At 69.4% G+C, this 54,935-nt stretch carries 61 protein-coding genes (1 of these 61 cut by a window edge); 30 read left to right on the forward strand and 31 right to left on the reverse strand.

The genetic code is table 11. From position 1 onward, the window contains the following. Nucleotides 1–88 precede the first annotated feature (88 nt). Nucleotides 89–937 carry an A/G-specific adenine glycosylase gene (locus ACWGID_RS01355; RefSeq protein ID WP_452193305.1) on the reverse strand — a complete coding sequence of 283 codons (849 nt, stop codon included), beginning with the start codon at nt 935–937 and terminating at the stop codon, nt 89–91. An 81-nt stretch (nt 938–1,018) separates the two neighbouring features. Between ACWGID_RS01355 and ACWGID_RS01360 the strand changes: the two genes are divergently transcribed. After that, nucleotides 1,019–1,702: a hypothetical protein gene (locus tag ACWGID_RS01360; RefSeq protein ID WP_452193307.1), complete on the forward strand. Its 684-nt coding sequence runs from the start codon at nt 1,019–1,021 to the stop codon at nt 1,700–1,702. Here ACWGID_RS01360 and ACWGID_RS01365 read toward each other — a convergent pair whose 3' ends face one another. The 11 genes from ACWGID_RS01365 to ACWGID_RS01415 form a co-directional block, all read right to left on the reverse strand. Continuing rightward, on the reverse strand, nt 1,703–3,226 hold the full coding sequence (locus tag ACWGID_RS01365) for a DHA2 family efflux MFS transporter permease subunit (RefSeq protein WP_452193308.1): 1,524 nt from the start codon (nt 3,224–3,226) through the stop codon (nt 1,703–1,705). Next, nucleotides 3,196–3,774: a PadR family transcriptional regulator gene (locus ACWGID_RS01370; protein ID WP_452193310.1), complete on the reverse strand. Its 579-nt coding sequence runs from the start codon at nt 3,772–3,774 to the stop codon at nt 3,196–3,198. Before ACWGID_RS01370 ends, ACWGID_RS01365 begins: the two co-directional genes overlap by 31 nt. 191 nt (nt 3,775–3,965) lie before the next feature. Next, entirely contained in the window at nt 3,966–5,060 is a 1,095-nt protein-coding gene (disA, locus tag ACWGID_RS01375) for a DNA integrity scanning diadenylate cyclase DisA (RefSeq protein ID WP_452193312.1), read from the reverse strand. Nucleotides 5,061–5,240: 180 nt separating this feature from the next. Next, entirely contained in the window at nt 5,241–6,179 is a 939-nt protein-coding gene (locus tag ACWGID_RS01380) for a beta-ketoacyl-ACP synthase III (protein ID WP_452193314.1), read from the reverse strand. A gap of 131 nt (nt 6,180–6,310) precedes the next feature. Beyond that, nucleotides 6,311–7,711 (reverse strand): DNA repair protein RadA, encoded by a 1,401-nt coding sequence (gene radA / locus ACWGID_RS01385; protein ID WP_452193316.1) that lies wholly within the window; start codon nt 7,709–7,711, stop codon nt 6,311–6,313. A 36-nt stretch (nt 7,712–7,747) separates the two neighbouring features. After that, nucleotides 7,748–9,058 (reverse strand): hypothetical protein, encoded by a 1,311-nt coding sequence (locus ACWGID_RS01390; protein ID WP_452193318.1) that lies wholly within the window; start codon nt 9,056–9,058, stop codon nt 7,748–7,750. Further along, on the reverse strand, nt 9,055–10,827 hold the full coding sequence (locus ACWGID_RS01395; protein WP_452193319.1) for a sugar ABC transporter permease: 1,773 nt from the start codon (nt 10,825–10,827) through the stop codon (nt 9,055–9,057). The genes ACWGID_RS01390 and ACWGID_RS01395 overlap by 4 nt, the downstream gene beginning before the upstream one ends. Beyond that, nucleotides 10,827–12,077: an ABC transporter substrate-binding protein gene (locus ACWGID_RS01400; RefSeq protein ID WP_452193321.1), complete on the reverse strand. Its 1,251-nt coding sequence runs from the start codon at nt 12,075–12,077 to the stop codon at nt 10,827–10,829. The genes ACWGID_RS01395 and ACWGID_RS01400 overlap by 1 nt, the downstream gene beginning before the upstream one ends. Beyond that, nucleotides 12,067–12,618 (reverse strand): hypothetical protein, encoded by a 552-nt coding sequence (locus ACWGID_RS01405; protein ID WP_452193322.1) that lies wholly within the window; start codon nt 12,616–12,618, stop codon nt 12,067–12,069. Before ACWGID_RS01405 ends, ACWGID_RS01400 begins: the two co-directional genes overlap by 11 nt. A 91-nt stretch (nt 12,619–12,709) precedes the next feature. Next, the gene (locus ACWGID_RS01410; protein WP_452193324.1) at nt 12,710–13,405 is read right to left on the reverse strand and encodes a class I SAM-dependent methyltransferase; all 696 of its coding nucleotides are present in this window, start codon (nt 13,403–13,405) and stop codon (nt 12,710–12,712) included. A gap of 3 nt (nt 13,406–13,408) precedes the next feature. Next, nucleotides 13,409–14,608, reverse strand: a complete 1,200-nt coding sequence (locus ACWGID_RS01415) for an MFS transporter (RefSeq protein WP_452193326.1) — start codon at nt 14,606–14,608, stop codon at nt 13,409–13,411. 135 nt (nt 14,609–14,743) lie between these two features. Here ACWGID_RS01415 and ACWGID_RS01420 point away from each other — a divergent pair, with 135 nt between their 5' ends. Beyond that, on the forward strand, nt 14,744–16,168 hold the full coding sequence (locus ACWGID_RS01420; RefSeq protein ID WP_452193328.1) for a beta-N-acetylhexosaminidase: 1,425 nt from the start codon (nt 14,744–14,746) through the stop codon (nt 16,166–16,168). 44 nt (nt 16,169–16,212) lie between these two features. Continuing rightward, nucleotides 16,213–17,601, forward strand: coding sequence for a WS/DGAT/MGAT family O-acyltransferase (locus tag ACWGID_RS01425; RefSeq protein ID WP_452193330.1), 1,389 nt, complete (start codon nt 16,213–16,215; stop codon nt 17,599–17,601). Nucleotides 17,602–17,604: 3 nt separating this feature from the next. Here the strand turns inward: ACWGID_RS01425 and ACWGID_RS01430 are convergent, their stop codons facing one another. Together ACWGID_RS01430 and ACWGID_RS01435 are read right to left on the reverse strand one after the other, a co-directional pair. Beyond that, complete coding sequence (locus ACWGID_RS01430) at nt 17,605–18,237, reverse strand: VOC family protein (RefSeq protein WP_452193332.1); 633 nt, start codon at nt 18,235–18,237, stop codon at nt 17,605–17,607. A gap of 55 nt (nt 18,238–18,292) precedes the next feature. Next, nucleotides 18,293–19,033 (reverse strand): hypothetical protein, encoded by a 741-nt coding sequence (locus ACWGID_RS01435; RefSeq protein WP_452193333.1) that lies wholly within the window; start codon nt 19,031–19,033, stop codon nt 18,293–18,295. Between the two features lie 87 nt (nt 19,034–19,120). Between ACWGID_RS01435 and ACWGID_RS01440 the strand changes: the two genes are divergently transcribed. From ACWGID_RS01440 to ACWGID_RS01465, 6 genes are read left to right on the forward strand one after another with little or no spacing between them, the layout of a single operon-like run. Next, complete coding sequence (locus ACWGID_RS01440; protein ID WP_452193334.1) at nt 19,121–20,053, forward strand: Ppx/GppA phosphatase family protein; 933 nt, start codon at nt 19,121–19,123, stop codon at nt 20,051–20,053. 4 nt (nt 20,054–20,057) lie between these two features. Then, nucleotides 20,058–20,912, forward strand: a complete 855-nt coding sequence (locus ACWGID_RS01445; protein WP_452193335.1) for a sugar phosphate isomerase/epimerase family protein — start codon at nt 20,058–20,060, stop codon at nt 20,910–20,912. Next, entirely contained in the window at nt 20,909–21,508 is a 600-nt protein-coding gene (locus tag ACWGID_RS01450) for a TetR/AcrR family transcriptional regulator (RefSeq protein WP_452193337.1), read from the forward strand. The genes ACWGID_RS01445 and ACWGID_RS01450 overlap by 4 nt, the downstream gene beginning before the upstream one ends. Then, nucleotides 21,508–22,077: an HDIG domain-containing metalloprotein gene (locus ACWGID_RS01455; protein ID WP_452193338.1), complete on the forward strand. Its 570-nt coding sequence runs from the start codon at nt 21,508–21,510 to the stop codon at nt 22,075–22,077. Before ACWGID_RS01450 ends, ACWGID_RS01455 begins: the two co-directional genes overlap by 1 nt. Nucleotides 22,078–22,119: 42 nt before the next feature. After that, complete coding sequence (locus ACWGID_RS01460; protein WP_452193340.1) at nt 22,120–22,842, forward strand: ABC transporter ATP-binding protein; 723 nt, start codon at nt 22,120–22,122, stop codon at nt 22,840–22,842. Beyond that, complete coding sequence (locus ACWGID_RS01465; protein ID WP_452193342.1) at nt 22,839–23,576, forward strand: ABC transporter permease; 738 nt, start codon at nt 22,839–22,841, stop codon at nt 23,574–23,576. The genes ACWGID_RS01460 and ACWGID_RS01465 overlap by 4 nt, the downstream gene beginning before the upstream one ends. A gap of 13 nt (nt 23,577–23,589) precedes the next feature. Here the strand turns inward: ACWGID_RS01465 and ACWGID_RS01470 are convergent, their stop codons facing one another. From ACWGID_RS01470 to ACWGID_RS01485, 4 genes are all read right to left on the reverse strand, one after another. Further along, entirely contained in the window at nt 23,590–24,615 is a 1,026-nt protein-coding gene (locus tag ACWGID_RS01470) for a hypothetical protein (protein WP_452193344.1), read from the reverse strand. Between the two features lie 11 nt (nt 24,616–24,626). Further along, nucleotides 24,627–25,133, reverse strand: coding sequence for a SigE family RNA polymerase sigma factor (locus ACWGID_RS01475; RefSeq protein ID WP_452193345.1), 507 nt, complete (start codon nt 25,131–25,133; stop codon nt 24,627–24,629). 198 nt (nt 25,134–25,331) lie between these two features. Then, nucleotides 25,332–25,904: a TIGR03086 family metal-binding protein gene (locus ACWGID_RS01480; RefSeq protein WP_452193347.1), complete on the reverse strand. Its 573-nt coding sequence runs from the start codon at nt 25,902–25,904 to the stop codon at nt 25,332–25,334. A gap of 154 nt (nt 25,905–26,058) precedes the next feature. Continuing rightward, nucleotides 26,059–27,093 (reverse strand): DUF695 domain-containing protein, encoded by a 1,035-nt coding sequence (locus tag ACWGID_RS01485; protein ID WP_452193349.1) that lies wholly within the window; start codon nt 27,091–27,093, stop codon nt 26,059–26,061. A gap of 163 nt (nt 27,094–27,256) precedes the next feature. On the opposite strand from ACWGID_RS01485, the gene ACWGID_RS01490 reads away from it, so the two are divergent. After that, nucleotides 27,257–28,186: a proline dehydrogenase family protein gene (locus tag ACWGID_RS01490; RefSeq protein WP_452193351.1), complete on the forward strand. Its 930-nt coding sequence runs from the start codon at nt 27,257–27,259 to the stop codon at nt 28,184–28,186. A gap of 3 nt (nt 28,187–28,189) precedes the next feature. Here ACWGID_RS01490 and ACWGID_RS01495 read toward each other — a convergent pair whose 3' ends face one another. After that, on the reverse strand, nt 28,190–28,705 hold the full coding sequence (locus ACWGID_RS01495; protein WP_452193353.1) for a hypothetical protein: 516 nt from the start codon (nt 28,703–28,705) through the stop codon (nt 28,190–28,192). 102 nt (nt 28,706–28,807) lie between these two features. Here ACWGID_RS01495 and proC point away from each other — a divergent pair, with 102 nt between their 5' ends. Then, on the forward strand, nt 28,808–29,611 hold the full coding sequence (proC, locus tag ACWGID_RS01500; RefSeq protein WP_452193355.1) for a pyrroline-5-carboxylate reductase: 804 nt from the start codon (nt 28,808–28,810) through the stop codon (nt 29,609–29,611). A 72-nt stretch (nt 29,612–29,683) separates the two neighbouring features. Beyond that, nucleotides 29,684–30,283, forward strand: coding sequence for a hypothetical protein (locus tag ACWGID_RS01505; protein WP_452193357.1), 600 nt, complete (start codon nt 29,684–29,686; stop codon nt 30,281–30,283). On the opposite strand, the gene ACWGID_RS01510 is transcribed toward ACWGID_RS01505, so the two are convergent. After that, nucleotides 30,276–30,710: a TIGR03618 family F420-dependent PPOX class oxidoreductase gene (locus ACWGID_RS01510; protein WP_452193359.1), complete on the reverse strand. Its 435-nt coding sequence runs from the start codon at nt 30,708–30,710 to the stop codon at nt 30,276–30,278. The genes ACWGID_RS01505 and ACWGID_RS01510 overlap by 8 nt on opposite strands. Nucleotides 30,711–30,760: 50 nt before the next feature. Here ACWGID_RS01510 and ACWGID_RS01515 point away from each other — a divergent pair, with 50 nt between their 5' ends. From ACWGID_RS01515 to ACWGID_RS01525, 3 genes are all read left to right on the forward strand, one after another. Continuing rightward, a complete protein-coding gene (locus ACWGID_RS01515; RefSeq protein WP_452193361.1) occupies nt 30,761–31,117 on the forward strand; it encodes a winged helix-turn-helix transcriptional regulator in 357 nt (118 codons plus the stop codon). A 4-nt stretch (nt 31,118–31,121) separates the two neighbouring features. Further along, nucleotides 31,122–32,024: a TIGR03560 family F420-dependent LLM class oxidoreductase gene (locus tag ACWGID_RS01520; protein ID WP_452193363.1), complete on the forward strand. Its 903-nt coding sequence runs from the start codon at nt 31,122–31,124 to the stop codon at nt 32,022–32,024. A gap of 80 nt (nt 32,025–32,104) precedes the next feature. Then, nucleotides 32,105–32,443, forward strand: coding sequence for a YciI family protein (locus tag ACWGID_RS01525; RefSeq protein WP_452193365.1), 339 nt, complete (start codon nt 32,105–32,107; stop codon nt 32,441–32,443). An 18-nt stretch (nt 32,444–32,461) separates the two neighbouring features. Here ACWGID_RS01525 and ACWGID_RS01530 read toward each other — a convergent pair whose 3' ends face one another. From ACWGID_RS01530 to ACWGID_RS01545, 4 genes are all read right to left on the reverse strand, one after another. Further along, entirely contained in the window at nt 32,462–33,208 is a 747-nt protein-coding gene (locus ACWGID_RS01530) for an endonuclease/exonuclease/phosphatase family protein (protein ID WP_452193367.1), read from the reverse strand. Next, nucleotides 33,205–34,173, reverse strand: a complete 969-nt coding sequence (gene trpS / locus ACWGID_RS01535) for a tryptophan--tRNA ligase (RefSeq protein WP_452193369.1) — start codon at nt 34,171–34,173, stop codon at nt 33,205–33,207. Before trpS ends, ACWGID_RS01530 begins: the two co-directional genes overlap by 4 nt. A gap of 152 nt (nt 34,174–34,325) precedes the next feature. Beyond that, the gene (locus ACWGID_RS01540; protein ID WP_452193371.1) at nt 34,326–35,078 is read right to left on the reverse strand and encodes a hypothetical protein; all 753 of its coding nucleotides are present in this window, start codon (nt 35,076–35,078) and stop codon (nt 34,326–34,328) included. Nucleotides 35,079–35,323: 245 nt separating this feature from the next. Next, nucleotides 35,324–35,869 (reverse strand): TetR/AcrR family transcriptional regulator, encoded by a 546-nt coding sequence (locus ACWGID_RS01545; RefSeq protein ID WP_452193373.1) that lies wholly within the window; start codon nt 35,867–35,869, stop codon nt 35,324–35,326. A gap of 87 nt (nt 35,870–35,956) precedes the next feature. Between ACWGID_RS01545 and ACWGID_RS01550 the strand changes: the two genes are divergently transcribed. The 3 genes from ACWGID_RS01550 to ACWGID_RS01560 all read left to right on the forward strand — a co-directional run bounded on the left by ACWGID_RS01550 (nt 35,957) and on the right by ACWGID_RS01560 (nt 37,795). Then, on the forward strand, nt 35,957–36,268 hold the full coding sequence (locus ACWGID_RS01550) for a hypothetical protein (protein ID WP_452193374.1): 312 nt from the start codon (nt 35,957–35,959) through the stop codon (nt 36,266–36,268). Between the two features lie 17 nt (nt 36,269–36,285). Continuing rightward, nucleotides 36,286–37,461 (forward strand): acetoin utilization protein AcuC, encoded by a 1,176-nt coding sequence (locus tag ACWGID_RS01555; protein WP_452193376.1) that lies wholly within the window; start codon nt 36,286–36,288, stop codon nt 37,459–37,461. Nucleotides 37,462–37,579: 118 nt separating this feature from the next. Next, nucleotides 37,580–37,795, forward strand: a complete 216-nt coding sequence (locus ACWGID_RS01560) for a helix-turn-helix domain-containing protein (protein WP_387770531.1) — start codon at nt 37,580–37,582, stop codon at nt 37,793–37,795. Between the two features lie 46 nt (nt 37,796–37,841). On the opposite strand, the gene ACWGID_RS01565 is transcribed toward ACWGID_RS01560, so the two are convergent. Then, the gene (locus ACWGID_RS01565; protein ID WP_452193379.1) at nt 37,842–38,339 is read right to left on the reverse strand and encodes a MarR family winged helix-turn-helix transcriptional regulator; all 498 of its coding nucleotides are present in this window, start codon (nt 38,337–38,339) and stop codon (nt 37,842–37,844) included. Between the two features lie 57 nt (nt 38,340–38,396). On the opposite strand from ACWGID_RS01565, the gene ACWGID_RS01570 reads away from it, so the two are divergent. Beyond that, complete coding sequence (locus tag ACWGID_RS01570) at nt 38,397–39,629, forward strand: amidohydrolase family protein (protein WP_452193381.1); 1,233 nt, start codon at nt 38,397–38,399, stop codon at nt 39,627–39,629. On the opposite strand, the gene ACWGID_RS01575 is transcribed toward ACWGID_RS01570, so the two are convergent. Further along, complete coding sequence (locus ACWGID_RS01575) at nt 39,619–40,476, reverse strand: alpha/beta fold hydrolase (RefSeq protein WP_452193383.1); 858 nt, start codon at nt 40,474–40,476, stop codon at nt 39,619–39,621. The genes ACWGID_RS01570 and ACWGID_RS01575 overlap by 11 nt on opposite strands. A 56-nt stretch (nt 40,477–40,532) precedes the next feature. Here ACWGID_RS01575 and ACWGID_RS01580 point away from each other — a divergent pair, with 56 nt between their 5' ends. Further along, nucleotides 40,533–42,314 (forward strand): AfsR/SARP family transcriptional regulator, encoded by a 1,782-nt coding sequence (locus ACWGID_RS01580; RefSeq protein ID WP_452193384.1) that lies wholly within the window; start codon nt 40,533–40,535, stop codon nt 42,312–42,314. 45 nt (nt 42,315–42,359) lie between these two features. Here ACWGID_RS01580 and ACWGID_RS01585 read toward each other — a convergent pair whose 3' ends face one another. Further along, nucleotides 42,360–42,575, reverse strand: coding sequence for a hypothetical protein (locus ACWGID_RS01585; protein ID WP_452193386.1), 216 nt, complete (start codon nt 42,573–42,575; stop codon nt 42,360–42,362). A gap of 104 nt (nt 42,576–42,679) precedes the next feature. Between ACWGID_RS01585 and ACWGID_RS01590 the strand changes: the two genes are divergently transcribed. Then, nucleotides 42,680–42,853, forward strand: coding sequence for a hypothetical protein (locus ACWGID_RS01590; protein WP_452193387.1), 174 nt, complete (start codon nt 42,680–42,682; stop codon nt 42,851–42,853). Here the strand turns inward: ACWGID_RS01590 and ACWGID_RS01595 are convergent. Both ACWGID_RS01595 and ACWGID_RS01600 read right to left on the reverse strand, forming a co-directional pair. Further along, nucleotides 42,850–43,332, reverse strand: coding sequence for a GNAT family N-acetyltransferase (locus ACWGID_RS01595; protein ID WP_452193389.1), 483 nt, complete (start codon nt 43,330–43,332; stop codon nt 42,850–42,852). The two genes, ACWGID_RS01590 and ACWGID_RS01595, sit on opposite strands and share 4 nt — an antisense overlap. 48 nt (nt 43,333–43,380) lie before the next feature. Beyond that, nucleotides 43,381–44,043 (reverse strand): class I SAM-dependent methyltransferase, encoded by a 663-nt coding sequence (locus ACWGID_RS01600; RefSeq protein WP_452193391.1) that lies wholly within the window; start codon nt 44,041–44,043, stop codon nt 43,381–43,383. 110 nt (nt 44,044–44,153) lie between these two features. Between ACWGID_RS01600 and ACWGID_RS01605 the strand changes: the two genes are divergently transcribed. Genes ACWGID_RS01605 through ACWGID_RS01615 form a run of 3 tightly spaced genes read left to right on the forward strand, consistent with a single transcriptional unit; the run spans nt 44,154 to nt 46,389 of the window. Beyond that, on the forward strand, nt 44,154–44,255 hold the full coding sequence (locus tag ACWGID_RS01605) for a 30S ribosomal protein bS22 (protein ID WP_008356322.1): 102 nt from the start codon (nt 44,154–44,156) through the stop codon (nt 44,253–44,255). A gap of 39 nt (nt 44,256–44,294) precedes the next feature. Further along, entirely contained in the window at nt 44,295–45,302 is a 1,008-nt protein-coding gene (locus tag ACWGID_RS01610; RefSeq protein WP_452193393.1) for an NAD-dependent epimerase/dehydratase family protein, read from the forward strand. Next, entirely contained in the window at nt 45,295–46,389 is a 1,095-nt protein-coding gene (locus ACWGID_RS01615) for a lysophospholipid acyltransferase family protein (protein ID WP_452193395.1), read from the forward strand. The genes ACWGID_RS01610 and ACWGID_RS01615 overlap by 8 nt, the downstream gene beginning before the upstream one ends. Before the next feature lie 476 nt (nt 46,390–46,865). Here the strand turns inward: ACWGID_RS01615 and ACWGID_RS01620 are convergent, their stop codons facing one another. Both ACWGID_RS01620 and ACWGID_RS01625 read right to left on the reverse strand, forming a co-directional pair. Continuing rightward, on the reverse strand, nt 46,866–47,741 hold the full coding sequence (locus tag ACWGID_RS01620) for a DUF5667 domain-containing protein (RefSeq protein WP_452193397.1): 876 nt from the start codon (nt 47,739–47,741) through the stop codon (nt 46,866–46,868). 448 nt (nt 47,742–48,189) lie between these two features. Further along, nucleotides 48,190–48,732: a sigma-70 family RNA polymerase sigma factor gene (locus tag ACWGID_RS01625; protein WP_130384882.1), complete on the reverse strand. Its 543-nt coding sequence runs from the start codon at nt 48,730–48,732 to the stop codon at nt 48,190–48,192. Nucleotides 48,733–49,121: 389 nt separating this feature from the next. Here ACWGID_RS01625 and ACWGID_RS01630 point away from each other — a divergent pair, with 389 nt between their 5' ends. From ACWGID_RS01630 to ACWGID_RS01655, 6 genes are all read left to right on the forward strand, one after another. Further along, the gene (locus tag ACWGID_RS01630) at nt 49,122–50,570 is read left to right on the forward strand and encodes a class I adenylate-forming enzyme family protein (protein WP_452193399.1); all 1,449 of its coding nucleotides are present in this window, start codon (nt 49,122–49,124) and stop codon (nt 50,568–50,570) included. An 11-nt stretch (nt 50,571–50,581) separates the two neighbouring features. Continuing rightward, nucleotides 50,582–50,803: a glutaredoxin family protein gene (locus tag ACWGID_RS01635; RefSeq protein WP_452193801.1), complete on the forward strand. Its 222-nt coding sequence runs from the start codon at nt 50,582–50,584 to the stop codon at nt 50,801–50,803. Between the two features lie 112 nt (nt 50,804–50,915). Further along, the gene (locus ACWGID_RS01640; protein WP_452193400.1) at nt 50,916–51,671 is read left to right on the forward strand and encodes a redox-sensing transcriptional repressor Rex; all 756 of its coding nucleotides are present in this window, start codon (nt 50,916–50,918) and stop codon (nt 51,669–51,671) included. Further along, entirely contained in the window at nt 51,668–52,945 is a 1,278-nt protein-coding gene (locus ACWGID_RS01645) for a glutamyl-tRNA reductase (protein ID WP_452193401.1), read from the forward strand. The genes ACWGID_RS01640 and ACWGID_RS01645 overlap by 4 nt, the downstream gene beginning before the upstream one ends. After that, nucleotides 52,942–53,826 (forward strand): hydroxymethylbilane synthase, encoded by an 885-nt coding sequence (gene hemC, locus ACWGID_RS01650; protein ID WP_452193403.1) that lies wholly within the window; start codon nt 52,942–52,944, stop codon nt 53,824–53,826. The genes ACWGID_RS01645 and hemC overlap by 4 nt, the downstream gene beginning before the upstream one ends. Continuing rightward, nucleotides 53,823–54,935 carry the 5' portion of a uroporphyrinogen-III synthase gene (locus ACWGID_RS01655; RefSeq protein WP_452193405.1) on the forward strand. Its footprint extends 612 nt past the window's final position, so 1,113 of the gene's 1,725 nt are visible here — the first part of the coding sequence; it begins with the start codon at nt 53,823–53,825; its stop codon lies off the right edge, out of view. The genes hemC and ACWGID_RS01655 overlap by 4 nt, the downstream gene beginning before the upstream one ends.

Raw genomic sequence — 54,935 nt, forward strand, 5'->3', positions numbered from 1 at the left:
GCGGCGCCCCACCCCCCGTATAAAAAAAAAAAAAAAAAAAACCCCCCCTGCGCGCCGGCCCCCACCCCCCCCCCCGCCTCTCAGGTATTTACCCAGGTAGGCGGTACATCTGGCGGTCCAGTGGCTCGACGAGGCCGTCGGCGACCAGACCGTCCAGGGCGCGCTCGCGTTGCACCGCGTCCGGCCAGCAGGCATCGAGCTCGGACTTCGGCACGGTGGCTGCCGCAGAGCGCAGTACCGCGAGCAGGCGGCCGCGGGCCTGGCGGTCGGTGCCTTCGTAGGTCTGGCCGCGGCGCGGAGGGCCGTCGTACGGCGGGCTGCCGGCGAGCACCCAGGCGCACTGGGACTGGATCGGGCAGTCGGCGCAGCGCGGCGTACGGGCGGTGCAGATCAGGGCGCCGAGCTCCATCGAGGCGACGGCCCAGCGGGCGGCGGTGCGTTCGTCGGCCGGCAGGGCGGTGACCGCGAGGCGCTGGTCCGCGGCGGTGGGGGAGATGCTCGGCTGGGCGACACCGGTCAGGGCGCGCGCGAGGACGCGGCGGACGTTGGTGTCGACGACGGCGTGCCGCTGGCCGTAGGCGAAGGACGCGATCGCGGCGGCGGTGTAGGTGCCGACGCCGGGCAACGCGAGCAGGTCTGCATGGTCGTCCGGTACCTCGCCACCGTGACGCTCCACAATCGCCTGAGCCGCTGCGTGTAGCCGGAGTGCACGCCTGGGGTACCCGAGGCGGTCCCAGGCCCGCACAGCCTCACCAGGAGCCTCTGTGGCCAGGTCCACCGGCTTCGGCCACCGCTGCATCCACCGCTGGTACGCCGGCAGCACCCGAGTGACCGGTGTCTGCTGCAGCATGAACTCGCTGACCATGACCGCCCACGCCCCGGCGTCCGGCTCCCGCCACGGGAGGGTGCGCTTGTTGGCGTCGTACCAGGTCAGCACTGTGTCATGGAGGTCATGGAGAGCGCCGGCTAACGGCGAGCCTGAGTGGTCCAGCACAGAGCCGATATTAGAGTGCGCTTCATGAGCAGCCTGCTCCGTCCGGTCGGGCACCTGCCCGCCAGCGTGTACTGGTTCCGCCGGGGACTGGTGCTCGCGGTCGTAGTTGTGCTGATCTTCCTGATCTCGCGCCTGTTCGCCGGTGGTGGCGACGACACCAAGGACGCCGCCTCGACCGACCCGCAGCCGAACCCGACGGGCGCGCCGCCGGCCAGCGCGCCGAGCACCTCGCTCAGCAGCACTCCCAGTACGACGCCGACGTCCACCCAGACGTCCACGCCGACGTCCACTCCGAAGCCGACCCGGACGACACCGCCCGGGGACCAGCCGTGCAAGGGCGCCGACGTCCGCATCGACGCACTGCCCGCGAACCGGAAGATCGCCTCCGGCTCCGCGCTGAACTTCGTCGTCCAGCTGACCCCGGTCAGCGACGCGTGCAAGGCAACCATCGGCGCCGACCGGCTGACAGTCACGGTGACCTCGGGCAACGACCTGATCTGGAGCTCCACGCAGTGCGAGAAGGCGATCCAGACCGCCACCCTCGTCGTTGCCAAGGGCAAGCAAGCGGCGGTCACCGTGCCGTGGAACGGACAGCGGTCCAGGCCTGGCTGCCTGCCGGGTCAACCGGTCGCCAAGCCTGGCACCTATGTCGTCAAGGCCGAGTACGACGGGCGCCTGTCCGGAGCCCAGGCCTTCCAGGTCGTCTGATCAGCTCGCTTCGGCGGCAGGCTGCGTCGCGTCGGCCTGCTTGCGCAGGTAGGTCGGGGCCGTGAACATCAAGGCCGCGGCGAGTCCGATCAGCAACACGATCGCCGGCAGGATCAGCGACTGCGCCATCGAGTCACTGAACCCCTGACGAACGACCTCAGGCAGCTTCCCACCGGAGAACCCCTCACCCGTCGGCGCGCCACCGCCCGCGAGCCTCGGCAGGTTGTGCGCCAGCCGCGACTCCATCAGTACGGCGATACTCGCGCTACCGAGGACGGCGCCGACCTGCCGCGTCGTGTTGTAGACGCCGGCGCCCGCCCCGGCCTGGTGCATCGGGAGGTTCCGCGTGGCCGTCGTACCGATCGGGGCCCACATGAAGCCGTTCGCGACACCGAGCAGCGCGATCGGCAGCAGCAGCTCCCAGATCGGTACGTCGGGCTCGATCACCTGGCTCATCCAGAACATCGACACCGAGCAGCACAGCAGTCCGAACCCGGCGATGAACCGCGGCGGCGTCCGGTCGACCAATCGGCCGACCCACGGCGCCAACGCGCCGGAGATGACCGCCATCGGCACCAGCAGCAGCGCCGCGCGGGTCGGGGACAGACCGCGGACCGCCTGCGCCCACAGCATCAGCGGGAACGCCATCGCGGTGATCGCGAACCCGACGGTGGTGATCGCGACGTTCGCCAGCGAGAAGTTGCGGTCCTTGAACAGGCCGAGCGGCAGCAACGGTTCGCCGCGGGTCCGGGACTGCCAGAAGACGAAGATCGCCAGCACGACCACGCCCGAGATGATCAGCGACCAGACCGAGATCGGGCCCTTGATCTGGCCCCAGTCGTACTTCTGTCCCTCCTGGATCCCGAACACCAGCAGGAACAGCCCGACCGCGCTCAGTGCGACACCGATCAGGTCGAACTTGTGCTTGTGTGTCGGCAGGTTCGGCACCAGGCGCATCGCCAGGACGAACCCGACCAGGCCGACCGGTGCGTTCACGAAGAAGATCCACTGCCAGCCGAGTCCGTCGACGAGTACGCCGCCGAGGATCGGGCCGACCAGCGTCGCCACGCCGGCCGTCGCGCCCCACAGGCTCATCGCGCGGCCGCGCTGGTTCGGCGGGAAGATCCGGGTGATCACCGCCATCGTCTGCGGCGTCATCATCGAGGCGCCGAGCCCCTGGAAGACCCGGGCCACGATCAGCATCTCGATGGTGTTGGTCAGACCGCACCAGACCGACGCCAGCGTGAACAACGCCAACCCGGTCAGGTAGAGCTTCTTCGGGCCGACCCGATCACCGAGCCGCCCGGTGATCAGCAGCGGGACGGCGTACGCGAGCAGGTAGGCGCTGGTCACCCAGACCACCGTGCCGACGTTGGACCCGAAGTCCTCGAGGATCGCCGGGGTGGCGACCGAGACGATGGTCGAGTCGACCAGGATCATGAAGAAGCCGAGCACCAGCGCCCACAAGGCCGGCCAGGGCCGGACCTCCGGCCTCACTGCGTCTTGGTTCTGCGGGGTTGCCATTCCAGGTCCTTGCTCTCGATACGTTCGATGGTGGTGGCGAGCCAGTCCCGCTCCGCCGCGAGCTGGCCGCGGACGTAGCTGCCGGCCATCCAGTACGGCTCGGGCACGCACCGGGCCGCGGCGCCGGCGAGCGCGTCGTCGATCTCGGTGAGCTGCATCTCGAGGTCCGCGACGCGGCGGCGGAACCGCAGTACGGCGTCCTCGGGGTCGAGGTTGTGCGCCTCGCTCAGCACCACCGGGAACAGCGGGTACTCGTAGGCGTACTCCTCGATCGCGGTCTCCACCCGCGACTTCAGCGCCTCGGAGCCCTCCGGAGTGATCTCGTACGTCGTGCGCTCGGGGCGGTTGCCGGCGCGCTCGGTGCCGATCGCGCGCACGTACTTCTGGCCGGCCAGCCGCTCGACGGTGTGGTAGAGCGAGCCCGGGCGGACCTTGAGCAGCCGGTCGTTGTGGCGCGTGATCAGCACTTGGTACATCTCATAAGCGTGCATCGACCGCTCCTCGAGCAACGCCAGCACCGAGATCGCCAGCGGGGTGAGGTCAGCCATGGTGCTCCACTCGGATTGTTCCACACGAAATGTTCCACCTGGAGTATTACCCCGACCTACCTGTCCCCGCAACCCGGGGTTATCCCCTGGTGGTGGGGGTTCTCTGCTCGTCTACCAACGAAGAACCCCCAGCGCGAGGGGATAACCCTCCTCGTGCTGGGGGTGGTTGAGCGTCGGTTCGGCTCGGTGGGTCAGACGTAGCGTTCGAGGATGCTGGATTCGGCTAGGCGGGAGAGGCCTTCGCGGACGGTGCGGGCGCGGTTCTCGCCGACTCCTTCGACGGTTTGCAGGTCGTCGATGCTTGCTGCGAGCAACTTCTGCAGGTGGCCGAAGTGGTCGATCAAGCGATCGATCACCGCACCGGGCAGGCGCGGCACCTTGGCGAGCAGGCGGTAGCCGCGCGGGGTGACCGCCGCGTCGAGCTGCTCGGCGCCGCCGAGTTGCAGAGCCCGCGCCACCTGGCCGATGTCGAGCAGGTCGCCGGGGGAGACCGCGTCGAGTTCGCCGAGTACGTCGTCGGCGGTCTTCGGGCGGCGGCCGGTCGCGGGCGGGAGGTAGTCGCGGACCACCAGTTCGCGTTCGCCGGCGACTCCGGCGACGAGTTCGTTGAGCTGCAGAGTGAGCAGGCGGCCGTCGGTGCCGAGCTCGACGACGTACCCGTCGATCTCGGTGGCGATCCGGCGGACCATCTCGAGCCGCTGCGCGACCGCGGCCACGTCGCGGACGGTGACCAGGTCCTCGATCTCCAGGGCGGACAGCGTCCCGGACACCTCGTCGAGGCGCAGCTTGTACCGCTCGAGCGTGGCCAGCGCCTGGTTCGCGCGGGACAGGATCGCTCCGGAGTCCTCGAGCACGTAGCGCTGGTCGTCGACGTACAGCGCGATGATGTGCATCGACTGCGACACCGAGATCACTGGGAACCCGGTCTGCCGCGCGACCCGGTCGGCGGTCCGGTGCCGGGTGCCGGTCTCCTGGGTGACGATCGCCGGGTCCGGCATCAGGTGGACGGCGGCCTGGATCAGCCGGGTCGCGTCGCGGTCGAGGATGATCGCGCCGTCCATCTTGCTGAGCTCGCGCAATCCGGTCGCCGTGAACTCGACGTCGATCTCGAAGCCGCCGGTCGAGATCGCGTCGACGGCCTTGTCATGACCGAGCACGATCAGTGCGCCGGTTCGCCCGCGCAGGATCCGTTCCAGGCCTTCGCGCAGCTCGGTGCCGGGTGCCACCGCCGCGAGCGTCGCGCGCAGCCGGGCGCCGGTGCTGTTCTTGTCCGTGTTCGGTGCCACGGAACCTGAGTCTATGCGGTCCTGCGGACGCTGTTGCGCGGATATCTGCTGCCCGCACGTGAGCACCGGCCGCGCTACGGTTTGCAACCGCCGGTGCGCGTGCACCAGCCCGTGCATCCGGACCGTGCACTCCGGCTTTCCCGCGTGGACGAAGGCCGGAGCGGTACGACGCCTGCCGCGTCAGGGGCAGCGGATGACCTGACCGGCGTACGACAGACCGCCGCCGAATCCGAACAGCAGTACCGGCGCGCCGCTCGGGATCTCGCGCTTCTCGACCAGCTTCGACAGCGCGATCGGGATGCTCGCGGCCGAGGTGTTGCCGGACTCCACGACGTCCTTGGCGACCACCGCGTTGACCGCGCCGAGGCGCTTCGCGAGCGGCTCGATGATCCGCAGGTTCGCCTGGTGCAGGACGACGCCGCCGAGTTCCTCGGGCTTCAGGCCGGCCTTCGCGCAGACCTGCTGGGCGATCTCCGGCAGCTGCGTGGTGGCCCAGCGGAAGACACTCAGGCCCTCCTGCTGGAACGGGCCTTCGCGGCCCTCGATCCGGACCGCGTCCGACATCTCCGGCACCGAGCCCCAGACGACCGGGCCGATCTCCGGCTCGTCGCTGGCCACCAGTACGGCGGCGCCGGCGCCGTCACCGATCAGCACGCAGGTGGTGCGGTCGGTCCAGTCCGTCCAGTCGCTGAGCTTCTCCACGCCGATCACCAGCGCCTTGCTCGCGGCGCCGGCGCGGATCGCCTGGTCGGCGGTCGCCATCGCATAGGCGAAACCCGAGCAGGCGGTGTTCACGTCGATGGCGGCCGGGTTGCCGAGGCCGAGCCGGGCGGCGACGCGGGCCGCGATGTTCGGCGACCGGTCGATCGCGGTGCAGGTCGCGACCACCACGTAGTCGATCTCGGTGACGTCGATGCCGGCGTTCGCGACGGCCTTGTCGGCGGCCCGCCAGGCCATCTCGTCGACGGACTCGTCGGGCGCCGCGATCCGGCGTTCCCGGATGCCGACCCGGCTCTGGATCCACTCGTCGTTGGTCTCGACCATGGTGGCGAGCTCGTCGTTGGTGAGCACCCGTTCCGGCTGGTAGTGGCCGAGCGCGACAACTCTTGATCCGGTCATCAGGTGCTCCTGCAGTCATCCGGGGGACGCCCGGGTTCGACGCTGAACCCGGCGGGGGCGGTCCCCAGAGTACGTTCCCGGTCCGCCTGCTGGTGATCCCCCGTCTCACCTGTGGCGAGCACCACAGCCCGTCAGGCGAGACCGGCGGCCATCAGCGCGGACGGCAGGTCCGGGGCCGCGAAGGTGCGCAGGCCGTACTTCTTCTGGATGTCCATCGGCTTCATGTCCTTGCTCCGGTTCGGGATGTCGGCCGGCACGATCGCCTTGGTGAACCCGAGGCGTGCCGCCTCCGCGAGCCGCTTCTCCAGACCGCCGACGCGACGCACCTCACCGGCCAGCCCGACCTCGCCGATCGCGATCAGCCCGGGGTGGATCGGCTTGTCCATCACCGAGGACGCGACCGCGATCGCCACCGACAGGTCCGCGACCGGCTCGGTGATCTTCACGCCGCCGACCGTGGCGACGTACACCTCCTGGTCGGTCAGCTTCAGGCCGACGCGGTTCCCGAGGACGGCGAGCACCATCGCGACCCGCGACGACTCCAGGCCCGACGTCGTACGGCGTGGTTGGGGCGCTGCCGACGGGCCGACCAGGGCCTGCACCTCGGCGAGCAGCGGGCGGCGGCCCTCCATCATCACCGTCACGCACGTCCCGGCGACGGGCTCGGCGTGCTCGGAGACGAACAGACCGGTCGGGTCGGTGACCTCGACGATCCCGGTGTCGACCATGTCGAAGCAGCCCACCTCGTCCGAGGGGCCGAACCGGTTCTTGGTCGCGCGCACCATCCGGAACCCGGAGTGCCGGTCGCCGTCGAAGGCGAGCACCACGTCGACCAGGTGCTCGAGCATCCGCGGACCGGCGATCGCGCCTTCCTTGGTCACGTGGCCGACCAGCACGACCGCGATGTGCCGTTCCTTCGCGAGCCGGACCAGCGCACCGGTCACCTCACGGACCTGCGTGACACCACCCGGGGCGCCGTCGACCTCCGGGTGCGCCATGGTCTGCACCGAGTCGATCACCAGGAACGACGGCTCGACCGCGTCGACCTGGCCGACCACCGCGGACAGGTCGGTCTCGGCCGCGAGGTACAGCTCGTCGACCAGCGCGTCGGTCCGCCCGGCCCGGAGCCGGACCTGCGCGGCCGACTCCTCACCCGAGACGTACAACGTCCGCTGGCCGCCGCGCGCCGACTGCGCCGCGACCTCCAGCAGCAGCGTGGACTTCCCGACGCCGGGCTCACCCGCGAGCAGGATCACCGCGCCCGGTACGACGCCGCCGCCGAGCACCCGGTCGAGCTCGCCGATCCCGGTCGGGCGGGACTCGGCCTCGATCGCGGACACCTTGGCGATCGGCATCGCCGGCGACGACACCGGGCCCGCGGTGATCCGCGCGGCCTTCGGCGCGCCGACCTCGGCGACCGTCCCCCAGGCCTGGCACTCACCACACCGACCGATCCAGCGCGCGGAGGTCCAGCCACACTCCGAGCACGCGTACGCCGGCTTGCCCTTCGCCTGAGTCGCCGCCTTCGCCATGGGGACCAACCTAGGTGACGGCCCCGACAATTCGGTTCATCGCGTGAAGAAGTCACGCACGCGCTTGAGCCAGCCGGCCGCCACGAGGTGTGGCAGGTCGTCCTCGACGACGGGTGGTTCGGAGGCCTGGCGGGCGGCGGCGAGGTACTTCGTCAGGATCTCGCTCTCCGAGGTGCGCAGCATCGCGCTCTGTTCCAGGTGGTCGAGAGCGGCGTCGTGGCGGCCGGTGATGACTTCCGCGGAGCCGAGATGCTGGAGGCATCGGGCGTGGCCTTCGCGCTCGTCGACCTCGCCGTACAGGTGTGCCGCGTGCGTCCAGCGGCTGGCGGCCTCGTGCTTGTTGCGCTGGATCCACGCGGCCACACCCATCAGCTCCAGTGCGTGGGCCTGTGCGCTCAGGTCACCGGCAGCGGCTGCGCGAGCGAGGGCCGGTCGCAGCTGGTCGAGCGCCGCTTCGGCGTCCTGCCGGTAGAGGTGCACGACGGCGAGGTTGATGCCGATCGCGATCTCGGCGGCGAGGTCGGGTCCGGGCCGGCTCAGGCGTGCGTCGTCGAGCCGGTCGCGGGCGTTGAGGACGGCCTCGTCGCGATCGTTGCCGGCCGGTGAGCGGTCGGCGCGGGCCAGGTGGAGCAGTGCACGTTCGACCTGGCGCCGGGTCGTCAGCGCGGCCGCTGTCCGGTTGTGGGTCGCGACGTTGTCGGAGATGCCGAGTCGCGTGCTGGCCGTATCCAGGTCACCCATCATCCGGTACGCCGTTGCCGCGCGTGCCGCACCGAGCTCGGCCAGGTCCCGGCGCGCGCACGCTTCGGCGGCAGCGCTCAGCAGCTCGCTCAATTGCAGCAGCGCTTCCGGATCGGCACGTCGTACGTACCAGGCCTCCAGCGCGTCGCAGATCCGCGCATAGTCGTCGATGGTGTCGGTACGCGCCTTCTCGTCCACCAGAAGCTTGAGGAGCTGCACCTGGTTGTTCTCGTACCACTCGGCCGCGGACATCCCACCGGCCTCTGAACCGAGAGCGATCATCCACTGCTCGGCCTCATCGGCAGCCGTACGAAGCTCAGGAGTGCCTGGTACGTCGTGTCCTGCGTGCCGGAGTGTCGGGCCGTACTGGACGATCGTGATCACGCCGAGCAGTGCTGTGATGCCGAGGCCGACCCACTGCACCACACCACCGCTGTCGAGGCTCTGGTTCAGCAGCTCCGAGGCAAGGCCGGTCAGGAGCGCGGACGCGACCGTCCCGATGATGAGCTGGAAGCGGCGAGTCCGGGACGTCTCCTCCCGTCGCTCTGGCTCTTGCCCAGGCGGCTGTTCTGCTGGCTCTTCAGGTGGTTTCGGCTCTTCACTCATGGCCGGCTCCCCGTCGTCAGTCCGCGCACCACGGTCCGCCAGAACGACAGCATCAGCACCACCGGCGCAATTGAAGCGACCACAGCCGCGGCAGCGACCGGTCCGCTCGATGCGGAGAACTGGCGCGCCTCACCCCACAACACCAGCGACAAAGGCGTCGTACCCGGGCCGCTGATCAGGAAGCCGACGATGAAGTCGTTCCAGACCAATGCGAACTCCAGCACCGCTACGGCGATCAGCGCGGGGCGATACGTGCGCTGAACAGTCGCCAGTACGGCGCTCTGCCGCACAGGCCCCTGCAGCGCTTCAGAAACCAACGCCGGCGGGGCTGACGCGAACGCGGACCGCAGCAGCAGTACGGCGAACGGCAGACCCGCGGCCGCATGTACCAGCGCCAAGGCGATCCGGGACCCGGCCAGTCCAGCCGCATCGATCGCGTCTCGCAGCGGAGCGGCGTACATCTGGACTGGCGTGACTGCGAGTACTACGAAGACCGCCATCACCACGCGGCCGAGTCGGGTCGGCAGACCGCCCCAGGCGACCAGGTAAGCAGTCGGTACGGCGATCACGAGCAGGACTGCTGTCGCTGCGCCCGCGATGATCAGCGTGGACAGCAGCGCCCGGAAGAGCCCGACGTTAGCGGCCGCTGCGAAGGAGGAGAACCCGAGTCCGGACAGCGACCACCAGCCGCGGACACCTGCCTCGCGTGGTGAGTGCAGTGCGGTCGCGACCAGGATGACGGCCGGGAAGATCCACACCAGCGCGACAGCGAAGCCGATCAGCCAGCCGTACCGGCGTACCGCTCTGCCTGGTTTCGGCCGCTCCAGTGAGGAATCCGGCCGGACGACGGTCACCGGCATCGCCCACCGGCGCCGACGAAGACCGCGTACTCCGATCAGCCCGACTGCCGCGACGATCGCGAACAGCACGAGACCCAGTGCTGCCGTGCGTCCGGTGTCTCCACCGGTCGTTGTCGCACGCCACCAGTTCAGCCCGAGTACGTCGGCAGACCGCTGCATAGACCCCGGTACGACGATCAGTACCAGGTCGAAGACCCGCACTGCCGCGATGACAACTGTCAGCGTGACCACGCCGGTGATGGGCCGCAGCAACGGGATCTCCAGCGCCCGCACTCGCCGCCACCCGCGCACGCCCTCCGCTGTCATCGTGCGGGTCACGTCGTCCGGTATGGCGTCCAGACCGGCGCGGAACAGCGAGACGACGTACCCGAGCCAGGTCCAGCCGAAGGCGGACACCAGCACCAGCCAGAACAGACCAGGGCCCAGCCAGACCTGACTCGAACCGAACAGTCGCGTGAAGACCGCCGTGACCGTCCCACGCTCTGGCGTCGGGTCGAACAGCAGCCGGAACGTCGCACCGGACACCAGCACCGACACCGCGAACGGGATCACCAGCGCGGGCTGCAGGAACGTGGTGACCGCAGGGAGCCGATAACTCAACAATGCAAGGGCAAACCCGACCGCCACGGTCGCGAACGCCACGAGGACCCACAGCAGACTGTTGCCCACGGCATGCAGTGCGCCGGGGTCGCCCATCACTGCGAAGTTGCCGAGCCCGAAACCACTCGGTGTCCGGAACGCCGCCGCCACGGTGAACCCGATCGGTACGAGCAGCAGGCAGCTGAGCAGCAACGCCGGCAGGCCGAGCAGGTACGGTCCGGCCGGGCGGCGTGGTCTGCCAGGGACAGGGCGGCCGGTGATCTCGCGGCCGACGACCTCGAGAGACAGGCCGTGGGTGTGCAGTCCCATCAGCCCTCCTCCACCTTCCGCAGCGCTTCGATCGCGTCGTCCACCGCAGTAGGTACGACGAGCGGGCCGCGCCCGCCGACCGCGATCAGGAAGTCGGTCAGCACCCGCCACAGCCCGTTGATGTCGCCGATCCGGCCGAGCCGGTCGGACAGATCGAACTGGAGTTGCTCACCAGGTGCGGCCAGCTGTTCGGCGAGCAGGGTGAGCTCCGAGGAGTAGCCGGAGGTCCGGCCGTCCACCAGGAAGCCACCTTCCTTGATCCACGGGTCCGCGGCAGTTGGTGCGGACAACCGGCGTACCAGGTCGCGGGCGTCGTCCGTGGTGGGCTTCGGCAGCACCATCACGTCGCCGCCGACGACCACCGGTGCTGCTGCTCCCGGATTCATCGGCGGGAACGTGAACAGGTCGATGTCCTCGGGGTCTGCCGCGAACGTCCGGGCCACTGGTTCGGCGAAGTCGGAGGCGAGCACCATGGCCGCCCTGCGATGGCCGAACACCTCCACCAGCGCGTCGGGGAACTGCTGGACCAGTGACCCCTTCACTCCACCCGCCAGCGCATCCGGCGCGGACCACATCGTCCCGAGCAGCCGCAGCGCGGCGCCGAACTGTGGCTGCTGCGACGGACGCGGGTCTGCGGCCGTCGCAAGACCTGCGTACACCGACGGCGCGATACCCAACAGGATGTTCTCCAGGAAGTCGGTCAGCACCCAGCCGTCACCCGCGGCCAGCGACAGCGGTGTGATCCCGGCCTGCGTCAGCGTTCGGTTGAGCTCAAGCCACTCCGCCCACTGCCGAGGCGGTTGTACGCCGGCCTTCGCGAACACCGAGGGCCGGTACCAGACCGCTGATTTGTGCGCTGTCTTGAACGGCACGCCGTACGTCGTGCCGTCGTGGACCAGGAGCTCCTTCCACAGACGTGCTCGACCGAGTGGAGCGATGTCGTCCGGCATCTGCTCGAGGTCGTTGAGGTGGCGGGGGACCAGACCGGGCTGCGGCAGCATGACGATGTCCGGTCGCCGCGTGGTCCGGGCGCCGAACGCGGTGGAGATGTCGTCGCCGAGCGGTACGACCTCGACCGGGTAGCTCAGTGAGCCGAGACCGTCGAGGACCTTGTGGAACGCGCGCAGCTCCTGCCCACTCCAGCTGACGGCCACGCGGACCGCACGCCGCAGTCCCAGCACGTCACTCGAACAGCCGGCGACCAGCAAGGTGGCTGCGGTCCCCAGGAACGCCCGACGACTAGTCCGCATCGACGAATCCGGTCGTACGGGTCGTGCTGGTGGTGATGAGCAGCAGAGCGACGGACGGGAGGTCGGGGTTCGGGCGGATGGACAGCAGCGATCCCCAGGTCGGTAGGCCGGTCGCGTCCTCCAGCACGATCACCCGCGGGTAGGCGCTGAGCGCCCGGGCCACACCGGTGAGTCGACGGCGGCCAGGGGTGATCTCGTGGGGGTAGCGGTCCAGGATGTCCTCGAGACCGCAGTTCGTCGCCATTACCCGGCTTTGTTCTCGGGCCGCTTGTTTGGTGACCGGATGCGCGGTGCGGTGGCCGTGAATCACGTTGTCGAGCACAGTGAGGTGCGGAAGCAGTCCGCCTTCCGCGGGGACCAGCCGGACCAGTCCGCCAGCTAGGACGATCGCACCGGTCGGTGGCTCGTCCAGTCCGGTCACGATGTCGGCGAGGCGGCGCCGATCGCTGACATTGGGTACGACGACCGCACGCTGCTCACCGACGTCGATCCGGAGACGCTCCGGCAGCCCCGGCACGCTTTCGAGCAGCAGTCCGTCCATCCGTGGCTGGCGCCTCCCCAGAAAGCCCCGTCGAGTGGTTCGTTAACCCTATGAGGCCAAGAGGTCCGCTCGCAGGCACACAGAGTGTCGTTCAGAAGGTCCTGCTCCAGAGGTTGATCGCGTAGTCGACCTCGGAGCCCCGGTGCGAGGCGAGGATCCGGCGGGCGTCCTTCGGGGTGAACTCGATCTTGACCACCGCTTCGAGGTCGGCCCGGGACTCGAACCGCCAGCCCATGTCCAGCGGCGTCCGGTGCCAGCCCCGGTCGGTCCAGAACCGCTCCACCTCGGGCGCCTTGATCATCGGGTACGACGTCCTGAACCACTCCCCGAACGTCGACCGGCTCCCGTCGTTGTCGATCACGAACGCGGTCCCGCCGTGGCGCATCACCCGGTCGAGTTCGGCCAGTCCGGGCTCACACCCAGGGCCGAAGAAGTACGCCCAGCGCGCATGCATCACGTCGATCGACGCGTCCGGCACCGGCAGGCGCTGCGCCGTACCCTGGCGGACTTCGACGTTCGGCAAGGCGCGCGTACGGCGTTGCGCGGCCTCGGCCAGGGCACCGTGCGGTTCGACGCCGATCACCCGTCCGGCGGTCGCGGCGAACGTCGGCAGATGGAACCCGGTCCCGCAGCCGATGTCGAGCACCGTCGCGCCGGTCCAGTCCCGGATTGCCCGCATGGCCGGCTCGATCACGCCGTCCGGGTCGACCGCCCGGTTCTCGATCTCGTACACCTTCGGGTGGTGCCAGATGTTCGGGCTCGGAATCCCACCCTCGGCGATGCTCACCCGCTAAACCCTAGCTACGACCTGCTTGGTCGTAGCGGCGAGCAGGGCTGCCGGGACGAGCAAGATGCCGCAGAAGACCGCCAGCCAGTGGAAGCCGAGGGTGGCGAGGACCGGGCCGGCAGCTGTGCCCGAAAGGGAAGCCAGGACGCCCATCGTGAGGTCGGACAGACCCTGGGCCGACGTCCGGATGCCGTCCGGGACGGAACGGGACAGCAGCGTCGACCCGGCGACCAGACAGGCCGACCACCCGAGGCCGAGCGTGAACAGAGCCAGTCCGGTGAGCGCATGGGCGTCGTCGGGGGCGACCGCGGCCAGCGTCATCGCGACGGCGAGGATGCCGAGGCCGATGCCGATCGTGGGGATGCGGCCGAGCCGGTCGGCCATCCAGCCGGTGACTGGGGACAGCGCGTACATCCCGGCGACGTGCCCGCTGATGACAAAACCGACGATGGTCAGCGAGGCGCCGTGGTGCCGCAGGTGCACCGAGGTCATCGACATCACGCCGACCATCACCGCATGCGCGGTCGCGATGGCGAGCAGACCGAGGCGGGCGTGCGGGATGCTCATCACCTGCCGGAAGGTCTGGGCGAGTGGCTGGCGCTCCACCCGCTCCGGCCGGACCTGGCTGCGCATTCCGACCCACACGGTCGCGGAGCTCAGGCCGAAGGCGATCACCGAGAACACGTACGGCCCCGCCAGCGCCAGGATGCCGAGCGACGCCCCGACCGAACCGCCGACACCCGTCAGGTTCGGGCCGACGATGACGCCGATGGTGGTCGCCCAGACGACCACGCCCAGCGAACGGGCGACCCGGCTCGGGTCGGCGCCGTCGGTCGCGGCGTACCGGGACTGCAGGTTGGAGGCCGAGCCACTCCCGAACAGACAACCGGCCAGCAAGAGCAAGGGCAGCGAGCCGGCCTGCGCGGCGACGATCGTCAGCACTGCACCGACACAGGCGATCAGATAGCCGGTCGCCAGCGAGACCCGTCGGCCGCGCGACCGCGCCAGACCAGCCAGCGGTACGGCGACTGCGGCCGCACCCAGCGTGGTCGACGTGGCCACCAGTCCGGCCAGTGACGTCGACCCGGACACGTTCTCCGCGAGCAGTGCGGCGACCGCGAAACCACTCGCCGTCGCGACGCCTCCGAGCGCATTGCTCGCCACCAGCACCCGCAGGGTTGATCGCTGCCGCTCGCTTGTCACGGGCAAACCCTCTCATGAACCTGACAGCGAAGGTAGATCGATTGTTTGTGCTCGACATCATGGGTTCTGCGCAGTTCCGGACGGATATAGGATCGTCCTGACATAATTCGAGCCGCGCTTCCCCCTGGAGTCCGGATGTCCGACATCGCGATCGTCCCTGCCCCGCGAGAACTCACCGTCGACGAAGGGCGGTGGATCAGCGCCGACCCGGTCGGCGAGGCCGTCCGGGACGTGGTCGAGAACCTCGACCCGACCGAGTACCGCATCGACATCACCGCCGACGGTGCCCGGCTGTCGGCCGGTTCCGAGGAGGCGCTGCGGCACGCGGAGACGACGTACGCGCAGCTGGTCGAGGCCGCTGAGCCCGCTGAGGATGGCAAGGTCGCCGTACCGCTGGCTCGGGTCGCGGACGCGCCGCGATTCGCCTGGCGCGGGATGATGCTGGACGTCTCGCGGCACTTCATGCCGAAGGACTTCGTCCTCAAGGTCATCGACGTGCTCGCGCTGCACCGGCTGAACGTGCTGCACTTCCACCTCACCGACGACCAGGGCTGGCGGGTCGAGATCGAGGCGTACCCGAGGCTCACCGAGATCGGCGCGTGGCGGGCCGAGACCATGGTCGGCAAGATGTCGCACGGCCAGACCGAGTTCACCTACGACGGCACGCGGCACGGCGGGTTCTACACCAAGGCCGACCTGCGCGAGATCGTCGCGTACGCCGCCGAGCGCGGGATCACCGTCGTACCGGAGATCGATCTGCCCGGTCACATGCAGGCCGCGATCGCGGCGTACCCGGAGCTGGGGAACCACCCCGACCAGCAGCTGACCGTGCGGCAGTACTGGGGCATCAGCGACGACGTGCTGAACGTGAACGACGCGACGGTCGAGTTCGTGAAGACCGTGCTGCGTGAGGTGCTGGAGATCTTCCCGAGCGAGTACATCCACCTCGGCGGCGACGAGTGCCCGTCGGTGCAGTGGGCCGAGTCGGAGGAAGCGCGGAAGCGGCAGACCGAGCTCGGGCTGGACGAGCCCGGGCAGCTGCAGGGCTGGTTCACCGCGCAGGTCGCCGAGGTGCTCGCCGAGGAAGGGCGCCGACTGGTCGGCTGGGACGAGATGGTCGAGACCGACTGCCCGAAGGACGCGGTCATCATGGCCTGGCGGAGCGCGCAGCGCGGCGAGGTCGCGGCGAAGGCCGGTCACCAGGTCGTGATGGCGCCGTGCGAGTCGGTGTACTTCGACTACTACCAGCACGACCCGGCGACCGAGCCGCTGGCGATCGGCGGCAACATCCCGCTGAAGAAGGTGTACGACTTCGAGGTGCTCCCTGAGGCGCTCACCGATGAGGAGCAGGCGCTGATCATCGGGACCCAGTGCCAGATCTGGACCGAGTACATGGAAGGCCCGGAGCAGGTCGGCTACATGCTGCTGCCGCGACTGTCCGCCTTCGCCGAACGGGCCTGGGGCTCCCCGAAGGTCTCGTACGACGAGTTCGTCACCCGCCTCCGCCCGCACCTCGCGCGGATCGCGAAGCTCGGCGTGAACTACCGCCCCCTCGACTGAACCTCCACCCAGCGGCGAGGATGGGCCCGACGAGCGGAGGACGGATGACCGCGGTGGGGCCCCTGGACGCGATGTTCCTCGGTGGTGAGACCCGGGAGCAGCCGATGCACGTCGGTGGGCTGATGCTGTTCGAGCTCCCCGAAGGCGCCGGGCGGGACCACGTGTTCCCGGAGATCTCGCGGGATTTCGTTTCCCGGCTGTTCCAGGACCTGGTCGCGGCGCCCGAGGTGAACCCGCTGTTCGCGCGCCGGGTCCGCAACCGGCCCGTCGACCTCGGGTACTGGTCCTGGGAGCAGGACGACGAGATCGACCTCGAGTACCACGTCCGGCTGTCCGCACTGCCCCGCCCCGGCCGATACCGCGAACTGTTCGAGCTCACCAGTCGCCTGCACGGCACCCTCCTGGACCGGCACCGCCCGCTCTGGGAGATGTACCTGATCGAGGGCGTCGAGGGCCGCCGGTTCGCGATCTACAGCAAGATCCACCACTCGATGATCGACGGTGTCACCGCGCTCCGCTGGATGCAGGACACCCTCACCACCGACCCGGACCGGATCGGGATGCCGGCCACCTACGCGCTGCCGCCGAAGGCCACCGAGCCCCGCCCGGGCGCCGGGTGGCTGCCGTCGATGGCGCGGATCCCGGGCGGCGCGATGCGGACGCTCACGGATCTCGCCGGGCTGCCGCTGGCCGGTCTGCAGAGCCTGCTGCACTCGACGATGCCGTTCCAGGCCCCGAAGACGATCTTCAACCAGGGCGTGACCGGCGCCCGGCGGTTCGCGGCGCAGTCCTGGCCGATCGAGCGGCTGGAGAAGGTCCGCGCGATCACCGGCGCGACGCTGAACGACGTCCTGCTGGCGATGTGTTCAGGGGCTCTGCGCAACTATCTGCTCGAGCTGGACGCCCTGCCGGACAAGGCGCTGACGGCGATGGTGCCGGTGTCGCTGCGCGGCCGCGACGACGCGCCGGGCGGGGGCAACTCGCTGTCCACGCTGATCGCCGACCTTGCCACCGACCTCGCTGATCCCGAGCGCCGGATCCGCCGGATCATGGCATCGACCGCGCGGGCCAAGCGTGTACTGTCCGGGCTCAGCCCGCTGCAGAACCTGATCGTCGGCGCGCTCGGCTTCGGCGTGGCCGGACCGGCCGCGGTGCTGCCGGGAGTGGCGGGCCGTACGACGCCGCCGTACAACGTGGTGATCTCGAACGTGCCGGGGCCGACCGAGAGCCCGCTGTACTGGAACCGGTCACGGCTGCTCGGGATGTACCCGGCGAGCATCGTGCTCAACGGGCAGGCGCTGAACATCAGCGTGACGAGCTACGACCAGCAGCTGCACTTCGGGCTGATCGGCTGCCGCCGGACCGTCCCGCACCTGCAACGCATGCTCGGGCACCTCGAGACGTCACTCCTCGAGCTCGAGAACATCCACTGAGCACTACAGCCGGACGATGCCGTTCGGTGTGTTGAACACGGCGGCGACCAGGCCGGGCTGGCCGCTCGGGCCGACCCAGGCGACGTCGAGGTCGTCGAGGAGGTGATCGGCGGGGTGGCCGATCCAGTCGGTGACCCGGACCGGGTCGCCGGCGATCTCCAGCGCGGTGAGCTTCACGTCCTTGCCACCGATCGACGGGTGTTCGGCGAGGTCGTCCCAATGCACGAAGAACGGCAGCTGCGGATCCGCGATCAGGCCCTTGACGCCGATCTGCTGCCAGGTCAGGTTCACCCCGTCCGGCCGGTGCCGGTTGCCCGGGACCGCCTGCCGGCCGAGGCGCTTCTCCATCGCCGGCATGTCGCCGATGGCCACCACCCACCCGAGCCAGCCGCCGCCGAGCTCCTTACGGGCGCGGACCGCCTGGCCGAACGGAGCCTTGTCCGAGGCCGGGTGGTCCAGGACGTCGACGACCTCGATGTACCGGTCGTTGTCCAGCGGCAGGATGTGGTTCACGGTGCCGAACCGCGGGTGCACCCCACCGTCCACGAACTCCGCACCGAGCACCGCGGACAAGCGCTCGACCGTGGCCCGGTAACCGTCCGGCCCGGCGGCGTACGACAGATGATCCAGACGCATGCCTGTCATTCTTGACCCCGCGCCCACGGGCGGCACACCCAGGGGTGTGTCGCGGCTACTTCGACGCCGGGTGCGGCAGCAGCGGACGCGCCGCCTCCAGGTGCTGACGGCACAGGTCCGCGAGCACGTCGTACGCCTTCAGGCCCATCAGGGTCTGCAGTTCCACCTTGCTGGACTCGAAGACCGGCTCGACGGCGATGTGCGCCTCGGTGTTCCCGGTGCAGTACCAGTCCAGGTCGTGTCCACCCGGGCCCCAGCCGCGCCGGTCGTACTCACCGATCCCGACCTCGGTGTACGACGTCCCGTCCGGCCGCTCGACCTCGCGGAACGTCCGGCGGATCGGGAGCTGCCAGCACACGTCCGGCTTGGTCTCGACGAAGTGCACGCCGCGCTTCAGGGCCAGCCCGTGCAGCGCGCAGCCGGCGCCGCCGCTGAAACCCGGGCGGTTCAGGAAGATGCAGGCACCTTCCCAGACGCGGGTCTTGCGCTCACCCTCGTCGTCGGTCTCCACCCAGCCGTTGGCCCGGCCTTCCTTGCGGAACTCCCAGTCCTCCTTGCCGAGCTCCTTGACGTACTTCTTCACCCGCTTCTCGTCGTCGGCGTCGGAGAAGTGCGCGCCGAGCGTGCAGCAGCCGTCGTTCGGACGGCCCTTGTAGATCCCCTGGCAGCCACCACCGAAGATGCAGCTCCAGTTGGAGGTCAGCCAGGTCACGTCGCAGCGGAAGACCTGGTCGGCGTCTTCCGGGTCGACGAACTCGACCCAGGCGCGGGGGAAATCGAGAGAAACCTCAGGCACCTGGAAAGCGTACGCGCCCGAGCCGCACAACCGTGAACGAAGACTCCGGAACGCGCCGCTACTCCTGCCGTCCAGTAGCGTGAGGGTATGCGGCTCGGCGTACTCGACGTGGGATCCAACACCGTCCACCTGCTGGTGGTGGACGCGCATCGTGGTGCCGCGCCCTACCCGGCGTACTCGCACAAGACCGAGCTGCGGCTCGCCGAGCACCTCGACAAGGACGGCAAGATCGCGCAGTCCGGCTCCGACGGGCTGATCGAGTTCATCAAGGAAGCGACCGTGCTGGCCGAGGACAAGGGCTGCGAGTCGGTGCTGGCGTTCGCGACCTCCGCGCTGCGCGAGGCGCCGAACGGCGACAAGGTGCTGGACCGGGTCCGGAAGGAAACCGAGATCGACCTGCAGGTGCTGAGCGGCGAGGACGAGGCCCGGCTGACGTTCCTCGCGGTCCGCCGGTGGTTCGGCTGGTCCTCCGGCCGGCTGGCGGTCTTCGACATAGGAGGCGGCTCGCTGGAGATCGCCGCCGGGTCCGACGAGGAGCCGACGGTCGCGGTCTCGGTGCCGCTCGGCGCCGGCCGGTTGACCCGGGAGGGCCTGACCGCGGATCCGCCGGACAAGGACGAGGTACGGGCGCTGCGCAAGCGGGTCCGGATGGAGATGGCGGCCGTCGCGGGGGGCGTGCTGCGCGCGGGCCGGCCGCAGCGCGCCGTGGCGACCAGCAAGACGTTCCGTTCGCTGGCCCGGATCACCGGTGCGGCGCCTTCGGACGACGGGCCGTACGTCCCTCGCACGTTGGGCCGCGACGATCTGGCCGAATGGATGCCGAAGCTGACCAAGATGTCGGCCGAGGAGCGGGCCGAGCTGCCCGGGGTGTCGGCGGGACGATCGTCCCAGCTGCTCGCCGGTGCGGTCGTCGCGGACGCCGTCCTCGACCTGTTCAACCTGCCCGCGCTCGAGGTCTGCCCGTGGGCGCTCCGCGAGGGTGTCATCCTGTCCCGGCTCGACCAGCTGCAACCCCGGTGAACCAATGAACCCCCGCACGACCGCGAAGATCGGCCTGTCCACCGCCTCCGTCTATCCCGAGTCCACCGCCAGCGGCTTCGAGCTCGCGGCCCGGCTCGGGTACGACGGTGTCGAGGTGATGATCGGGATCGATCCGCTGAGTACCCAGATCGACGCGATCCAGCGGCTGATCGACTACCACCAGCTGCCGGTGCTCGCGATCCACGCGCCGACCCTGCTGATCATGCAACGGGTCTGGGGGACCGACCCGTGGAGCAAGCTCGAGCGCAGCGCCGAGGCCGCGAAGGAGCTCGGGGCCGACGTGGTCGTCGTGCACCCGCCGTTCCGCTGGCAGCGCGACTACGCGCGCGGGTTCGTCGAGGGGGTCGCCCGGCTGGAGGCCGAGACGGGCGTGACGCTGGCGGTCGAGAACATGTACCCGTGGCGCGCGCCCGGCCGCGACCTGCAGGCGTACGCGCCGAGCTGGGACCCGACCGAGCAGACCTACGCGCACACCACGCTCGACCTGTCGCACGCCTCCACCGCGGAGCAGGACTGTGTCGAGCTGGCCGCGACGATGGGCAAGAGCCTCACCCACGTCCACCTCACCGACGGCACCGGCTCCGCGAAGGACGAGCACCTGGTCCCGGGCCGCGGTACCCAGCGCGCGGCCGACCTGCTGGGCAGCCTGGCGAACCAGGACTTCCGCGGCCACATCATCATCGAGATCAACACCCGCCGCGCGACCAGCCGGTCCGAGCGCGAGGTCGACCTGGTCGAGTCGCTGGAGTTCACCCGCAAACACTTTGTCCGGACCAGCTCCCGCAAGACGCCGTTCGCGGTCACGCCGGACGGTGAGATCTCGGAGCTGACTCCGTGACAGCCCCCCGGGCGTCCCGTCGTACGCCGGGCCGTCGCCCCGGTGGACCGGACACCCGGGGAGAGATCGTCGCGGCCGCGCGGGAATCCTTTGCGGACAAGGGATTCGCGGCCACCTCGTTGCGGGCGGTCGCGCGCCAGGCCGGTGTCGACGCGGCGCTGGTGCACCACTACTTCGACAGCAAGGACGAGCTGTTCATCGAGGCGATGGCGATCCCGGTCGACCCGCGCCAGATCGCGGCGTACATCGTTGACGGACCGCGCGAGGAGACCGGTCGGCGGATCGCGAGCGCGTTCCTCGGGGCGTGGGAGTCGCCGGACGGGCAGCAGCGGATGAAGGCGCTGTTCCGCAGCGTGGTGAGCAGTGAAGAGGTGGCCCGGATGATGCGCGAAGGCATCACCCAGATGATCATCCAGCCAGTCGCCCAGGTGCTCGATGTCCCCGACGCGCAGTTGCGGGTCGGCCTCGTCGCGACACAGTTGGTCGGGGCCGCGGTCGTCCGCTACCTGGTCGAGCTCGAGCCGGTCGCGTCGCTCGACGTCGAAACGCTCATCGACCGGTTGGCGCCTGTCCTCCAGCAGCACCTGACCGGCTGATGCAGATCCCGACCGACGGCGAGATCCGCGTCCTGCACAGGGACCATGCGCCGAGCCGGTCCGCGTTCGAACTCGTCTACGAGCACTGTCAGTTGGTGTGCTCGGTGGCTTCGCAGTTCTTCGCCGGCTTGGACATCGACACGGATCTGGTTCGTGCGGGGGCGTTGCTGCACGACATCGGCGTCTACCGGCTGGAATCGACGGCGTACGTCCGACACGGTGTGCTCGGGCACGAGTTGCTGGCGTCGCTCGGCTTCCCGGTCGAGCTGTGCCGGTTCGCGTCCTGTCACACCGGTGTCGGGATCACCCGCGACGACGTCGTACGCCAGTCATTGCCGATCCCGGTCGGCGACTACGTGCCGCGGACGCCGGAGGAGGAACTGGTCATGTACGCCGACAAGTTCCACAGCAAGCGCACTCCGCCGGTGTTCCTCTCCGGTGACACGTACGCCACGGAGGTACGCCGGTTCGGCGTCGACAAGGTACGGCGGTTCGGCGCGCTGCGGACGCGGTACGGCGATCCTGCGCTGGCCGAGCTGAGCGACGCCACCGGGTACGCCGTGATCTGACGGGCTGTTGTCACGGGACGCCGTCCGAGCTAAATTCATCATATGATGAAAACTGCGGTGAGCTGCCGTGGCGTCGTCGTGGTGCGCGGCGACCGGGAGGTCCTGCACGGCGTCGACTTCGACCTCCGGGCCGGGACTGTGACCGGCCTGCTCGGTCCCTCCGGTTGCGGCAAGACGACCTTGATCCGCGCGATCGTCGGGTTGCAGGCCCGGGTGGCCGGTGACGTCTCGGTGCTCGGATCGCCGGCCGGTGCGCCGGGGCTGCGCGGGCGGATCGGGTACGTGACCCAGGAGCCCAGCGTGTACGGCGACCTGACCGTCACCGAGAACCTTCGCTTCTTCGCCGCGGTCCTCGGTGTCGCGGCCTCCGATGTGGATCGGGTGATCGAGGCCGTCGATCTACGGAGTCACGCGGGGACGCGCGTCGACGAACTGTCCGGAGGTGAGCGGTCCCGCGCGTCGCTCGCGGCCGCGCTGCTCGGTGACCCCGAGCTGTTGGTGTTGGACGAACCAACGGTTGGTCTGGATCCGGTCCTGCGCCGCGACCTCTGGGACCTGTTCCACCGGCTCGCTGACGCCGGCGCGACGCTGCTCGTCTCGAGTCACGTGATGGACGAGGCCTCGCGATGCGACCGGCTGTTGTTGATGCGGGACGGCGAACTGCTCGCCGACGACACGCCGCAGGTGCTGCTCGAATCGGCGGGCACGGGCGACATCGAGCAGGCGTTCCTCACCCTGATCGAGCGGAAGGCTGGTGCGCGATGACACCGCGGGTGACGTTTGCGGTCGCCGCTCGGGTGCTCGCCCAGTTGCGGCGGGATCACCGGACGGTGGCGATGCTGATCGTGTTGCCGACGGCCCTGGTCAGCCTGATGTGGTGGATGTTCCACGACTCGCCGACGACGTTCGACCGGATCGGCGGGCCGCTGCTGGCGGTGTTCCCGGCGATCATCATGTTCATCGTCACCTCGGTCGCGACACTGCGCGAGCGGTCCAGCGGCACGCTGTCGCGGCTGTTCACGATGCCGATGGCCAAGCTCGACTTCCTGCTCGGGTACGCCGTCGCGTTCGCGCTGATCGCGGTCGTCCAGGCCCTCGTGGTGGTGTCGATCTCGCTGTACGCCCTGAACCTCGACATCCGGGGCCCGGCCTGGCAGTTGGGTGTCGTCGCGGTCCTCGACGGCATCCTCGGTACGACGCTCGGCCTGTTCGCGAGCGCGTTCGCGTCGACCGAGTTCCAGGCCGTGCAGATGATGCCGGCGGTGATGATCCCGCAACTTCTGCTCTGCGGTCTGTTCGTGCCGCGCGACGAACTTCCCACGGTGCTGCACGCGATCAGCGACGTACTGCCACTGTCCTATGCGGTCGACGCCGTCATCGGGGTTGCCAAGGGCAACGGCTTCGGGAGCGGCACCGGCGGCGACGCACTGGTCGTCGTCGGGTTCATCGTGGCAGCACTCGGACTGGGTGCGGCGACCCTCAAGCGGCGTACCGCCTGAGGGTCGCTCGCGATCACTCGAAGACCTTGACGACCTTTCCGTTCTTGTCGTACGCCGCGACCTTCGGGAACTCCTTCAGCCTGTACTTCGACTGGGTGTACCAGGTGTAGGCGAACCAGCCGCCCTCTCCGACCGGGACCTGATAGACCGGTCCCTTCCCGATCCGCAGCCGGACCGTCTGGCCCGCCTTCGACTCCACGCGGCCCCAGCCGGTCGACGACCACGTCGTACAGATCCCGTTCGTGCAGCCGCCGCCACCACCGCCGCCGGTGTACATGTCCGCCCGAGCCGATTTGTCGGCGGGGTCGAGCACCGGATCGGCACCGCTGAGGTTGGTCAGGGTCGCGAACGTCGTGGTCCGCGCGAACTGGGACCAGTCGTCCCTGTCCGCCATCAGTTGGCACGACACGACCTTGTGCCCGGACGGGGAGATCGCGACCACGATCGCCTGCCCGAGTGTCTTCGACTCGTCGGAGGCCACCACCTGCCAGCCGGTCAGGTCGATCCAGGCGATCACCGAACAGTTCCGCAGCTTGTCCGGGATGCTCTTCGGCACCGGGTCCTTCGCCGCGGCAGCGACCAACTCCGCCGACGGCTTGTCGCCACCGGGGACGATGCACTCCGCGCGCTGCTCGCCGATCTTGATGTCGTAGATCGCCAGGTGACCCGCCCGGATCGTGCCGCGGCCCTGCAGCTTCCGCTTCTGGTTCGGGTACCTCAGGGCGCAGCGGCGCTGGGCCTCGTCCATCGAGACCCGCTGGTCGGCGGCCGCCTCGCCGCGGGGGACACCCGGCACCGGGCCGAACTGCGAGTTGCCGGCGACTTCCACCTGCTCGTTCGTGGACCTGAGATTCGGCAGCAGGCTCGCCGTGATCGCGATCGCCGCCACACCGACGACCGCTCCGCCCGCGCCGAACAGCTTCCGGCGGCGCCGGCCCTTGCGGCCGCGCTCGAGGACCTGGGCGGTGTCGAAGGGCTCGTCTGTCCCGGACTCGGCCAGCCGGTGGAGCTCGGCGCTGACCTCACGTACGTCTTCCATCTCGTTCTCCTTCACAGCACCTGGCTCGCACGCCGTCGATCGATGGCCCGTCGGAGAGTGTCGAGACCCCGCGCCGCCTGACTCTTCACGGTGCCTTCCGAACAGCCGAGGATCTCCGCGGTCTGCTCGATGGACAGGTCCTCGTAGTACCGCAGCACCACACACGCCCGCTGCCGCGGACCGAGCGACCGGAGCGCCTCCAGTACCTCGTCCCGCTCGGCGTACCCGCTCGCGAAGTCCTCCAGATCGACCTGATCCGGTACGTCGGCGATCGCCACCTCCCGCCGCCACGGACGCCGCCGCCCGTCGTACGCCGTGTTCACCACGATCCGGCGGGCATACGCGAACGGGTTCCCTGCCCGGCGTACCTTCGGCCAGGCCAGATACAGCTTGTACAGCGCGTCCTGGACCACGTCGTCAGCCCGATGCCGGTCACCCGCCACCAGAAACGCGGTCCGCCGCAAGGCCGCCCCGGCCTCCTCGACGAACTCGACAAACTCCCGGTCCCGCTCCGCCATCCGCCCCTCCACTCTCCATCTCCCCCTCAAGACGAAAAGCCCAAGCCCCCAGGTTGCACCTGCCTGCGGTCCAGCGCGTTTGAGGGGCCGCCCCCGCGAGCGGGGGGTTGCCCCCTGGGATTTCAAGGGGGCAACCCACCATCTGAGGGGCCGGCCCCTCAAACGCGCTCGGAGCGAGGCGCGGCACGAGCCGGCGGTTCAGATCCGGCGACCGAAGGCGTCGAGCAAGCGGGTCAGGACTGGGCTGTCCGCCGGCAGCTCCGGACTTGCACCGTCACCGAAGGTGCCCATGGCCCGCATCTCGTCCACATGCGGCTCGACCATTGCCCACAACCCGTCCACCACCGCCGCGTCGAGCGCCGGATCCTGCTCCGTGCCAACCGCGACGTCCCATCCGTGCACCACCAGTTCACCGAGCCGGAAGCGCAGGAACGTCGCGAAGGAGATGTCGCCACTCGGATGATGCAGGGCTCGAACCCTGTCAGCCGATGCAAAAGCCGCAAGCTGCCGAGCGCAGGAGTCCACCACAGCCGTCCGCGCGTCGGCACCGAGCTGATCGCCGTCCAGACCCGCCGTCGCCTCAGCCGCCGAAGCCCCGGCCAACAGCCGCACAGCAAACACGTTGCCGGCGACCACGTGGTCGAGCACGTCTCGCACATTCAACCCAGCAGGCGTCAGCCGGCTCCAGTCCGACGTACCAACCCCGTCTGTCAGCCCAGCGAGCCGCTCCCCGGCCGGCGCAAGCAACCCGATCCCCAAGTCGTCTCCCACAGCCACATCCAACACGGCACGTCGCCTTGAACTCCACCAATTAGCAGGCGCCGGCGCCGTATCGCGAGGCTGGTGGCGCGGGTGGCTGGCGCGCTGTTGGGGCGCTGGCGGGCTACAGCACGTCAGCCGACGCACAAGCCGCCAGCCGCCGCCATCAGCCTGACAAGTGGGCGACGTTGTGCCAGGCGGGGTCTGGTTCGACGGTGATGGTGACTTTGCCGTGGGGCCAGCCGGTGGTGGCGGCTTGGAGTTGGGCGTCGGCGGGGGTGGTGCCGTCGGTGTAGTAGTGCAGGATGCGGGTGCCGGCGGAGGTTTCGTGGGCGAGGAGGTTTCCGGAGCCACCCAAACGATCGGTGAGGTGGTCTTCGAAGGCTCGTAGTTCGTCGAGCATCTCGGATTCGGGGAGACCGTCGTCGCGCACCTTCGGGTAGCTGATCGACACCGCGACGTGGGTGTCGAGGTGCGGCCGCCGGATCGAGCGCAGGGGGTACTCCGCGGTCGCGATCACCCGTTGACCGTCGCGCGTACCCTCCAGCATCTTCCACGCGGGGCTGCCGTCGTCCAGCGTGTGCTCGGCCGCGAACCCCGCCACCACCGGCAGCAGTTCACCAATAGGTACGGCGTCCGACGGCACCGCGGCCAACGTGTCGATCGCCCCGACCCACGTCTCCACCATCTCCTCGCCGAGCACCAGGTCGAGGATCAGGAACGTCACCCGCCGCTGCGCATCGACCGACAGCGATTCGAAGACCGGATGGTGTACGCCGACGTGGACCGAGGCCGAGTCGGGTTCGATGGACACCACGGACTCGTCGATCGCGACCGGCGGCAGCCCGTCGAACTGGATCGTCACCGCGGGACCCGGGCGGCGCAGGTCGGCGTACTCCCAGAGCTGGTCGGAGGAGGGGGCGGCGCGCAGCCAGCGGCGGGCGACGGCGCGTTGCGCGGGGTTTCCGGCGGCGGTGACGATCAGGACGTGCTCGGCGAGCAGTCCGGGGCCGAGCTCCCACTCCAGGTCCGGGTGGATCCGGGCGATCCGTTCGTTCAGCTCCACGTTGGCGTCGGCCGGCTGCCGCTGGGCGACGGCGTGCGCGAGGCTCGCGGCACCGGTCGTGGACCACCAGGACCAGAACGCGCCGATCGGATCGGCGTCCACCACGATCCGCTTGCGACGCTTGAAGATGGGCATGAGCGCATCCTCTAACAACCAGGGGTGCGACCATCGCACCCAGTGAACGAACCAGTGACCGGGCTGGTGTGGTCCCGGCCACAGGATTAGGGAGCGCTCGGTTCAGGCGCGTAACCTGCTGACACCACTGGCAAATGGGTGGGTTGATGAGGAGGAACACGTAGTGCTTCGGCGAGTCCTGCTGGGCATGTCCCGCAGCCCCCAGATCAAGAAAGCCGTGTCGTCGCTGCCGGTGTCCAGTGGCATCGTGGCACGGTTCGTGGCCGGTGAGACCGCTCCGGAGGCCGTGCTGGCCACCGAGAAGCTGGTCAGCAACGGGCTGAACGTCACCCTCGACCACCTCGGTGAGGACGTCACCGACCTGGCCGCGGCGACCGCGACCGCCGACGCGTACCTCGACCTGCTGAAGAAGCTCTCCGCAGCCGGTCTCACCAAGAACGCCGAGGTCTCGGTGAAGCTCTCGGCCGTCGGCCAGGCGCTCCCGGGCGACGGCGAGAAGATCGCGCTGGAGAACGCCCGGACCATCTGTCTGGCCGCCCGCAACGCCGGGACGACGGTGACCCTCGACATGGAGGACCACACCACGACCGACTCCACGCTCGGGATCCTGCGCGAGCTGCGCCAGGACTTCCCCGAGACCGGTGCGGTCCTGCAGGCGTACCTCCGCCGTACCGAGGCCGACTGCCGCGACCTCGCGCACGCGGGCTCCCGGGTCCGGCTCTGCAAGGGCGCGTACAAGGAGCCGGAGTCGGTCGCGTTCCAGGAGAAGCGCCAGGTCGACAAGGCGTACGTCCGGGCGATGAAGGTCCTGATGAACGGCGCCGGCTTCCCGATGATCGCGTCGCACGACCCGCGGCTGATCTCGATCGCGGGCGCGCTCGCGGACCGCGCGAACCGGCAGCCGGGCAGCTTCGAGTACCAGATGCTCTTCGGCATCCGCCCCGAGGAGCAGTTGCGGCTGTCCGGCCTCGGTCACACGATGCGCGTCTACATCCCGTACGGCGAGGACTGGTACGGCTATCTGGTACGTCGCCTCGCCGAGCGTCCCGCCAACCTGCAGTTCTTCGCGCGCTCGCTGATCAGCAAGAAGTAGTCACTAGCACGGCCAGCCGTAGCCGGTGCCGTACCACTGGCTCCAGGCTCCCCAGTTCCGGGTCACGCCGTCCTTCAGTTCGTACATCCGGAACCGGACGCACTTGCCTTCCCGGTGGTCGTAGTTGCAGTAACCCCAGCCCTCGGACGACGGAAGCGCCTGGCAGTAGCGGTTCTTGCCGTAGTTCGTCTGTACCTGTGCCACCGGGGCCCAGCCGTTGGTCAACCCGTCGAAGACCCACTGGTTGTCGCCGACCCACTTGAAGCAGGTCGAGCCGATCGAGTACCCGGCGAACCGGCAGGTGTCGTAGTCCGGTGCACCGGAGGCCTTCGTCGCCTTCAGCGGATGGGTCTCGGTCGCGTCGGCGGCGACGACGTCGTCGGTGTCGGTATCGGCGTCCGACTCGTCCGCGGCGACGATGCTGCTGGTCGCGGGCGGCTGGGCAGCGGTGGCCTGGGTCAGTCCGGCGGCGAGCGGGAGCAGACCGACGGCGAGAGCGAGGGTACGGCGAAGGCGCATGGGCGGATCCTTCTCGGTCCGAAGGGGCGGGGAGGAGAGCCTATGTCCCGGCTGGTGGGCAGTGGGACCAGGATCTGAGCAGTTCGTCAGTACTCTGTGGGCATGAGTGCAAAGGTGGCCGTCCTCGGGGCCGGTGTGATGGGGGAGACGTTGTTGTCCGGGCTGATTCGGGCCGGGCGGCGACCGGAAGACCTCCTGATCACGGAGCGCCGGGGGGAGCGTGCCACCGAGCTGCGTGAGCGGTACGGCGTCGACGTGGTGTCCAACCTGGACGCGGCGAAGCAGGCGGACACCCTCGTCCTGGTGGTGAAGCCGCAGGACATGCCGGACCTGCTGGCCGAGATCGCGCCGGCCGTGCAGCCGACCCAGACCGTGGTCTCGCTGGCCGCCGGGATCACCACCGGGTTCGTCGAGTCCCGGCTGCCCGAGGGCGTCGCCGTCGTCCGGGTGATGCCGAACACGCCTGCCCTGGTCGACGAGGGGATGGCGGCGATCTCGCGTGGCGCGCACTGCGACGAGAGCCACCTGGAGCTGGCCGAGAGCCTGCTGGCCGCGACCGGCCGGGTCATCCGCGTGCCGGAGAAGCAGCAGGACGCGGTGACCGCGATCTCCGGTTCCGGACCGGCGTACCTGTTCTTCGTTGTGGAGGCGATGATCGAGGCCGGTGTCCACATGGGCCTGCCGCGCAGTACGGCGACCGACCTCGTCGTGCAGACCGTCGTCGGTTCGGCGAAGCTGCTGCGCGAGACCGGCGAACACCCGACGGTATTGCGGGAGCGCGTCACGTCCCCCGGCGGTACGACGGCCGCCGCCGTCCGCGAACTCGAGGACCACAAGGTCCGCGCCGCCTTCCTGTCCGCGATCGAAGCCGCCCGCAACCGGTCACGAGACCTGGCCGCCGAGTAACACCTCTCTCACAGCTGGCGTTAAGGTAAAGCCCCCAGGTTTTCCTGCCATGTTCGAGGGATGATTCCGCCGATGGGTAAAGGTTCGGTCGAGCCGGACACCGCGCCTGCGCAGCAGCAGGACATGCCGCAGCAGGGGATGTCGCCGCAGCAGGAGATCCCGCAGCTGCCGTGGCGGGTGCCGCTGGATCCTGCGCCGTGGTGGGCGTGGACCCTGTTCGTGCTGCCGTTCGTTGCCGTGCCCGCGTTGAACTCGTGGCTGTGGATGGGCGCCCGCGACATGCTCGCGGTCGGCCTGCTGACGATCATCGGCGCGTCGGTCGTGCGCGTCGCCGGTGGTGTCGTGCTGTATCGGGTCGACCTGTTCCCGAGCGGTCTGAAGGCGCGGACCAGCATGCTGGTCCGGAGCCTCGCCTGGCAGGACGTCGGGAAGCTCGAGATCGGCGACGACAACGTGGTTCTGACCCGCGGTCCCGACGAGCACGAGATCAACGGCATCCCGGAGGGCCGCACCGCCGAGGTCGCCGCGGTCATGGAGGTACTGCGCGAGCGGGCCCTGTCCGCCCCGGTCCAACGACACCGCCCGCGCCCCGGCCTCGGCACCCTGTTCGTCCTCCTCTACGTCGTCCTCTCGATCGGCGCTTTCCTCCTCCGCTGGCACATCGTCATCTGACCCACGGCCCCTCACCAGTGATCCGGTCGACGGACACCCGGACGATCGTCGCGCCCGCGTAGACGGCTTCGTTGCCGAACGGGAACTCGTCCCGACCGAGATACTTCTTCGTCAACCGATCCATCAACGCCTTGTACTGCTGCGGAGTCCCGGGACCTTCGAGCGTCACCGTGCCCCGCAGCACGAGGTACTGCGTCAGTCCGCGCGGACTCACCTGGTCGTCCTGCACGACCACGGTCACCCGCGGATCGCGGCGCAGGTTGCGGGTCTTGCGATGCCTCTCCTCGACCCCGATCAACAGCTCGTCGCCGTCGCGCCCGACCCACACCATCGAGGCGTGCGGCGACCCGTCCGGGTCGATGGTGATCAGCGTGACGTCCTTGGGCTCGTCGAAGAGCCGGTGGGTGCTCTCGGGAAGTCTGTTCATGCAGCAGACGCTAGGCAGCGCCGTGGGAACCTCTGGGTACCCTGACCGCTGTGTACGGTGCGGAACCTGGTGACGTCTTCCTGGCCGACTGCCCCGCTCGCCTCGCGGTCGAGGTGATCGCGGACAAGTGGGCCGTCGTCGTGCTGTGGGGTCTCAACGACCACGCCCGACGGCACTCGGAGCTGATCGAGCTGATCGGCGGGATCTCGAAGAAGGTCCTCACCCAGACGCTCCGCCGCCTGCAGACCAACGGTCTGGTCGCCCGCACCGACCACGGCGGCGTCCCACCACGCGTCGAATACGAGCTGACCGAACTCGGCCGAACCCTGATGGTCCCGGTCCGATTGCTCACAGAGTGGGCGGAGGAGAACGGCGACGCGGTGCTCGCGGCGCAGGAGGGAGGATGACCGCATGGACTTTTCTTTGTGGCCTGCGGCATCCAGGGACTGGGCGGACGTGCTCGAAGGGGCGGAGTACGCCGAGCGGACCGGGTGGCACGGGGTCTGGATCGCTGATCACTTCATGCAGAACGGGGACGACCTGTCCGTTCCCGTCAACGAATGTCTCGCGCTGATCGCCGGCGTCGTCGCGCGGACCGAGCGCGTGCGGGTCGGTTCGATGGTGCTCGGCAACACCTACCGGCATCCGGCGGTGGTCGCGAACCAGGCCGCGACGATCGACCAGATGGCGAACGGACGGTTCGTGCTCGGCATCGGCGCCGGCTGGCAGGTCAACGAGCACGAGGTGTACGGCATCGAGCTCCCGCCGGTGCGCGAGCGCCTGGCCCGGTTCGAGGAAGCCTGTCAGGTGATCACGGGCCTGCTCACCCAGGACCGCACGACCTTCGACGGCACGTACTACCAGCTGACCGACGCACCCTGCGAGCCGAAGCCGGCCAAGCTCCCGATCCTGATCGGCGCCGCCGGCGAGAAGGTTGCCCTCGGCATCGTCGCGAAGTACGCCGACGAGTGGAACCACTGGGGCCGCCCGGACCTCGCGGCGCAGAAGGGCGCGGTGTTCGCCGAGCACTGCGCGCGGATCGGCCGCGACCCGAAGACGGTACGCCGTTCCGCGCAGGCGATGATCGAGGTCGTCGTACCGGGGGACACCGAGGCGGCCGAGCGGAAGCAACGGCTGGAGAGCCGCGGGGCGCACGTGATCATGGGATCGGCACAGGAAGTGCTCGACGTCGTCGCGCAGTACCCCGACGCCGGGATCGACGAACTGCTCGTGCCGGACTCACAACTCGGTGACGGCAATCGGCGGTTCGACGCGTTGGAGCGGCTCCGGGAAGAAGTTCTGGAGAAAATCTGACCCCGGTGTCGGATCGGTCCGGTGCCGTTCGTGGGGTAGGTGAACGCGGACCAGCAGGTCCGCCCGATGAAGGAGCAGGCGTGGCCGAGTACATCATCTACTTCAACCAGCAGTGGGTGGGTGACCACACCGAGGAGTGGTTCGCCGGCCGCAGTCCGCTCGTCCGGGTGGTGCTGGACGAGCTGAAGGAGGCCGGTGCGTACGTCTTCGCCGGGGGACTGGTCGAGGACGGGCCGATCTACGCCGCCGACCCGACCAGCGGCACCGTGTTGCTGACCGACGGTCCGTACGTCGAGACCAAGGAGTACCTGGGCGGGTTCACCGTGGTGAGCGTGCCCGACGACGAGACCGCCAAGAAGTGGGCGGCCAAGGTCGCGGAGGCCTGCGGCTGGCCGCAGGAGGTTCGGCAGGTCAGGTAGTCGGCCGCGCCGTCGCGGCTACTGAAGCTCCAGTGTCGCGACCACAGGCCAGTGGTCGCTGGGCACTCGTCCGTCGGGACGGAAGTGCGAGACGGCCGCGTCGGTCACGGTCCACGTCGGGGTGACGAGGATGTGGTCGATGCGGTCGTCGTCGACGGCGCCGGTGAAGTCGTGCCAGCTGCCGCCGGCCTCGGTCGGTACGGCGAGCCGCAGGCCCGCGTCGACGAGGGTCTTGAGCGGCGGGGAGTCGGGTGTCGCGTTCAGGTCACCCATCACGATCCACGGCAGCGATCCGCCGATCCAGCGGGCGAGCAGCCGCGAGGACTGCAGCTGTGCGACCTCGCCGGCGTGGTCGTAGTGCGTGTTCACGACGCCGACCGTCGTACCGTCGCGGTGCCGCAGCCAGACCAGCGTCGCGACCCGGGTCAGGTCGGCGTCCCATCCGATCGACCCCGGCGTCCCCGGGTCGTCGGACAGCCACCGGGTCTCGAAACGTTCGATCCGCCACTCGCCCGGCCGGACCATGACGGCGGCGTGCTCGCCGGCGCTCATCCCGTCCTCCCGGCCGGCGCCGACGATCTCGTGCTTCGGGAACCGCCAGCGCAGGTACTCGAGCTGGTCGGGCAGCACTTCCTGCAGCCCGACCACGTCGGCGTCCAGGTGCTCGATCGCCGCCACCGCCGCTTTCCTCCGGACCGGCCAGGCGTTGTCGCCGTCGGGTGCGGACGAGTTGCGAATGTTGAACGTGGCGGCGCGAATCTTCATGGTGCTGATCCTGCCAAACCCATGGCTCGGGCCGCAGCCTGGAGTCGGGGCGCGCTCGCGTCGAGCGCTCGGTCCCGGCCCTGGGCGAGCAGCTGATCGATCGCGCCGGGATCGGTCGTCAACCGCGCGTACTCCTTCTGCAGCGGCTCGATGACGGTGAGAACCGCGTCCGCGACGTCCTGCTTCAGAGCGCCGTACGACGAGTACGCGGGCGCGAGCTGCACCGGGTCGCCGTCCGTGCACGCGGCCAGGATCTCCAGCAGGTTGGTGACGCCGGGCTTGTTCGCCTCGTCGTGCCGGACCTCGTTCTCGGAGTCGGTGACGGCCCGCATGATCTGCCGGCGGATCACGTCCGGCGGGTCCAGCAGCCGGATCGTGCCGATCGCGTCGTCGGCGTCGGACTTGCTCATCTTCGCGGTCGGGTTCGCCAGGTCCTTGATCCGCATGGCCAGCGCCGCCTTCGCGAGCTGCGGTACGACGAACGTCTCGCCGTACTCGCGGTTGAACCGGATCGCGATGTCGCGGGCCAGCTCGACGTGCTGGTCCTGATCGCCGCCGACGGGGACCCGCTCGGCGCCGTACAGCAGGATGTCCGCGGCCATCAGGCACGGGTACGTGAACAGCGAGGCCCGTGTCATCGGCCGGCCGTTGCCCTTCTCCTTGTACTGGATCATCCGCGACAGCTCACCGACGTACGACGTGCACTCGAGCAGATACGCGAGCTGCGCGTGCGTGGGTACGTCGGACTGGACGAAGACCGTGCCCTCGGGGACACCGGCCGCGAGCATCAGCGTCGCGAACTCGCGGGTCAGGGCGGCGAGTCTTCGGGGATCGTGCTTGGTCGTCATCGCGTGCAGGTTCGCGACGAAGTAGAACCCGTCGGGGTCGGTGAACCGGCGCAGGGCGCCGAGGTGGTTGCCGAGCGTCAGCCGGCCGGACGGGGTGATGCCGGAAAGCGAGGTCATGATCGATGCCCTTTCGGTGTAGGGAGCCCCACCGAGGGCATCAAAAAAGGCCGCCTCGGCGAGGCGGCCTCTTGGATGCGTGCGAACACGCCGGGTGGACCGCCCTAGGCGGCCCACCACAGCTGCAAGTATGTGTTCACGCCGTCAGCGTATCACTGGGTGAGCGACTGAACGATCAGCTCGTTACGGGCGTCCTGACCGAGCGGAACCGACGGGTGCACACCGTCGCGCAGGTAGTTCGCCAGCCGGTACGGCTTGACCCAGAGCCACTCGGCCCAGCGGATCACCTTCAGGTTCGGGTGCCGCTCCTGGGCGTCGTACAGCTGCATGTTGAGCCACGAGCTGTTGCGCTGGTCGGCGAGTTGCACGGTTGCTGTCACGGCCTTGCGGACGACCTGGAGGTTGACCCAGTAGACCGTCCGGTTCTTGCCCGCGATGCTCATCGCCCGGTCGACCTGGGCGGCGAACTTCGGCGGGTCGAAGATGTCGTTCGACCCGCTGGCCATCAGAATCCGCCGCGGCAGGCCGTACGCCGACGCCCACTGCTGCAGCGCGTCGACGGCGCCGGAGGTGGGCCGGCTGGACCAGTTGTTGACGGCCATCTGGCTGCCGTCGCGGCCCAGCAGCCGGGTCGCCAGCGACTTCCCGTCCTGGACCGAGATGCTGTCGCCGAACATGTAGACACCGCTGGTCGCGACCACCCGGTGGATCTGCGTAGTGGTCGAGATGGCCCGGGTGGTGTTCGTCCAGGAGCCGAGAACGCCGGAGCCGTACGGTCCGGGCGACGCGACCGTCGCCGAAGCGAATTCGGTGGTCGCGGACGCGGTCTGGGAGACGGCCAGGCCGGCGGCTGCTGCCGCTCCGGCCGTGACGAGCTGCCGTCGGTTCGGTTTGAAGAGCCTCACCGGGAGAACTGTAGGGCGCGGTGGGGGACTTGCAAGTCCGGATCTCGGTCTGTATCTCACTGTCTGCAGTCGGCGCTCCGCGGATTCGGCGGTTTCGTCGGCATAATTCCGCAAATCTTGTAACGCTTTGCAGTCCGCTGCCGATTAATCGACTGTTGGAACCAGTCACGGGCCGGCGCGACCACGGAGGGGTGTCGCGCCGCCCTTCCACTGGGTCACGAGCGCGTCGTCGCGAGCGCGCGTCGTCAGGCGCGCGTCACCAGGTCCTCGATCAGTGGCCCGGCGACGGCCATCAGCTCCTCGGGCGTGGCGTCCAGCCCGTCCAGCTTCACCAGGTGCCGGGAGATGACCAGCCCGAGGGTCAGCGCGCCGATCACGCCGGAGCGCATCACGGCGTCCTCGCCAGGCAGTTGCGCCGCGACCTGACGCTGCTGCGCGGTCATCGCCGTACGGACTTCTTCGGCTGCCTCCGGGTGGCTGAACATCGCGCGCAGGGCGGCGAGCGCGGCGGTCGGTTCGTCGGCGAGTTTCGCGGTCAGGGCGGCGACGAGCTGTTCGGCGATCTGATCCGGCGAGCCCTCGATCGGTCCGTCTGCCGGGACCGCGGCTGCCTGCGCGAACAGCTTCTCCTTGGAGCCGAAGTACCGCATCACCAGCCCGGGGTCGCTGTCGGCCGCGGTCGCGATCGCGCGGATCGTGGTCCGGTCGAACCCGTGCTCGCCGAACAGTTGCCGCGCGGCGGCCAGGATCCGCGCCTCGGTCCGTTGCCGTTGCTCCACCCGTGTCGTCACGAAGTTCAGTCTACGCATGTTGACTCAGGAGCTCGGTCGGGTCTACGGTTTCAGTCAACACTTGTAGACTGAAAATGAGGTACTCCGATGATCCAGGCGATCCTGCTGACCTTCCTGGCCGGGCTGTGGGGGGCCAACGGCATCCCGCACTTCGTCCAGGGCATCACCGGGCGCGAGTTCCCGAACGTGACCGGCAACTCCGCCACCAACAACGCGCTCGGCGGGCTGGCGGCGTTCCTGATCGCGGGCGTGCTGCTCGCCGTCGCCCACCCCGGCGGCCATCCGCGGGCGGCGCTGATCGCCGGCGCGGTGGGTGTCGTCGCGATGACGATCTTCCATGCGCGCCGCGGCGCCTACTGGCTGAGCGCCAGGTTCGGGAAGCCGATCCCGGAGGTCTGACGGCTAAGGTCAGGGACATGAGTGGTGAGGCGTTGCTGGTCTTCGACGACGGATTGACCGCGTACGACTTCGGCCGTGGCCACCCGATGAGTCCGATCCGGGTGGAGCTGACGATCAAGCTGGCCCGCGCCCTGGGGGTGCTCGACGAGCTCAAGGTGGTCCCGGCGCCGATCGCGGACGACGCGCTGCTCGAAACCGTGCACACCCCCGAGTACATCGCCGCCGTGAAGCGCGCGGGCGAACAGCCGGACGACGCCGACCCGATCCACGGTCTCGGGACCACCGACACGTACTGCTTCTCGGGGATGCACGAGGCCACGGCGCGCATCGTCGGCGCCAGCGTCGAGGCGGCGCGTGCGGTCTGGGAGGGCGACGTACTGCACGCGGCGAACGTCTCCGGCGGGCTGCACCACGCGATGCCCAACCAGGCCAGCGGTTTCTGCGTCTACAACGATCCGGCGATCGCGATCCAGTGGTTGCTCGACCATGGTGCGGACCGGGTCGCGTACGTCGACGTCGACGTGCACCACGGGGACGGCGTACAGACCGTGTTCTACGACGACCCGCGGGTCCTCACGGTCAGCCTGCACGAGTCGCCGACCACACTCTTTCCCGGCACCGGGAGCGCCGGCGAGACCGGCGGCCCGAACGCCGAGGGTACGGCGGTCAACGTCGCACTGCCGCCCGGGACCGGGGACGCGGGCTGGCTGCGCGCGTTCCATGCGGTCGTCCCGGACGTGGTGAAGGCATTTCGGCCGCAGGTGCTGGTCACGCAGCACGGGTGCGACTCGCACGTCGAGGATCCGCTGGCCCACCTGACGAAGACGATCGACGGGCAGCGGGCGGCGTACCTCGCCTTGCACGAGCTCGCGCACGAGCTGACCGACGGGAAGTGGATCGCGACCGGCGGTGGCGGGTACGCGATCGTCGACGTCGTACCGCGGGCCTGGACGCATCTGCTGGCGATCGTCGCCGGGCACCCGATCGACCCGCTGACTCCGGTACCGGAGGCGTGGCGCGAGGAGGTCCAGATGCGGTTCGGCCGAGTTGCGCCGGTGCGGATGACCGACGGCCGGGACGCGGCGTACGTCGACTGGTCCAGCGGCTACAACCCCGATACCTGGCTCGACCGCGCGATCAAGGCGACACGCGACGCCAGCTTCCCTCTTTTAGGTATCGATCCTAGTTATTGAGTCACAGAAGTCCCCCTCTTTCCCATTCGTACCAACAGCCACTACGCTCGTTCCATGCGCGGACGGAGGTGCCGGAGGGGAAGCCGGCGCACGATCCGTGCTGGAAGTGCGGTGCGCAATGGCATCAAAGAAGTCCGGTGGTGAGCAGCCGCTCGCCGAGGTGAAGTTCCTGACCGTGGCGGAAGTCGCCACGGCCATGCGCGTGTCCAAGATGACGGTGTACCGCTTGGTGCACTCCGGTGAGCTGCCCGCGGTGCGGGTGGGTCGTTCGTTCCGGGTCTCGGAGGAAGCCGTGCACGACTACCTCAAGGGCGCCTACTTTCAGGCCGGATAACAACGAGAGGCGAAGGGGCCGGATCCGTCAGGAACCGGCCCCTTCGTCATGCCCCGGGGCGGTTGAGTTCTCGGAGGGCCTTGGCTGCCTGCTCGACGGTCTCCTCCGGCAGGCCGGCCCACAGCTCGTGGTGAGCGGCTGAGCTCGCCTTCACCGCCTGCTCGGCGAGGCTGATCCCCTCCGGCGTCAACCGGATCTGCGTGCCCCGCCCGTCGTCCGGATCCGGCTCGCGGACCACGAGCCCCCGCCGTACCAGCCCGTTCGTCACGTTGCTGGTGCCGCCGGACGACAGCAGCAGGTTCCGGCTCAGATCCGACGGCTTCTGCCGGTACGGCGCTCCGCCGCGCCGCAACGAGACGATCACGTCGAACTCCGCCGTGGTCAGCCCGAGCTCGCGCAGCACCCGCCGCGTGGTCTCGTTCAGCTCGCCGGCCAGTGTCATGATCCGCTTCGTCAGCTCGCTGCTCGGATACAGCACTTCGGGCAGTTCCTGTCCCCAGGAAGCGATCAGCCGGTCCACCGCGTCGTCGGTCACGGTTGACATCCTAGATTCCTTTGATGATAGCTTTCACAAAAGCTTTCTAGTGAGGGAGATTGCTCCATGTTGCTGCTCCAGGGTGGGACCGTGATCGACACCGCTCCCGAGGTGGTCGTCCGCCGGAACACCGACGTACTGATCGACGGCGGGCGGATCGCGGCGGTCGGGACCGGACTGCGGGCCGACGCCGAGGTGATCGACGCGCGGGACCGGATCGTGCTCCCGGGGTTCGTCGACACCCACCGGCACCTCTGGCAGACCGCGCTCCGCGGCCTCGCGGTCGATGCGGATCTCGGCGTGTACTTCGAGCGCGTCCTCGGAACCTACGGAACACGTTTTCGCGCGGAAGACGTTGCTGCGGGCAACCTTGTCGGCGCGTTGGAGTGCCTTGACGCCGGGATCACCACGGTGCAGGACTACTCCCACGTGCAGCGCACGCCCGAGCACGCCGACGCGGCGCTGGACGCGTTGCAGCGCAGCGGGATCCGGGCCGTCTTCGGGTACGGTCCTTCGCCGTTGAGCGGCGGTGCCGTGGACGCGCGGGAGATGCGGCGGATCATGGACCGGCGGTCGGAGCGTCTCGAGTTGGCGGTGGCGGCGATCGGGCCGTCTTACGCGCCGTTCGAGACGGTGCAGGCGGACTGGGAGCTGGCGAATGCGCTCGACGTCCCGGTGGTTGTGCACATCAGCAGCAGCTCGGACACACCCGATCCGATCACGCGGTTGCGCGATGCCGGGTTGGCGCGGCGGAACACGCTGTACGTGCACGGAAACAACTTGCCGGACTCCGAGTTGAAGGTGATCGCCGAGACCGGGGCGGCGGTCTCGACCACGCCGACGGTCGAGGCACGGATGCAGATGGGGGAGCCGCTCGCCGGCCGGCTTCGTGCGGCCGGGGTCGATTTCAGCCTCGGTATCGATGTCGTGACCACGGCCGGCGGGGACATGTTCCGGGCGATGCACGAGGTACTTTCGCTCGGCCATACAGCGTTTTCCGCCGCCGAGGTGCTGCAGTTGGCGACTGTCGGAGGAGCTCAGGCGCTGGGGCTGACCGATGTTGGGTCGCTGGCCGTTGGCAACCAGGCTGACGTCGTGCTGTTGCGCGGCACCGACGTCAACCTGGTGGGTGGGATGCATGATCCGGTTGCGACCGTGGTGACCTCGGCACACCCGGGCAACGTCGACACGGTCCTGGTCGGGGGTATGCCGGTGAAGCGAGACGGCCGGCTGGTCAGTACGTCGTTGCCCGCCGCGCTCGCGGCACTCGCCGAGTCCACGTCGTACCTCACCGCTTGAGGAGGGTCCGGATCGCAGTGGTGATTTCGCTGGGAGCTTCCTCGGCCATGAAGTGGCCGGCGGTGGTGGTCTGGTGCTGGAGGTCGGTGGCCCACGCCTTCCACCGGGCAGCCGCGTCGAAGCCGAGGGCGGCGCCCCAGTCCTGCTGGATCACCGTCAACGGCATCCGCAGCTTGTTGCCCCGGGCAAGATCCTTCTGGTCGTGGGTGACGTCAACGGTCGCCGACGCCCGGTAGTCCGCGACGATCGACGGTACGGCGCGTCGGCAGGCGGCGAGGTATTCCGCCCGTACGTCGGCGGGGATCGCCTCCGGATCGTTGGCCCACAGGTCGAGGAAGTAGCCGAAGAACTCGTCCGAGCTCGCCGCGATCATCCGCTCCGGCAACCCGGCCGGCTGTGCCATCAGATAGAGGTGGAAACCCACGGCCGCGCTGGTCCCGTGCATCACCTCCCACATGTCGAGGGTCGGCAGTACGTCGAGGCACATCAGATGCTTGATTACGTCCGGGTGGTCGAGACCGGCTCGGAACGCGACGAGCGCGCCCCGATCGTGACCGACCAGTGCGAACGTGGAGTGCCCGAGCTCGCGCGCCACGGCGACGGCGTCGGCCGCCATGGTCCGCTTCGAGTAGTCGTCGAGCGGCTTGGCACTGTCGCCGTACCCACGCAGGTCCGGGCAGATAACGGTGTGGTCGGCGGCCAGGTCCGTGGCGACGTGCCGCCACATCAGGTGGGTCTGCGGGAAGCCGTGCAGCAGCACAATCGGCGTACCGGAGCCGCCGACGGCGACGTTCGACGTCACACCGTTCGCTCGGATCTGGTGATGGTCGAATCCGTTGATCTTCATGCGAATCAGCCTGGCGGAGCGCGATGAGCGTTCGATGAGCACGCTACGGTGACCACGTGGAGTTCGGTGTGCTCGGGCCGGTGGTGGCCTGGGACGGTCAACCGGTCGACCTGAGGGGCCCGCGGCACCGCGCGGTCCTGGCCCGGTTGATCGTGGCGCGCGGGCGCGTCGTACCGGCGAGAGTGCTGGTCGACGACCTGTGGGCCGATCCGCCCGACGGTGCGCTGAGCGCGTTGCGGACCTTCGTGGCAGCGCTGCGGCGGGCGATCGAGCCGGATCGGGCGCCGCGGGCACCGGCGCGGTTGCTGATCACGTCGGGTCCTGGTTATGCCCTGCGGACCGAGGCCGTCGATGCGTGGCGGTTCGAGCAGACGGTGACCTCGTCGTCGTTGCCGGAGTTGCAGCGCGGGTTGGCTTTGTGGCGCGGGCCGGCGTACGCGGAGTTCGCCGACGAAGGGTGGGCGCTGGCGGAGCGTTCGCGGTTGACCGAGCTGCGGTTGCGGGCGGTGGAGCGAGTCGCGGAGGCGCGGCTCGCGGCTGGACTCGCGGCCGAGGCCGTGCCGGAGCTCGACGCGCACGTGACGGAGCACCCGTGGCGTGAGGACGCGTGGCGGCTGCTCGCGCTGGCGCTGTACCGGAGCGATCGGCAGGGCGACGCTCTCGCCGTACTGCGTCGTGCTCGGGAGACCCTGGTGGGTCAGCTCGGTGTCGACCCTGGCGCGGGGCTCAGCCGGTTGGAGAACGACATCCTCAACCAGGCCACGCATCTCACCCCGTTGGGGACCGTTTGGTCCGAGACCGCTGCGGCGTACGACCGGGCCGTCGGTGGCACGCGGGCGCGGATCGAATCCACCGTCGGCCTGCTCCGCAACCTCGCGGTCACCGGCGGCGGTGGGCTCGAGGAGGCGCGTCGGCACCGGCTCGCCGCCGTGACGGCCGCGGAGGAACTCGGCGATCCCGACCTCACCGCGCGCGTCATCGGGGCGTACGACGTACCGGCGATCTGGACGCGGTCGGACGACGAGACGCAGGCGGCCGCGATCGTGGCGGCCGCCGAACGGGTGCTGCCGACGCAGGACCACCCAAGTATCCGCGCCCGCCTGCTCGCGACGATCGCGCTCGAGTCCCGCGGTTCGCGCGCACCCCGCGCTCGCGAGGCGGCGCTCGAGGCCGAGCAGCTCGCCCGCGGTCTCGACGACCCGGCGCTGCTGGCGTTCACGCTGAACGGCGTCTTCCTGCAGACCTGTCACCGCGCCGGCCTCGCCTCTGAACGCGACGCCATCGGCGCCGAGCTCGTCACCCTCTCGCAGCGCCACAACCTCTTCACCTACGAGGTTCTGGGCCATCTGATCCGGCTGCAGTCCGCCTGTGCACACGCCGATCACGCGGCCGCCGACGAGCACGCCGCGGCCGCCGACGCACTCGCGGCGCGACACGAACTCCCACTCGTCGCGGTCTTCACCCGCTGGTACGCCGCTCTGCGCGAAGACACTCCGGATTCCTACCGCGCTGCAGCTTCGACGCTCGACGGGGCGGGAATGCCCGGTCTGAGCGCCGGTCTCCTCCCGCTCGCGCTGGCCGCGCACGCCGTACGGCACAACCAGCCGATCCCCGAGGCCGACTACGGCCCGCATGCGCCCTGGGTGCAGGGTTCGCCGGATCCGCCGCCCGGTCTGCTGCTCGAGGCGCACTGGGCGCTGACCGCGCACGCGGCCCGCCGATCGGGTGATCGTGAGCTGTTGAAGAAAGCGCAGGAAGCGCTGGCACCTGCCGCAGACGAGCACGCGGCCGGCAGCGGCCTCCTCACCCTCGGCCCGATCGCCGACTACCTGAGCTAACTGTCGCTCGGGGCGAAGGATGGTGAGGGGTAGCGGCTGTCAGGGCTAGTGGTCGTCCGATGAGCCGGTCTCGGCTTTGCGGTCGGCCTGGTGCCGCAGCTCGTGATGCGACTGGTGCGCCGTCGTCCGGTACGCCTCTTCGTACGCCGCGAGCGCCCCGGCCACCCCGGATCCGCGCCCGCGCCGCTTGGCCCACGACGCGAACCAGGTCAGCCCCGCGAGCACCACCGCGAGTCCGCCGAGAAACACCACGTAGGCCATGCGATCACCGTACCCGCACGTTCCCAGCGTGCTCCCAGGTTTCTTCCAGGCCGGTCGCAGTCCGCGCGCACAGGATGGAAACACCAACCCGAAGGAGGCTCCCGATGCCGATCCGAATCGTCAAGACCGTTGCCGTAGGCACCATCGCGACCCTGGGCCTGGCGGCCGTCGCCTTCACCCCCGGCGCCTACGCGAGCACCAGCAAGCAGACGGCGACCCCACACCTCGCCGTCCTCACCAAGCCAGTCGCCCCCGTCGCCGTCCGCAAGGCCGCCTAGAGATCCAGGCTCCAGTCGTTGCAGCGCATCCAGTGCCCTTTCGGGTATTCGAAATCGCGCTCGCGGAGCAAGGTGAACCCGACTCGCCGGCACAACGCATTGGACGCCGCATTGGCCACGCCCGGGTAGGCGTGCAGCGTCCGATGCGATCCGGCCGCCCCCGCGACCTTCGCGACCGCCTGCACGGCGCCGGACGCGAGCCCGCGCCCCTGGAACTCCGGCAGGATCGCCCAGCCCGTCTCCCAGACGGTCTCGTCACCCTCCTCGTGCTCCCAATAGCCGATCGACCCGGCCCGCTCACCGTCCTCGGTGACGATGACGAACATCTGCCCGACGAACTCGTTCTGTACGTACTTCTGGTGCCGGTCCCGCAGCTTCTCGGGCGTCTCCGGACCACCGAGGTACGCCGTCATCTCTGCCGTGTTGCACCGCTCGAGCAGCTCGAAATCCTGCTCACTCCACGAATCCAGCGTCACCATGCAGCCAGTAGACCAGCCGCCACCGACAGTGTCAGGGCAATCAGGCGGTCAGGCAGCCCGCCGGGCGCGCAGGGCCAGCGCGTGCGGGATGTCCGGGCCGGTGGGCTCCTCGAAGTGCTCCACCGTCAGGCCGGACGTGACGACGGCGTTCAGGAATCCGGCCAGCGTCAGGTGGGACATCCCGATCCGTCGGCGGATCCCGTCCTCGCCCCACCACGGCATCTCGGTGTGCCACCCCGTCTGGCGGTACGTCGGATGCACGGTCCGGCGCCCGTCCTCCTCGTAGACGACATGCGGTCCGTTGAAGCACGGGTGGACGCCGTACGTGACGAACACACCGCCGGGACGGAGCACCCGGGCTGCCTCGCGGAGGACTGCGCCGAAGTCGTCCACGTCCGTGGAGATCCACAGGGAGACGGCGGTGTCGAACGAGGCGTCGGCGAACGGAAGGGCTGCCGCGTCACCGTGCAGCAGCGGACCGGTGGTGCGCGTCCGGGCGCGGCGGAGCTGGTCGATCGAGAAGTCCAGTCCGACCACGGAGCGGCCGCTGGCGCGGATGGTTGCGAAGTTCCGCCCGGTGCCGCAGCCGATGTCCAGACAGGGGCCGGAACCCGGACCGAGCAGTTCCAGCAGACCGGGCTGATGAGGCGGTGCATCGGCCACGAACCGCTCGTCGTACCACTCCGCCAGACCGTCGTAGCGAGCTCTCATGGCGCCTCCCCAGGTCGGCTCCTACTCTAGTGGTGGAGCCTGCTTTAGGTCGGGGAAGCGACCTACGGGTAAGCTTTGCCGACGTTCTCTTTGAGTTTGGGTGGTCAGACGTGGGTTCCGTAATCAAGAAGCGCCGTAAGCGTATGGCGAAGAAGAAGCACCGCAAGCTGCTGAAGAAGACGCGGGTCCAGCGCCGCAAGCTCGGCAAGTAAGCAGTTTTCGCCGCGCCCGGTCCGGCTGGGGGGTTTCTCGTGGCACAGGTAGTGATGGTGACCGGCGTCTCGCGAGACGCCGGTGCTCGCTGTGCCCGGGCCTTGGCCGAGGACCCGTCGATCGGCACCGTGCTCGGTGTCGACGTGGTCCCGCCGCGCGCGGAGCTCGGCCGGGTCCGGTTCGTCCGGGCGGACATCCGCAACCCGGTGATCGCCAAGGTGATCGCCGCGGAGGATGTTGACACGGTCGTGCACACCGGCGTCGTGGCCACTCCAGGCAGCGCCGGCGGTCGGTCGTCGATGAAAGAGATCAACGTCATCGGCACCATGCAGCTGCTCGCCGCCTGCCAGAAGGCGCCCGGCGTGGCCAAGCTCGTGGTCAAGTCGTCGACCACGGTGTACGGCGCGGGTCCGCGTGATCCGGCGATGTTCACCGAGGAGATGGCGCCGCGGGCGACCCATCACCACGGGCTGAGCAAGGACGCGGTCGAGGTCGAGGGGTACGTGCGCGGCTTTGCGCGGCGCCGCCCCGACGTCTGCGTCAGCACGCTCCGGATGGCGAACTGGATCGGCCCCAAGACCGACTCCCCGATGACGCGGTACTTCGGGCTTCCCGTCGTACCGACGGTCTTCGGGTTCGACGCGCGCCTGCAGTTCCTGCACGAGGACGACGGGGTCGAGGCGATCCGGCACGCGACCGTGAACGACCTCGCCGGGACCTTCAACCTGGCCGGTGACGGCATTCTCACGCTGTCCCAGGCGATCCGCCGGCTCGGCCGGCCGACGCTGCGGCTGCCGTCGTTCACCGCCTCCAGCACCGCGGCGGCCGTCCGGCGCGCCCGGCTGGCGGACTTCTCGCCGGACCAGATCACCTTCCTGACCTTCGGGCGTGGCGTGGACACCACGCGGATGCGGACCGAGTTCGGGTTCGAGCCGAAGTACACCACCGCAGCGGCGTTCGACGACTTCCGCGCCTCGCTCGGGACCGGCGCGATGACCCGGATGTCCGGGCTGCTGTCCGCCGGGCTGGGGGCGTTCCGTGGCTGACGCGGACGTCATCCCGATCGGTTCCGGCGGCAGGCCGGGCCGCGGGAGCGGTCGCCGTACGACGCCCTCGGCCGCGGCCCGTGCGCTCGCCGGTGATGGAGCACGCTCTAAGAAGAAGTCCCGGCGTACCGAGACTCCGGCGGAGCCGACGGCCGACTCGGTCGCCACGGTGCCCGAGGTCGACGTACCGCTGACCGAGCTGCCGAAGCTCGACTTCGCGGGACTCGAGCGGGTCGTGCGGCAGCTGTTCGGGGAGGACGGCGAGCGGCGGGTCGCGCAGTGGCTGGCGTTCATGCGCCGGCGCGTGACCGGCGACTACGGGATCGACGAGTTCGGGTACGACGCCGATCTGACCGACCAGGTGCTGCTGCCGATGCTGCGGCCGCTGGCGGAGAAGTGGTTCCGGGTCGAGGTGCGCGGGGTGGAGAACATCCCGGCCGACGGCGGCGCGCTGATCGTCGCCAACCACTCCGGGACGATGCCGCTGGACGGCCTGGTCACCCAGCTGATCGTCGCCGACCACGCACACCGTCCGCTGCGCACGCTCGCGGCCGACCTGGTGTTCCAGACCCCGTTCGTCGGTGAGCTGTCCCGCAAGGGCGGGGCGACGCTCGCCAACAACGACGACGCCGAACGGCTGCTCGCCCGCGGCGACCTCGTCGGGGTGTGGCCGGAGGGCTTCAAGGGGATCGGCAAGCCGTTCGCCGAGCGGTACAAGCTGCAACGGTTCGGGCGTGGCGGGTTCGTCAGCGCCGCGATGCGGACCGGCGTACCCATCGTTCCTTGCTCCATCGTCGGCGCCGAGGAGATCTACCCGCTGGTCGGCAACATCGCGTCGCTGGCCCGGCTGCTCGGCGTCCCGTACATCCCGATCACGCCGTTCTTCCCGCTGCTCGGCCCCCTCGGCCTGATCCCGCTCCCGTCCAAGTGGCTGATCGAGTTCGGCGAACCGATCCGCACCGACGAGTTCCCGGACGGCGCCGCCGACGACCCGATGCTGGTCTTCAACGTCACCGACCAGGTCCGCGAAACCATCCAGCAAACCCTCTACACCCTCCTCATGCAACGCCGCAGCGTCTTCTTCTGACCCCACCCCACACCAGGGCACGTGGTTGGCAGCTCCCACTCGCCGACGAGGACCACCCCACACCAGGGGTTATCCGCTCCTCGTGGGGGTTCTCCGCCCGCACACCAGCCCAGAACCCCCAACACCAAGGGGTAACCCCTCCAGCGCGCCGAACCCGACCGGCCGGCGGCACCCCGAACGCGCGGTGTTGTGGGCGGATGGGCGGCGGCACCCCGAACGCGCGGCGGTAACCCGAGCGGGCGGCCGCGGTGACGGAACACCGGTCCCAGGCGCGGCGCGCGGCGCGGAGTGGCGCTGGCGTGGCGCGCCATACGAGGGGTTATCCGCTCGTGTTGGGGGTTCTCTGCCGGTACACCAGCGCAGAACCCCCAACGCCAAGGGACAACCCCTCCAAGGCGCCGGACCGAAAGGGTGGCGGGCGAACGCAAAGCCCCCGGCGCGTGGTTCGTGCGCCGGGGGCTTTGGTTGCCTGCTCGCTACTTCCAGGGTGGGAAGAGTGTTTGGATGATGCCAGGCAGGTTGATCAGCGGTGTGGTGGGGAACGGCCACGGCCACGACGGTGTGGTCGGGGTCAGGGAAGGCAGCACGGTGGGCGTCGTAGTCGGCGAGTTTGACGGCGACGGCCGGGGTGGTGTCTTCAGGATCGTCGGCGGGGGAGTGTTGGACTCCTCCACGATCGTGGTGTTCGGCAGTTTGGTCGGCGACGTGCTCGGCTCGACCGCGGTGGTCGAGGCGCCGGGCGTCGGAACCGTCGTCGAGGCCTTCTGGCTGGTCGACGCCTGGATCGGATCGCTCGGCTCCGTGCCGGTGCCGGGGGTGGTGCGGTTCGGCTGGTGACCGGTGCTCGGGGTGGTCGCGCCAGGCTTCGGCGCGGCGCACTTCGGGCAGGCTGCCGAGGTGTGCTGCGCCAGCTGCTCGATCGTTGCCAGCGCCTCCACTCCGGACTTCAGCGACTCCGGCGGCAGTTTCGGCGCGAGCCCCACAAGAGCCTGGCGGGCGCTGGTGATGAAGGCCGTGATCGCGGTGATCGACGTCTCGTCGCCGTCCTGCTGGTACGACGCGACCAATCGGGACACACCCTTGCGGGACTGCGCCGAGAAGTCGTCCAGCGTGGCGTTGATCGTGCCCACCGAGCCACCGTTACCGGCCAGCTCCTGGACTTCGGACAGTCGGGTCATGGCGTGCTCGAGATCGCGCCGGCCCCGTGAGTCGTCACCGACGCTCACGTTGGTCGAGACGTTCTCGATGCTGCGCTTCATTCCGTACAAAGTGTCGCCGGGCATCGCCTGCTGAGCAGCGGCAGCGGAACCGATGCCACCTCCGAGCAGGACCAACGCGGCAGTTGAGGCCACGAGCCGGATCCTCCGGCCCTGGCGACGGCGAATAGCTGTCACGGACGCGCCAACGTCCTCGCTACCCGGCGGGTCGTCCGAGTCATCTGGTGCGCTGCGCACCATCAGCGGAGTCGCAGTGGTCGCCGAACGCGCCGCCGCCTGCTCCATCAGGCGGTGCCGCAGCTCGGCACTGAACTCCGGTCGCGGTGCAACTGCGCCGGCGGTCCTCAGCCGTCCGACCAGTTCCACAGCTTCCAGTAACTCGGGGTCATCGCCCAGTCGCGTGGAGTGACGGGGCCCGTGATCGACGGCGTGCGCGAATGACTCCGCGCGCGCTCGAGCCCTGTGTAGGTCACTCATGAGTTCTCGTTCTCCTCAATGGCCAGTCGGGGTCACCGACAGGTCCTCACCAGGCAAACGAAGTAACTCCCTGACGGGTTACGAAAGACGTTCGTTGTCATCCGCCTCATCTCAAGTCCTTGGGGATAACCTTCGCCAAGTGCCGTACGGCTCTCAGTTGGAGTTGCTTGACGGCGCCTTCGGACTTCTCCAGCGCCTTGGCCGTCTCGGCGATCGACAGGCCGGCGAAGAACCGCATCGTCAGACAGTCGCGTTGCTCGTCGGGCAGGCCGGCCACCGCGTCCCGGAGTACCTCGGCGGTGGCCGCGGCCAGCACGTCGATCTCCGGACCCTCGGTCTGCCGGTCGTGGGTCTCGATCTCGTCGGTGACCACCTCGAGCCGGACCCGGCCGGACTTGTAGTGGTCGGTGATCAGGTTCCGGGCGATCGTCACCAGCCAGGCTCCGAAGTCCCGGCCCTGCCAGCGGAACGAGTCGAGCGCGCGCAGCGCCCGGACGAACGTCTCGCTGGTCAGGTCCTCGGCGAGTGCCGACGAGGACACTCGGGCGTAGATGTAGCGATAGACGGTGAGCGAGTACTCGTCGTACAGCTCTCCGAAGGCACCGACGTCCCCGGCCTGGGCGCGATCGACGAGCTCTGCACGTCTCATCCCGTCCGGGCTTGGCTCCGGCGTGGTCAAGATTTCTCCCCGTTCAACTGACACGTCGTCTGACACATCCGCGAATGGCCACAGTGGCTGAGGCAGCACAGAGCGTTACTGGTTGAACGCATGCTGTCAACAGCCTGAGGCGTGCCGCCTTCCGTTCGCTCGAATGGTCACGAATGCGCCAGCGGACTGCCTCCGGAGTTCGGAGCAGCCAGCTGTCGGGGGTGGTGCATCGCGCATGAGGTCCCCGCGCGGACGGGTTTCTGCAGTGTGAGGTTCAACAGAAGCGCGCCCACGAGTTCACCTGTATATCGGCCGTCACGCTCTGCTGCAACCGTTCTGAGCGCGCCGGTTCTTCCCGGAGCGACTCCGGGCCGTGACAGACTCGCCTGGTGAACGTGAATTTCGCGGACATCCTTCGTGACACAGCGCAACGTCACCCCGCCCGTCCCGCGCTGGTCGACGGGGACCGGCGGCTGACCTGGAGCGAGCTGGACCAGGCCGTCGACCGGGCCGCGCGGGGGTTCGCAGCGGCCGGCCTGGTGCCGGGGTACCGGGTCGTGCTGCTGGTTGCCAACAGCATCGAGTTCGTCACGTCCTACCTGGGCATACTCCGGGCCGGATTGGTTGCCGTGCCGCTCAATACCGGGCTCACCAAGCCCGAGATCGCGGCTGTCCTGGAGCATTCCGGGGCCCGCCTGGCGGTCGCCGGACCGGGGCTCGCGGACCGGTTCGAGGGCGTCCGGACGGTGGCGCCCGACGAGCTCGAAGGTGACACTCCGTTACTTCCGCTGATCGATCCCGAGACGCTCGCGGTGCTCCTGTACACATCGGGAACCAGTGGAGATCCGCGGGCCGCGATGCTCACCCATCGGGCACTCGCGGCGAACGTCCGCAACCTCGGCGAGCTCGGTGAGGACCGGATGGGCCCCGAGGACGTGGTGCTCGGGGTGCTCCCGATGTTCCACGCGTTCGGGCTGAACGCGGTCCTCGGCTGGGCCGTCGCGACCGGCGCGGCACTGATCGTCGAGCAACGCTTCGATCCCGAGCAGACCCTCGGCCTGATCGGCAGGTACGGCGTGACGCGGTTGCCGCTCGCTCCGCCGGCACTGCACGCGCTGCTCACCCGGCCGGACCTCCGGGCGGCACTGAAGACGGTGAAGGTCGTGCTGACCGGCGCGTCCACGCTCGATCGTGGGCTCGCGGACCGTTTCGAGCAGGCGACCGGCCTGCATGTTCACCAGGGCTACGGCCTGACCGAGGCGTCCCCGGGGGTCACCACCACCCTCGGCGAGGCTGAGCCGAAGCCCGGCTCGGTCGGCCGCCCGCTGCCGAACGTCGAGGTCCGGATCGCCGACGAGCAGGGGGAGGACGTCGAGGGTGACGACCCCGGCGAGATCCTGATCCGCGGCGGCAACCTGTTCTCCGGCTACTGGCCGGACGGCGTGGACGGCCCCGACGCGGAGGGCTGGTACCGGACCGGCGATGTCGGGTTCCTGGACGCGGACGGTGACCTGTTCCTGGTCGACCGGTTGCGTGAGCTGATCATCGTGTCCGGGTTCAACGTGTTCCCGAGCGAGGTGGAAGACGTGCTGGTCGGTGCTCCCGGCGTCCGCGAGGCGGCGGTGATCGGCGTACCGTCCGAGGAGACCGGCGAGGCGGTCAAGGCGTTCGTCGTACCGTTGCCGGACACATCGGTCGACGTGGCAACGGTCCAGGAGTACGCCGGGACCCGCCTGGCGCGGTTCAAGTGCCCGGTGGAGATCGACGTGGTGGAGCACCTGCCGCACTCGGTGACCGGGAAGGTCGCGAAGGGGCGGCTGCGGGAGGGGGACCGGTGAGCAGAGTCACCATGTACGGCAAGCCCGGGTGTCATCTGTGCGACGACGCCCGCGCGGTGATCGAGTCGGTCTGCGCCGAGCTCGGAGTGGACTGGACCGAGGTGGACATCACGCAGGACGACCGGTTGTTCACGCAGTACGGCGAGCAGATCCCGGTCACGTTCGTCGACGGGAAGCAGCACGACTTCTGGAGAGTGGACCCCGCTCGCCTCCGAAAAGCACTGATGAGGTAGTGCCTGTCTCCTAGGTCACTCCCGCCGATTTTGTTCTCACGTTCACAAGCTCCTAGAGTAAGAGAGCCGCCGGCCGTCAGACCGCGGTGAACCAACCGCTCCCAGGAGAATTGTGACGCGTGCCAGCAGCCGTCGCCCCGGCCCGCCGACGAGAACCGAACGCGGCATCCCCGAGGCGACTGTCGCGCGCTTGCCGGTCTACCTGCGGGCCCTGACCGCGCTCTCGGACAGCGGCATCGCGACCGCGTCGAGCGAGGACCTGGCGACCGCCGCCGGCGTGAACTCGGCCAAGCTCCGCAAGGACCTGTCCTACCTGGGGTCGTACGGCACCCGCGGCGTCGGGTACGACGTGGAGTACCTGCGCTACCAGATCGCCCGCGAGATCGGCGTCACCCAGGACTGGGCCGTGGTCATCGTCGGGATCGGAAACCTGGGTCACGCGCTGGCGAACTACTCCGGGTTCGGCACCCGCGGCTTCCGGATCGTGGCGCTGCTGGACGCCGACGAGAACCTGATCGGCGAGCGGATCGGCGACATGGAGGTCCGGGACTTCGCCGAGCTCGAGGACATCGTGAAGGCCGACCGGGTCTCGATCGGCGTGATCACCACCCCCGCGGGTCCCGCGCAGCAGGTCTGCGACCGGCTGGTCGCGGCCGGCGTGACCAGCATCCTGAACTTCGCGCCCGTCGTGCTGTCCGTGCCCGACGGCGTGGACATCCGCAAGGTGGACCTCTCGATCGAGCTTCAGATCCTGGCGTACCACGAACAACGAAAGTCCGGAGAGGCGGCGCTCCCCCAGGTGCCCGAGCTACCAGCGATGAACGGTCTGACGGATCTCCCGAGCGTCGGGGGAGGTGTCGGCCTGTGAGTTATCTGGTGGTCGGTATCAGTCATCGTTCCGCTGCCATCGACGTGCTCGAGCGGGTCGCGCTCGACGCGGACGCGGCGACCAAGCTGGCGCTGGCCGTGCGGAACTCGGCAGCCGTCGCGGAGTCCGCCGTCCTGGCGACCTGCAACCGCACCGAGGTGTACGCGACCGTCGACCGGTTCCACGCCGGCATGGACGAGGTCACCGCGATCCTCTCGGACGTCACCGGCGTACCGCTGCTGGACCTGGCCGAGCACCTGTACGTGCACTTCGAGGAAGGTGCCGTCGCGCATCTGTTCCAGGTCGCGGTCGGGCTGGACTCGATGGTCGTCGGTGAGAGCCAGATCCTCGGCCAGGTGAAGGAGACGCTGCGCGTCGGCCAGGACCTGGAAACCGTCGGTACCGACCTGAACGCCCTGTTCCAGCACGCGTTGCGGGTCGGCAAGCGGGCGCACGCCGAGACCGGGATCGACGCCGCCGGCCGCTCGGTCGTGTCGGCCGGACTCGACGCCCTCGGCGGGTACGAAGGCCGTCGCGCGCTGATCGTCGGCGCCGGCTCGATGGCCTCGCTGGCCGCACAGACTTTGGCGAACGGCGGTGCGCGAAGCGTGACCGTTGCCAACCGCAACTACGACCGCGCGGCCGCGCTGGCGGAGCGGATCGGCGGTACGGCGATCAAGCTCGCGGACGTGCCCGCGGCGATGACCGAGGCCGATCTGCTGGTGTCGTGCACCGGTGCCCGCGGTGTCGTGATCACCGAGGAAATGGTCCGGAACGCGGCCGACGGTCGCCCGATCGGCGTACTGGATGTCGCACTGCCCCGCGACGTCGCCCCTGAAGCGGTGCGGATCGCCGGTGTCACGCTGGTGACGCTCGCCGACCTGGCCGGGACGGCGGGTGGCAGCGAGTCCGACATCGACGAGGTACGGCGGATCGTCGGTGAAGAGACCGGTGCGTTCGAGGCCACTCGGCGGGCCGCGTCGGTCGCGCCGACCGTGGTCGCGCTGCGGGCGATGGCCAGCGAGCTCGTGAACACCGAGCTGGCCCGGCTGGAGCGCCGGCTGCCGGACCTCGGCGACCACGAGCGGCACGAGGTCGAGCGGACCATCCGCCGCGTCGTCGACAAGGTGCTGCACAACCCGACCGTGCGGGTGAAGGAGCTCGGCGGTGATCCCGGCGGACCGACGTACGCCGACGCGCTGCGGCAGCTGTTCGCTCTCGACCAGGCGACCGTCGACGCGGTCACCACGCCGAAGGGGAGTGAGCAGGCATGATCCGGCTCGGAACCCGCCGCTCGAAGCTGGCGATCGCACAGTCCACTCTGGTCGCGGGCGCGCTCCGGAATCTCGGTCACGAGGTCGAGCTGGTCCCGATCTCCACCACCGGCGACGTCGACAAGGTGTCTCCGGTCGAGCAGATCGGCGGCACCGGCGTCTACGTCAGCGCGCTCCGGGACGCGCTGGTGGCCGGTGAGATCGACATCGCGGTGCACTCGCTCAAGGACCTCCCGACGGCGCCGGTCGACGGTCTCGTGATCGGCGCGATCCCGGTCCGTGAGGACCCGCGCGACGTCCTCGTCGCGCGCGACGGGCTGACGCTGGGCGAGCTGCCGCGCGGCGCGGTGATCGGTACCGGTGCGCCGCGCCGGTCCGCGCAGATCGACGCGCTCGGCCTGGGTATCGAGTGCACCGGGATCCGCGGCAACGTGGACACCCGGATCGGCCTGGTCACCGACGGCAAGGTCGACGCCGTGGTGCTGGCCCGGGCGGGGCTGGCCCGGCTGGGACGGCTCGACGAGGTGACCGAGACGCTGGACCCGATCCAGATGCTGCCGTCGCCGGGACAGGCCGCGCTGGCCGTCGAGTGCCGCGCGGACGACGCCGACGTACTCGCCGCGCTGGCTCCGCTGGAGGACCCGGCCACCCGGGCAGCGGTCACGGCCGAACGGCAGTTGCTGGCCACGCTCGAGGCAGGGTGCACGGCTCCGGTCGGCGCGCTCGCCGAGGTGGTCGAGGGCGAGGACGGCCCGGAGCTGTGGCTGCGGGGCGCGCTCGGCCAGGAGGACGGCGTACGGCGGCTGTCCGCGAACGGGCCCGTGGACGATCCGGTGTCTCTCGGCAAGGCGCTGGCGAACGAGTTGCTGGAGCGAACATGACACCGGCACAGAGCACGACGACGGCCAAGAAGACGGCCCACAAGACGAGCAGTAAAACGACGAGGGCGAAGGCAGACGTGAGCGCGAAGACAGCCGCTACCGCGGCACCGCAGAAGGCCGCCACCAGTACCGTCAAGCAGACCAAACCGCTCGGCCATGTCACGTTCGTCGGCGTCGGTCCTGGTGACCCGGCGCTGCTGACGCTGGCCGGCCGCGACGTCCTCGCGGGCGCCGACGCGGTCGTTGTCGAGGGCTCCGAACACGACGCGTTCCTGGCCTACTGCAAGCCGGACGTCGAGGTCGTGGACGGCTCCGGCGCCGAGGGCAGCCGGGCGCTGCGGGTGGCCGCCCGCGCGCGGCTGGTGGTCAAGACCGCCAAGTCCGCGGCGAACGTCGTCCGGCTGCTGACCGGCGACCCGTTCACCTTCTCCAGCGGCGCCGAGGAAGCGGCCGCGTGCCGGAAGGCGGGGATCGGGTTCAACGTCGTCCCGGGTGTCAGCGAGGTGAGTGCGGTCCCGACGTACGCCGGGATCCCGCTGACGATGAAGGGCGACCGCGAGGTCACTGTCGTCGACCTGGCCGAGAACAAGCTCGACCTGACCCGCCTGCAGCCGAAGCAGACGCTGGTACTGCTGAACGCGGTGGAGACCCTGAAGGAGACCGCGGCGGCCCTGGTCGAGGGCGGTTTCGACGCCGGTACGCCGGTCGCGCTCACCGTCGGCGGTACGACGACCGCGCAGACGAGTGTGGTCGGGACGCTGGAGACGATCGTCGCGGACCTGCGCGCGTCCAAGGTGACCGGCGAGGCCGTGGTCGTGGTCGGTGCGGTCGTCGAGCAGCGCGAGGCGCTGTCCTGGTTCGAGACCAAGCCGCTGTTCGGCTGGCGGATCCTGGTCCCGCGGACCAAGGACCAGGCCGGCCCGCTGATGGACCGCCTGCGTCGGTACGGCGCGATGCCGGAAGAGGTCCCGACGATCTCGGTCGAGCCGCCGCGCAACCCGCAGCAGATGGACAAGGCGATCCGTGGTCTGGTCGAGGGCCGCTATGAATGGGTCGCGTTCACCTCGGTCAACGCGGTGAAGGCGGTCCGCGAGAAGTTCGACGAGTAC

This window comes from Kribbella sp. NPDC054772 (assembly GCF_053611945.1).

Excerpts from the sequence above, each read along its gene's own strand:
- ACWGID_RS01465 (WP_452193342.1), top strand. The coding sequence starts at position 22,839 with ATGACACCGCGGGTGACGTTTGCGGTCGCCGCTCGGGTGCTCGCCCAG.
- ACWGID_RS01405 (WP_452193322.1), bottom strand. The coding sequence starts at position 12,618 with ATGGACGGACTGCTGCTCGAAAGCGTGCCGGGGCTGCCGGAGCGTCTC.
- ACWGID_RS01390 (WP_452193318.1), bottom strand. The coding sequence starts at position 9,058 with ATGAGTGAAGAGCCGAAACCACCTGAAGAGCCAGCAGAACAGCCGCCT.
- ACWGID_RS01460 (WP_452193340.1), top strand. The coding sequence starts at position 22,120 with ATGATGAAAACTGCGGTGAGCTGCCGTGGCGTCGTCGTGGTGCGCGGC.
- ACWGID_RS01485 (WP_452193349.1), bottom strand. The coding sequence starts at position 27,093 with ATGCCCATCTTCAAGCGTCGCAAGCGGATCGTGGTGGACGCCGATCCG.
- ACWGID_RS01600 (WP_452193391.1), bottom strand. The coding sequence starts at position 44,043 with ATGAGAGCTCGCTACGACGGTCTGGCGGAGTGGTACGACGAGCGGTTC.
- ACWGID_RS01365 (WP_452193308.1), bottom strand. The coding sequence starts at position 3,226 with ATGGCAACCCCGCAGAACCAAGACGCAGTGAGGCCGGAGGTCCGGCCC.
- ACWGID_RS01445 (WP_452193335.1), top strand. The coding sequence starts at position 20,058 with ATGAACCCCCGCACGACCGCGAAGATCGGCCTGTCCACCGCCTCCGTC.
- ACWGID_RS01560 (WP_387770531.1), top strand. The coding sequence starts at position 37,580 with ATGGCATCAAAGAAGTCCGGTGGTGAGCAGCCGCTCGCCGAGGTGAAG.
- ACWGID_RS01440 (WP_452193334.1), top strand. The coding sequence starts at position 19,121 with ATGCGGCTCGGCGTACTCGACGTGGGATCCAACACCGTCCACCTGCTG.
- ACWGID_RS01470 (WP_452193344.1), bottom strand. The coding sequence starts at position 24,615 with ATGGAAGACGTACGTGAGGTCAGCGCCGAGCTCCACCGGCTGGCCGAG.
- ACWGID_RS01585 (WP_452193386.1), bottom strand. The coding sequence starts at position 42,575 with ATGGCCTACGTGGTGTTTCTCGGCGGACTCGCGGTGGTGCTCGCGGGG.
- ACWGID_RS01455 (WP_452193338.1), top strand. The coding sequence starts at position 21,508 with ATGCAGATCCCGACCGACGGCGAGATCCGCGTCCTGCACAGGGACCAT.
- radA (WP_452193316.1), bottom strand. The coding sequence starts at position 7,711 with ATGGCGAAGGCGGCGACTCAGGCGAAGGGCAAGCCGGCGTACGCGTGC.
- ACWGID_RS01590 (WP_452193387.1), top strand. The coding sequence starts at position 42,680 with ATGCCGATCCGAATCGTCAAGACCGTTGCCGTAGGCACCATCGCGACC.
- ACWGID_RS01495 (WP_452193353.1), bottom strand. The coding sequence starts at position 28,705 with ATGCGCCTTCGCCGTACCCTCGCTCTCGCCGTCGGTCTGCTCCCGCTC.
- proC (WP_452193355.1), top strand. The coding sequence starts at position 28,808 with ATGAGTGCAAAGGTGGCCGTCCTCGGGGCCGGTGTGATGGGGGAGACG.
- hemC (WP_452193403.1), top strand. The coding sequence starts at position 52,942 with ATGATCCGGCTCGGAACCCGCCGCTCGAAGCTGGCGATCGCACAGTCC.
- ACWGID_RS01510 (WP_452193359.1), bottom strand. The coding sequence starts at position 30,710 with ATGAACAGACTTCCCGAGAGCACCCACCGGCTCTTCGACGAGCCCAAG.
- ACWGID_RS01430 (WP_452193332.1), bottom strand. The coding sequence starts at position 18,237 with ATGCGTCTGGATCATCTGTCGTACGCCGCCGGGCCGGACGGTTACCGG.
- ACWGID_RS01425 (WP_452193330.1), top strand. The coding sequence starts at position 16,213 with ATGACCGCGGTGGGGCCCCTGGACGCGATGTTCCTCGGTGGTGAGACC.
- ACWGID_RS01570 (WP_452193381.1), top strand. The coding sequence starts at position 38,397 with ATGTTGCTGCTCCAGGGTGGGACCGTGATCGACACCGCTCCCGAGGTG.
- ACWGID_RS01370 (WP_452193310.1), bottom strand. The coding sequence starts at position 3,774 with ATGGCTGACCTCACCCCGCTGGCGATCTCGGTGCTGGCGTTGCTCGAG.
- ACWGID_RS01520 (WP_452193363.1), top strand. The coding sequence starts at position 31,122 with ATGGACTTTTCTTTGTGGCCTGCGGCATCCAGGGACTGGGCGGACGTG.
- ACWGID_RS01380 (WP_452193314.1), bottom strand. The coding sequence starts at position 6,179 with ATGACCGGATCAAGAGTTGTCGCGCTCGGCCACTACCAGCCGGAACGG.
- ACWGID_RS01625 (WP_130384882.1), bottom strand. The coding sequence starts at position 48,732 with ATGAGACGTGCAGAGCTCGTCGATCGCGCCCAGGCCGGGGACGTCGGT.
- ACWGID_RS01595 (WP_452193389.1), bottom strand. The coding sequence starts at position 43,332 with ATGGTGACGCTGGATTCGTGGAGTGAGCAGGATTTCGAGCTGCTCGAG.
- ACWGID_RS01420 (WP_452193328.1), top strand. The coding sequence starts at position 14,744 with ATGTCCGACATCGCGATCGTCCCTGCCCCGCGAGAACTCACCGTCGAC.
- ACWGID_RS01555 (WP_452193376.1), top strand. The coding sequence starts at position 36,286 with ATGAGTGGTGAGGCGTTGCTGGTCTTCGACGACGGATTGACCGCGTAC.
- ACWGID_RS01565 (WP_452193379.1), bottom strand. The coding sequence starts at position 38,339 with ATGTCAACCGTGACCGACGACGCGGTGGACCGGCTGATCGCTTCCTGG.
- ACWGID_RS01475 (WP_452193345.1), bottom strand. The coding sequence starts at position 25,133 with ATGGCGGAGCGGGACCGGGAGTTTGTCGAGTTCGTCGAGGAGGCCGGG.
- ACWGID_RS01395 (WP_452193319.1), bottom strand. The coding sequence starts at position 10,827 with ATGGGACTGCACACCCACGGCCTGTCTCTCGAGGTCGTCGGCCGCGAG.
- ACWGID_RS01575 (WP_452193383.1), bottom strand. The coding sequence starts at position 40,476 with ATGAAGATCAACGGATTCGACCATCACCAGATCCGAGCGAACGGTGTG.
- ACWGID_RS01550 (WP_452193374.1), top strand. The coding sequence starts at position 35,957 with ATGATCCAGGCGATCCTGCTGACCTTCCTGGCCGGGCTGTGGGGGGCC.
- ACWGID_RS01360 (WP_452193307.1), top strand. The coding sequence starts at position 1,019 with ATGAGCAGCCTGCTCCGTCCGGTCGGGCACCTGCCCGCCAGCGTGTAC.
- ACWGID_RS01530 (WP_452193367.1), bottom strand. The coding sequence starts at position 33,208 with ATGAAGATTCGCGCCGCCACGTTCAACATTCGCAACTCGTCCGCACCC.
- ACWGID_RS01400 (WP_452193321.1), bottom strand. The coding sequence starts at position 12,077 with ATGCGGACTAGTCGTCGGGCGTTCCTGGGGACCGCAGCCACCTTGCTG.
- trpS (WP_452193369.1), bottom strand. The coding sequence starts at position 34,173 with ATGACCTCGCTTTCCGGCATCACCCCGTCCGGCCGGCTGACGCTCGGC.
- ACWGID_RS01505 (WP_452193357.1), top strand. The coding sequence starts at position 29,684 with ATGGGTAAAGGTTCGGTCGAGCCGGACACCGCGCCTGCGCAGCAGCAG.
- ACWGID_RS01635 (WP_452193801.1), top strand. The coding sequence starts at position 50,582 with ATGTACGGCAAGCCCGGGTGTCATCTGTGCGACGACGCCCGCGCGGTG.